A 57,671-nucleotide genomic window follows, 5' to 3' on the forward strand; every position below is an offset into this window, starting at 1 on the left:
GGCCGAGCGCCGAGGCGATCTGCCGGTTGCTCATGCCCTCGGCCACCAGCGCGGCCACCTCCTTTTCCCGGGGTGTCAGGGGGCATGAGTGGGCAGCTGAGGCACTGCGCCCGGCGTCGGCCGACGCCGCCAGGGCCCATTCGACGGCACAGGCCGGACTGTCGTACTGACCGCCTTCCGTGATGGCCTTCTCGAACGCCGTCGGGCCGAGGGCCTCCACGGTTTCCTTCTCGAAGTGGGCCTGGAACTCGGACATATGAGGGCCGAACGCGCCAATGGATGTGCCGATGACCCGCCACAGAGAACGGGTCGCGCCCTGCAGACGGGCCGCCATCCGGTGGTCGCCGCATGAACCGGTGATCCAGGCAAGGAGGCCCACCAGCATCGCGCTTCCTATGGGGTCGTTGAATCTCTGCTGAATCTCCAGCCCGGCCCGCGTCGACCGGACGGCGGCGTCGTTGTCGCCTCGTAGCCAGGCGTCGAAGCCCAGTGCCCACAGTGCGTAGGCGCGGCACAGCCACTCCCCGTGTGCCTCCGCCACAGCCACCGCCTGCGTACCGGTCTGCGCGGCGCCCGGGTCCCGGAGCTGCGCTTTGGCGACGGCCAGCAGAAAGAGCCAGAACACCGTCGCGCGTGTTTCGTTCAGCGCGTCCAGCCGGTCCACGGCCTGCTCACACATGGCCACGGCTGCCTCCGGACTCCCCCGGAACAGTGCCGACATGCCGCGGAATCCCATGACCAGCGCCCGCGTCCGCTGATCGTCCAACTGATCACTCAGCGTCCCGGCCTCGTCGAGCCACTGGTCGGCCACTTCCAGATCGCCTTGCAGGAGCGCCACCCAGGCAGCCGCCACCAGGGCGGTTGCCCGCGTCCGGGTGGGTTCGGGCGAGGTTGCGAGCAGTCGGCCGAGCCAGCGGCGTCCGTCACCGAGGGCACCGCCGGCGCACCAGTGGATGCTCAGGGCCTCGGCCAGTGCCAGCGCCGTCCGGGCGTCACCGGGGTCTGACGCCGCGGTCTGTGTCCGGTCCGGATCCTGGGCCGAGGCCCGTGCGTCGGCTCGTGCGTCTGACCGTGCATCGCCGCGCTTCAACGCTGCCAGGAAGTTGTCGTGTTCGGTGCGGAGGCGTGCCAGTGCCGCTTCCTGTCCGGGACCGTACCAGCCGTCGGCGGTGCGCTTCGCGAGGGCGAGGAAGTACGCACAGTGCCGCCGCCGCAGGACGGGCTCTTCTCCTGACTCCGTGAGCCTGCGCATCCCGTACTCACGAATGGTCTCCAGCATCCGGTAGCGGACCACATCCCCGTGCTCGACGGCCAGGACAACCGACTGGGCGATCAAAGCGTCGAGGAGGTCCAGCACGTCAGGACGGGCGATCCCCTCACCCGGACAGACATTCTCGGCTGCCTCCAGGCTGAAGCCACCCACGAACACCGAGAGCCTGTTCCACAGGATGCGCTGGGCAGGAGAGCACAACTCGTAGCTCCACTCGATCAGTGCGCGCAGGGTGCGATGCCGAGGGCGGGCGGTTCGGTTGCCGCTCGTGAGCAGTGCGAAGCGGTCTTCCAGACGGTCCGTCAACTGTCCGATGGTGAGGGTCCGCAGCCGTGAAGCGGCCAACTCGATGGCCAGCGGCAACCCGTCCAGCGCGGCACACAGACGAGCTGCCCCGTCTCGATTCGTGTCACGGAGCCGGAATTCCGGCTGGACGGCGGCTGCCCGGGCCGCCAGCAGGTCCATTGCCTCGTTCAGGGACAGAGCGGGTACATCGAACACGTACTCACCGACGATGCGCAGCGTCCGGCGGCTCGTTGCGAGGATACGCAGCTGCGGAGCGGCTGACAGAAGCATCTGAGCCAGTTCCGCACTGGCGTCCACGACGTGTTCGCAGTTGTCCAGCACGATCAGGGCATGGCGCCGGGAGAGATGAGCGGCGAGTTTCTCGACCACGGGTCTGGAGCCGACGTCCCGCACGCCCAGAGCTGCCGCCGCCGCGCCGACCACGGCCTTCGGATCCAGTACGGGGGCCAGGTCCACCAGCCACACCCCGTCCGGAAAGGTGTCGCCGGCCACGGCAGCGGCCTCCAACGCCAGCCTGGTCTTACCGATACCGCCCGGCCCGGTGAGCGTCAGGAGCCTCGCGGCTCCGAGGAGACGACGGATCTCGGAGATATCGCGCCGTCGGCCGATGAAAGTGGTCAGCGCCGCTGGCAGGTTCCCCGCCCCTGAGGCCACAACGGTCACCGGTGTCCCGCCCTCTGCTGTCTTTCCCGCCGTCGGAAAACGCCACTGCGCGGAGGCCGACAGCCATGGCCGCACCACCGACTGTGCCACCAGTGGCACCACGTACAGCCAGTGGCCTGTCCCGGAAGGCTGTGGAAGCCGTCCGTGGCCAGGACGCCGACGTCCCGAGCCGACACCTTATGCCCGCGGTCCCGGTCACGGAACGGATCCGCAGTGGTGACCAGGAACGCAGGGCCGGTGGGCCGCCCGAGCACTGTCGGCATCGCGGCCGGCACGGTGGACGGGCGCATCGTGAGCGTCCTGGCCGGGTACGCATTCAGCTCCTGGGCCCGAGCCGGGACTCGGAAAGGTCCTGCATCCCGAGGGTCCCGCGGCCCCCCCTGTAGAACTACCCATAGTCAAGAACAGGCCAGGCGTAGATGCTTCTCTGCATGAAGCGCACGCCGTCGGCACCGGTTGCGCGCCCATGGCCATGGCGCGTGCCGTGGACGCCCCACCGGAGGGGCCTTGCCCCCGCTGGGCCCGTCACCACGGGCATCGCGCGGCGGGACACCCAGCAGGACCAGGGGCAGGGCCCCGGTGGAACCGCCGCCCGAGTTCTCGGGGGGATTGCCGGACTTCCCACTGCGGGCACACTCGCGAGCCCCGCCCCACAGCCCGGCCCGAGCACGGGCCGCGCCGACGCCACCGGCCCTGAACATCGGCGACACCCACAGGCGACTGCTCTTACCGCGCGGTCCGTCGGCGTCAGCATCTCCGGCTGACGCCACCGGCATCGCCACCCTCCCCCCTCCGTGCACCGCAGCAGGGCCGGCCACCGTTCCCACCGGAGACCCTGCGAGACCCCCCTTGTAAGGAACCGTCAGCAGTATGATCCCGCCCCCCACTGGCCTCAGAATCCGCTACTGCACCAGTGGCGTGGCCCGCCGTCGGCCGGGCACCGTTGCCTCCCTCGTCGACCTGGGTTCCGGCGGTGTGACCCGCTGCCCGCACCTCGGGCACCTCACTCCGCCCGCCGGCGACCTGCCCCGGAGAGGCGACGCCCGCGTCCAGGGCCTCGCGTGGTCCGAGAACGCCGTGACGATCGAGACCGAGACAGGATCGCCCTGTCTCCTAGGCCCCGGGGCAAGCGTTTTCCGACGCGGTCCCGGACCGCTCTCCCGCGCCGGGCGAGGTGTCTCGCCGGTCGGTCCTCGGGGCACTCACCGGCCGGCGGGGCGGCAGCCCTTCTCCGAGAGGAGCGCCGCAACCGGACGCGTGGCAGCGGCTCGTGCACGCGTCGAGACGGTTCTGACGCCCGCCGAACACTGCCAGGTTCCACAGGCCGGCGCGCGGGAGATGTTCGGGGTCGCCCTGAAGTCCTCCACCGCGCACCGCGCGAGGGGATCAGCAGCGACGCCCCTGCCCGGGCCGAGGCGTCCGAAGGAGGGGTCCACCGGCTCCTGTCTCCCGGGCTTCGGGCTCGTCCAGGCCGTGCGGAAGCGCGTCGCCCACGAGCTCTCTCCCCGACCGTGTCACCCGGCCCGGCGACCGCACAGACCGCGAATCGGCGTGTGCGTCGGCCACTCCGGTGTTCAAGCGGATCAGCGGTGGACGGGAGGCGTCGGCGGACGTCTGGTCCGCGGTCTCTGGCTCTCCCCACGTCACGGCTTCTGGCTCTCCCCACGTCACGGCCGGACTCACTGCCGGCACGCGGCGGGCGTCGGTGCACGTCCGCCACCGGACTGCCCAGCGTTCAGGCTTCGCTGACGGAATGCGACCGAACATGCCGGTCCCACCCCGCGCCGGCACGCGCACACCACGCACACCACGCACACCACGCACACCACGCACACCACGCACACCACCGACGGATACGTGGGGATGTACGACGCGGGCTGCCCGTCCTCCCCAGTCAAGTCCCCTCTTCAGGACGTCGGGCACGTTGTCACGTTCCCTTTCGGTCCCTGGCCCTTCGCCTCACCCACCGGTCCACACACAGTTCCTTCACGCGACTATGTCCAACAACCCAGTCAATCGACATTGTCACCCGACAATGTCTGCCTGTAGATTGAAAGCCATCGCTTGCCAGCCGTGATCGAAAGGCACGCCCATGTCCCATGCGCCTCTCTCCGAAACCGAGCCGATCCCCGAGCGCCCGGCTCTTCCCCTGATCGGGCATGCGCTCGACGTCCCCGGCGGGGCCGAAGGGCTCGCCTATGTCATGAAGGAGGCCAAGGAGCTGGGGCCGCTGTTCAAGCTCCGGATCTTCGGCACCGAGATCAACTTCGTCTCCGGCCTGGATCTCGTCTCCGAACTGGCGGACGAGAGCCGGTTCCGTAAGAACGTCCACCCCGATCTCGTGATCCTGCGGGAGATCGGCGGGGACGGTCTGTTCACCGCCTACGGCGACGAGCCCAACTGGCGCAAGGCGCACGACGTCCTGATGCCGGCGTTCTCCCTGGGCGCGATGCGGGGCTACCACGCGACGATGCTCAAGGTCGCCCGGGAGCTGATCGCCAAGTGGGACCGGGCGGCCGGGGAGCTTCCGGTGGACGTGGCCGCCGACATGACCCGGCTGACCTTCGACACGATCGGACTGTGCGGCTTCGGCTACGACTTCGAATCCTTCCGCCGCGATCAGCCGCATCCCTTCATCACGGCGCTTGCGAGGGCACTGGACTTCGCTCAGGCCAAGGGCGAGTCCATCCCCGGATCCGAGTTGTTCCAGTGGAAGAAGGCGGAGCAGTTCCGCAACGACGTCACCCTGATGAAGGACCTGGTCGACGATGTGATCCGGCGGCGCAGGGCGGACGGCGACCAGAGCACCGACGACCTGCTGGGCCGGATGCTGCACACCCGCGACCAGGTCACCGGTGAGCCCCTGGACGACGTCAACATCCGCTACCAGGCGATCACGTTCCTCATCGCCGGCCATGAGACCACCAGTGGCCTGCTGTCGTTCGCGCTGTACTACCTGACCAAGCACCCCGAGGTACTGGCCCGCGCCCAGGCGGAAGTGGACGCCCTGTGGGGCGATGCGGCCGACCCCGACCCGCAGTACGCGGACATCGGCAAGCTCACCTACGTCCGCCAGATCCTCAGCGAGAGCCTGCGGCTGTGGCCCACGGCGCCGGCGTACGCGGTCGAGCCCCTGGCCGACACGGTCATCGGCGGCAAGTACGCCGTGCGCCAGGGCGAGTCGCTGATGGTGCTGGTCCCTCAGCTGCACCGGGATCCCGCCTGGGGGGACAACGTCGAGCTGTTCGACCCGGAGCGGTTCTCGGCCGAGCGGGAGGCCGCACGCCCGGTCCACCTGTTCAAGCCGTTCGGCAACGGCGAACGGGCCTGCATCGGCCGCCAGTTCGCGCTGCACGAGGCGACGCTCGTCCTCGCCCTGCTGGTGCACCGGTTCCGCCTGATCGACCACACCGACTACCAGCTCAAGATCAAGCAGTCCCTCACCCTCAAGCCCGACAACTTCACCCTGAACCTGGCCCGACGCGACAGCGGCGAGCGCCGCCTGCCCACCGCCGCCATCAGCACACCCGCTGAGCAAGCGCGGCCCGCCGCCCGCCGTGCGGCCGGTACGACATTGACCGTGCTGCACGGTTCCAATCTCGGGACCTGCTCCGGCATAGCCGCCGACCTCGCCGTGGACGGCGACGAGCACGGCTTCGCCAGTGCCATCGCCTCCCTCGACGACGCCGTGGGCGAACTCACCGGCACCGGCGGCCCGGTGGTGATCGTCGCCGCCTCCTACAACGGCAGGCCCACCGACGACGCCGCCCGGTTCGTGTCATGGCTGGACGAGTTGGAGCCCGGCTCGCTCGACGGCGTCGAGTACGCGGTGCTCGGCGTCGGCGACCGCAACTGGGCCGCCACCTACCAGCGCATCCCGACGCTCATCGACGAGCGGCTCGCCGCCGCCGGTGCGACGCCCCTGCTGGAGCGTGGCGCCGCCGACGCCGCGGGGGACTTCGCCGGCACCGTCGACCGGTGGACCGGCGACCTGTGGAACACCCTGCTGGAGAGGTACGGAAGCCCGGTGCAGCCCGGCGCCGAACCGACCGGACACAGCGGCGAAGCCGACGCCGACCAGGGGCTGTACGAGCTTCAGGACGCCACTCAGTCGGTCACCGGACCGCTCGCGGCACGGCACGGCGTACAGCCCATGGAGGTGCTGGACGCCTACGAACTGGTCGACATGGACCACCCGCTCGGCCGCTCCAAGCGCTTCATCCGGCTGCGGTTGCCCGACGGCGTCACCTACCGCACCGGCGACCACCTCGCGGTGCTCCCGCGCAACCCGGCCGCCCTCGTGCAGCGGGTCGCCGACCGCTTCGGCCTTGACCTGGACCGCACCGTACGGCTGAAGGCACGCCGCCGGAGCCGCAACGCCCTGCCCGTCGACCGTCCGCTGACTCTGCGTCAACTGCTCACGGACTTCGTGGAGCTGCAGGACGCCGCAACCCGGGAGCAGGTCGCCGTACTCGCCGAGCACACCGCCTGCCCGCCCGAGCGCCGTCCCCTGGCGGAACTCGCCGAGGCGCAGCCCGACGTCTTCCGCGAGCGGGTCACCGACGCCGGGTGCAGCCTCCTGGACCTGCTGGAGCGCTACCGCGCCTGCGAGCTGCCGTTCGAGCACTTCCTGGAACTGCTGCCCGTCCTGCGGCCACGGCACTACTCGATCTCCTCGTCCGCCGCGGCCACGCCCGGCGAGGTGGACCTGATGGTGTCGCTCCTCAAAGCCCCGCACCGCGGCGGCGAGGGCACCTTCCACGGCATCGCCTCCCACTACCTGCAGACCGTCAGCACGGGCGACACCCTCCAGGCGCGGGTGCTCCCCTGTAGCGAAGCCTTCCGTCTGCCGCAGGACCCGGCCGTCCCCGTGATCCTGATCAGCGCGGGCACCGGAGTGGCACCCTTCCGCGGCGGCGTCCTCGACCGGCTGCACGGCAAGGCGACCGGGACACTGCTGTGCTACTTCGGCTGCGACCACCCGGACGTCGACTTCCTCCACCGCGAGGAACTCCGGACGGCCGAGGACGCCGGAGCCGTCAGCCTGCGCCCCGTCTTCAGCCACGCCCCCGAGGACGGCGTCCGCTTCGTCCAGGACCGCATCGCCAAGGAAAGTGCCGAGGTCTGGTCGGTCCTGCAGGCCGGAGGACGGGTGTACGTCTGCGGCGACGGGCGCCGCATGGCCCCCGGCGTACGCGCAGCGCTCCAGGCCGTCTACCGCGAGCAGACCGGAGCCGACGCCGACGAGGCCGCCGCATGGCTGACCGCCATGACGGAGTCCGGCACGTACGTCGAGGACGTCTGGGCCGGCTGACCCCCGTCGGCACGCACTCTGCACATCACATGACCAAAGCCTTGCATCAGTGACCAAAGGAAAGATCATGACCGATACACAGAGCACTGCGGCCGCAGACCACCGCGGAAGCCGCACCACCGATGTGGTGGTGGTCGGTGCGGGGCTGGCCGGTCTGACGGCGGCGCGGGAACTCGTCGCGGCGGGCAAGTCGGTGGCCGTGCTGGAGGCCCGCGACCGGGTCGGCGGCCGACTGCTCAACCACCACCTCGGCGACGGCCAAGTGACGGAGATCGGCGGGCAGTTCGTCGGCCCCACCCAGGACCACATCCTGGCGCTGGCCAAGGAGGTCGGCGTGGCCACCTACCAGGCCGCCGTCCCCGGCGAGACCGTCTACGTCAACGACGGCAAGGCCAAGCGGTTCACGGGTCACACCCCGCCGGACCTGTTCGCCCTGCCTGACATGGGCATCGCCCTGGCCCGCATCGGCCAGGCCGCGGCCAAGGTGGACCCGGCCGCCCCATGGCAGACCCCCGACGCCCGCGAACTGGACGGCATGACCTACGAGACCTGGCTGCGCAAGGCCGAGATCACCGGCGACGCCGTCGACATGATCAACCTCTTCCTCAACTCCGCCTACGGCGGCGAAGCCCGCGACGCCTCCGCCCTGTTCAGCCTCTGGTACGTGTCCACCTTCGGCAACGAGACGCACCCCGGCACCATGGAACGCGGCACCGGCACCACCGGCGGCGCCCAGGACAGCCGTTTCGTCGGCGGCTCACAACTGGTCGCCCAGCGCCTCGCCGAGGAACTCGACGGCCGCGTCCACCTGTCGGCGCCGGTGCGGCGCATCAGCCAGGACCCCACCGGCGTCACCGTGGTCTGCGACGCCGGCGACTGGCGGGCCGAGCGGGTCATCGTCGCCGTACCGCCACTGGTGGCCTCGCGGATCGTGTGGGACCCGCTCCTGCCCGCACAGCAGGACCAGCTCTTCCAGCGGCTGCCGTTCGGCACCCTGATGAAGTGCGTGGCCGTCTACGACAAGCCGTTCTGGCGCGAGGACGGACTGTCCGGCATGGGACTGCTGCGCGGCGGCTCCCCCATCCGCGAGATGTTCGACAACACCCCGCCCGACGGCGGACCCGGCGTGCTCATGGGCTTCCTCGGTGGCAAGGAATGGCGCAAGTGGGCCCACCGCCCGGCCGCCGAACGCCGCGGAGCCGTGCTGCGCTGCTTCGCCCAGGTCGTCGGGGACCGTGCCTTCGACACCATCGACTACGTCGAGCAGGACTGGACCGCCGAGCAGTGGACCCAGGGCGGCCCCACCTCCGTCGCCGCCCCCGGCGTGCTCAGCGACTTCGGCCAGTGGATGGGCCGCCCCCACGGCCGCGTGCACTGGGCGGGCGCCGAGTTCTCCCCCTACTGGAACGGCTACATGGACGGCGCGGTCCGCTCCGGCGGGACGGCGGCCGCCGCAGTCCTCGACCGGGACTGAGCGCAAGAGGCACCCGACAAGAAAGGGAAACCACCTATGAACCGCTACGTCGTCACCGAGACCGCCATCATCGACGCCCCCCTCGGGCGGGTGTGGGACGTCATCTCCCGCACCGACCGGTACGCCGAGTGGGTCGCCGGAGCCATCGAGGTCACCGACCACCACGGCGTCGCCACCGTCGGCAAGACCTACGCCGAGCGCAACCGCACCCTCGGCCCCCTCAAGACCGACTCGGTCTGGACCGTCAGGGAGATCGAACCCCTCAAGCGCCGCGTCGACACCGGCACCGGCTTCGCCCCGCTCCAGGACGTCACCAACACCTTCGAGTTCCACCCGGTCCAAAGCCCGGACGGCCGGGACGCGACCGAGATGCTCTACCAGGTCGAGTACACCATCGGCCTCGGTCCACTGGGCCTGCTCCTCGACTCCATACAGCAGCCCGCGATGCGCGCCGGCATGCGCACTTCCATGGCCAACCTCAACACCCTGCTCCGATCGGAGGACTCGAGCACCGGTCGACGGTGACACCGGTCAGCGGTCGCCCGCCCCTCCCCTTCCCGGAGATCCATCCCCTTTCAGAAACCGAGGTTCGCATCATGTCCACCACCATGCTGGCCGGACGCCTCCACCTGGACACCCGCACCTTCGCGGTCGAAGAGGTCCCCGTTCCCGTCCCCGGTCCCGGAGAGGTGCTGATCGAGGTCAGGGCCGCCGGAGTGTGCCTGTCCGACGTCCATCTGATCGACGGCAGCCTCACCCCTGCCTTTCCTGTCGAGGCGGTCACCCGTTCGGGCGCGGTCACCCTCGGCCACGAGGTCGCGGGCGTCATCCACGCGCTGGGCCCCGACCTGTTGGGGGACTGGGCCCCCGGCATGCGCGTCGCCCTGCAGGCCGGCCAGTCGTGTGGAGCGTGCGCCGACTGCATGCGCCGCTCCCCCTGTCCACGGCCGCTCACGCGCGGCGTCGACTACGACGGCGGCTGGGCCGAGTACGCCGTCGCCCGGGAGGACACCCTCGCCCCCATCCCCGACCACCTGCCCTTCGACCAGGCCGCCATCATCCCCGACGCGGTCTCCACCCCGTATGCCGCGATCATCGAGGGCGGGGCGGTCCGGCCGGCGCAGTGCGTCGGCGTCTGGGGCGCCGGCGGTCTGGGCGCCCACGGCATCCGGCTCGCCCGCCTGGCCGGCGCCGCGCCCGTCATCGCCGTCGACCCGCTGCCCGAGGCCCGCGAACGGGCCCTCGCCTTCGGCGCCGACCTCGCACTCGACCCCACCGACCCGGGATTCGCCGAAGCGGTGGGCCGGGCCACCGGCGGCCGCGGCCTCGACGCCGCCTTCGATTTCGCGGGTTTCCCAGCGGTCCGCGAGCAGGCTGCCGCGCTCCTGGGCGCCGGCGGTGTCCTCGTCCTGGCCGGCCTCACCCCAGAACCGCTCACCATCACCGACAGCACGTCCTTCAGCTACCGCGGCAACCAGATCCGCGGTCACTACGGCTCCGGACCCGAACACGTGACCCAGCTCATCCGCCTGGCCGCCGCCGGCAGGCTCGACCTGGCGCCCTCCATCACCGATCACATTCCCCTGGCCGAGGCGGCCGACGCCGTCACCCGACTGGAGAAGAAAACCGGCAACCCGATCCGCCTCGTCCTCACCCCGTGAATCGTCGAGGAGTTCAATAAGATGTTCGGGGGCGAGCAGATCTGCCGCATGCTGTCCAACTCCGCGGGGTCGCCCGGTTCAATCTCCAGCGTCTGCATTCTGCGGCCGAAACTATTCGGCCCGTCGAACACGAGGCCAACTACTACCCCCACTGATCCCGGGGCGGTTCAGTGCGTGCAGGTGGGCAGGCTGCCGCGCGGAGAATTCACCACTCAGTCGATCACTCAGCGAATGGCTACGAACGAGTCCGGTCACCAATTCCCGGCCGGTCGATCCTTTCTGACGATTGCACGTGCCGTTGTGACCGTCCCTTTATCGAATTCCCATACCCAAGTCGGTGTCAGCCTTGCTAGATTGAGCCCGCCTCCGAGACGAAGTCGGGTAGTTCTCGCAGCTCACGGAGGCAAATTCCCCCAAGCCTTCATCAAGGCTTTCTTTGGATGCCTGAAAACCGTTGCGGCTGAGTTTCGCTGCTTCCGGCCACGCTTCATGTCACACCTTTCGGCATCCACGTCCCCAACTCACTGGAAAGCGCACGTAAGTGATGAGATCCCCTCAGCGTTTCGGTCCCCTGCTGGCCGTCTCCGCCATGACGATCGTGCTGAGCACGCCCGGACTGGCCACCGCCGACGAGGCGACCGGCGGCAAGGACACCACGTACTACATCTCGCTCGGCGACTCCCTCACCACCGGCTACCAGCCGGACGTCGACAAGGACACCGACTTCGCCTACACCGACCAGCTCTACGCGCAGCTCAAGCAGCGCACCCCCGGTCTGGAGCACATACGCCTGGGCTGCACCGCTGAGACCACCGAGTCTCTGATCAGCGGTGGAAAGTGCGACTACCCGAACGCCAAGTCCCAACTGGACGCCGCCCTGAAGGCCATGGCCCAGCACCAGGGCAAGGTCGCCTACGTCACCCTCAGCGTGGGCGCGAACGACATCCTCCTCAACTGCGTCAGCCCGGCCGGCACCCTCGACGCGGCGTGCCTGAACAGCCGGAGCGAGGCCATGGCGAAGAACCTCGCCCAGATCGCCGGCGCGCTGCGCCAGGCGGGCACGGACAACACCCAGTTCGTGGGCTCGACGTACCACAACCCGTTCCTGGCCGCCTGGCTGCAGGGCGCCGCAGGGCAGCAGGCCGCCAAGGACTCGGCACCCCTGGTCAAGGCCGCCAACACCGGGATCACCCAGGTGTTCAAGTCCACCGGCTTCAAGGTGGCGGACGTGGCCGGGGCCTTCTCCTCGGACGACTTCACCACCCAGGTGAACGTACCCGTCGCGGGCGAAGTGCCCGCGAACGTGGCCAAGATCTGCCAGCTGACCTGGGCGTGCACGAAGCAGGACCCGCACCCCAACGCCGACGGCCACAAGGTGATCGCAGGCGCCTTCGCCGCGGTGCTCGCCGACAGCACCGCGCCCGGTGGCGACGAGTCCCCGGCACCCAGCGAGCCGGTCACGCCCGGTGCGGGCGAGACCCCGACCACCGGCGAGACGGCCCCGTCCGACGCGGGGGACTCCCCGGCCCCCAGCGAGTCCGCCACGCCCGGGTCCGGCACGGACACGGGGGCGAACGACCCGACCACCAACGGCGATCTCGCCGAGACCGGCGCGTCGAGCAGCACTCCCGTCCTCGCCGGTGCCGGTCTCGCCGTCCTGGCGGCCGGCACCGCCGCGATCTACTTCGCGCGCAGGCGCCGTACGAGCGAACAGAGCTGACGAGCAGTCAATGACTGGAAAATGAGCCACAGGCCGCCCGCGGTGTCGCGGGCGGCCTGCCCGGCTCGGCCACGGACGGCCGAGACACAGACCCCGGCCAACCAGGGGGGACCCGTGGGGGATCTCCGCGTACGTGGTGCGGGTGACGATGCCGTGGGCCTCGAACTGGCGCAGCCTGCTGGTCATGGGGTGGGGGCTGATGCCGGGCAGGGAGTCGCGCAGCTCGGTGAAGCGGTGTGGGCCGCGCAGGAGTTCACGCACGATCAGGGTGGCCCACGGGCGTTTGAGCCGGGCGACACCAGGATCGCTGCCGCCGACGGCAGAATGCTCCTGTCCAGCCCGCCCGGCGGGCCCACCCTGCTGAGAGCGGAGATCCCGTGCGGTCGCGCCTCCGCATAGTGCTCGCGGAGGACGCCGTCCTCCTGCGCGAAGGTCTCGTCCACCTTCTCCAGCGCTTCGGCCACCAGGTCCTCGCCGCGGTGGGCGACGGCCCTTCCCTGCTCGCCGCTGCCCGGGAACACCGGCCGGACCTGGTCATCACCGACGTCCGTATGCCACCCGGCCAGACGGACGAGGGGTGGGGGCTGCCCGCCGACTCCAGTCCGAGCAGCCCGGACTCGCGGGCCTCGTCCTAAGGCCAGTACGTCGAGCAGACCTTCGCCGAGGAACTGCTGGACGACCGCCGCGACAGCGTCGGAACGGGCTACCTGCTCAAGGAACGCATCGGCGACGTCTAGGAGTTCGCCGACGCCGTTACCCGCGTCGCCGCCGGATCCACGGTCGTCGACCCCGATGTCGTACGCAGCTGCTCGCCCGCCGCCTCGTCGTCACCGAGGCAGCCGTCGCCAAGCACATCGCGAGCATCCTCCTGAAGCTCGAACTCCCGCCAACCGCCCCCGACGACCACCGTCGCGTCCTGGCGGTACTGGCCTATCTGCGAGCCTGAGCCCACCTGCCGGGCACGGGCCTGCAGCGCCCGCTCCCTGGCGCCAGGCGACAGATCATTCTCGACCCGGAGGTACCGGGGCATAGTCACCGACGCCGTTGAACCCGACGGGGGCCCAGCCACCCGCCAATGGAACGAGCCTCGCCCCGGCCGACAGCAGCACCACCTGATTGCGCAGGCAACGTCGCCTGTGTGGGCCTTCCTGAGGTGGCGTCCGAGCCACCTGTCCACAGGAGAGACGGGCGCTGTCGACCGGCCTGAGCCGAGGCCGTGCCCAATCCGTGCCCGTAAGAGCGGACAACCACGGTCAACAGCGGTGCGACCGAGCCTGTGCAACAGCACCCACGCGAAGAATCCGTGCAGGTCAGCAGCCCTGCAGCCGCGCAAGCGCCGTCGCTTCCCAAGCTGAGAGCGCGAGTTCGATTCTCGTCACCCGCTCCATGATGAAGCCCCAGGTCAGCGGCCTGGGGCTTGTTTGTTGGGGAGCTGCTGCCGCGCTTGCAGGTGCCCCTGTACGCCGAGATTGGGCATGCACCTTCACGCAGATGTCCCGCACGTACTTCGTCGTGGGCGGTGCACAAGCCCCTTGTGGGAGCGGGCGCTTGACCGCCGAGGGTCCTGCGTCAGAGCGGAAGGTCGTCGGGGAGTACCCGGAACGCCTTGTGGTGGCCCAGCGGCCGTACGGCCCGGAAGTCTCGTCGGTCGAGGGTGAGGATCGCGTCCGTGTCGTAGTCGGCGGCGAGTGCCACGTTCACCGCGTCAGCGAGGTCGAGGTCCAACGCGCGGTAGCGGACACGGACAGACTGGGCGGCGCCCAGGTGGTCCTCCGTGATCTCCGGCATGACGACACGACCCCGGCTCATCCAGCGCCGCAGGTCGTCGACCGCACTGAGGGCAGCCTCCCTGCCGAGCTCACGCGTGGCGACATGATCCAGTTCGGCCAGCAGAAGCGGGGACATGACCAGCAGGCCCGCCGCCATGATCGCCTCGTTCGCCGCCCGGTGTTCCGGATGAGCCGAGTCCAGGGCTGCCAGAAGGCCGGATGTATCGGCGATGACAATGATCACGCGGCGGATCCGGAACCCGAGCCGGTCTCACGCCGGACAGCCTCGGCGACCGTGTCGCGGACCTCCGACTTGGACAGCGTGCGCCCCGCCCCCTCGAAGGTGCGCGAGAACAGCGGCTCGTCCCAGACCCGGTTCGCCATGGCAGCGAGGTGGATGCCCTGGCGGATGATCTCGGCCTCGCTTATACCTCGGCGCTTGGCGGCCTCCTTGATGATGGCCAGGTCCTCGGGGTCGGCATAGACGTTGGTGCGCTTCATGGACATGTACCAAGAGTAGTCCATGTACCGGATTGATGTATCCGCGCGCTTCCTCATGTTCTGTTGGCGCGGTCCGGCGGACGGCCTCGCCCGCCGTCGACGTCCGATGACAGCCGGAGGCCGCCGCACATACGCATCCGCAACCACAGCTGTCCTGAATGCGAGACACGTGACGCGGAACCCTCCTCGACGGGCGCGTCGCCGCCGAGCTTGGTGGCCGTGACGTTGGAGATGGCGAAGAAGAACAGGCCGGTGTAGTGGCCGTCCTTGTCCTTGATCTGGTCGAAGACCTTGTCCCAGCCGACCGGCTTGTACTTCTGCAGCACTCCTTCCTTCTTCCAGCGCGGGAAGTCGTCGACGGTCTGGAGGTGGACGACGTCGGCAACCACGCGATGCTCGGCGATCTGGTTGCCGACGCGGGCGTCGTGGTTCTTGCTGAAGTCGACGACGATGTCGACCTTCATCTTGGGAAACTTCTTGACGAACGCGTCCTTACGGCGCGGAAGTCCCCGTCGGTCGAGGGTGATGGTGGGTGTGAGGGCGCACGGGAGAAGGTGCCGCGTGTCGGCCTCTCACGGTTTTCGCGGTGGTGCGGGGGTGCGGTACGGCCACCAGGTCTCCGGGTGAGCGTACGTCCGGAGGGCGTGGTTGATCGCGGCGGCGACGTTCATCGCACGACGACGGTCGGCCCCGGCTGCCCCCGTCGGCCGGACCAGGAAGACGCCGGGGAGCGATTGCGGCGACGTGCGGGCGCCGTTTCCTCCGCCGTGCCGGTCGCCGTCCCGGCGACGGTTTCGTCGCGCGGGCCGCTGACATCGGTGGCGGAGGTGTTGAGGAAGACGGTGCCGTCGCCGACGGTGGACCTCACCGTCTTCCCGGCTTGTGTGAGTTCGTCTGTGACGTGCTGCCCCGACTACGTCATGGCGTCGCGAACCTTGGCGGTGTCGACGAACTGCTCGAAGCGGACGATCAGGCCGCCGCGGACCACGAAATGGTGGGCGACGCGCACGTCGATCGGCTTGCCGGTGGCCTTGTTGGTCGCGGTGTAGCGGGCGAGGACGACGACGTTCTCCCCCTCGACGACATAGGTGTCGTCGTGCGCGGTCCAGTCGTCCCACTCCTTGCCCAGCTGCTTCATGACGTGGGAGGTGACCCCGTCGGGGGTGCGGTAGGTGCCGGCGAGAGGGAAGCCTGCCATCTCCTTCCACTCCACGTCCGGGGCGAGGGTGGCGCGCAGGGCCTCCAGGTCGCCGGCCGCGGAGGCCAGGTACTGGCGGCGGACCACGTCGGCCGGGGCCGTGGAGTTCGCGAAGTCGGTGTGTTCGTACGTCATGACGTTCAGCCCCACTTCATCTCGCCCTTGGCGACCTTCGCCCCGATCTGGGCGGCGATCAGCATGCCGTTGTCGGGGTATCGCTTGACGAGTGCCTCGGTCAGCGCGGCGCCGTCGGCCGCCTTGCCGAGCTCCTCCTCGAAGGCGACGAGGTAGTCGCGGGTGGCGGTGATGGCCGAGGCGTCGGCCGCCGTGCCGGGCAGGCGGTGGCCGGGAACGACCAGCTCCGGCCGCAGGGAGGCCATCTCGTCCAGCAGCTCGATCCAGACGGAGCGGTGCTCGGGGGTGGGGGTGTCGGCGACCCAGACGTGCTCCTGCTGGAAGAGCAGGACGCCGCCGAAGAGGGCGCGATGCTCGGCCTGCCACAGGTAGTGGCGGTCGGGCAGGCCGGCCGGGCCGCCCCTGAGCTCGAAGCGGTGGCCCTCCAGGGTGAGGCCGCCGGTCAGCGGGGTGAGATCGACCAGGCGGGTGGGCAGGTTCGGGCCGAGGGCCTCCCACGCCTTGAGCTTGCCCTCGTAGGAGTGCCGGATGTGCTCGATGACGATCGGCGTGGCGACGAAGGCGGCGTCGGGGAAGGCATCGGCGAGGACCTCGGCGCCGAAGTAGAAGTCCGGGTCCCCATGGCTGGCGAACACCGTGGTCAGCTTCTTGCCCGAGTCGAGGAGCTCGGCGGCCAGCCGGTGACCGTCGGCGCGGGTGAAGCCGGCGTCGACCAGCAGCGCCTCCTGCTCACCGGTGACGAGGGTGGCGGTCTTGTTCTTGCTGCCGGCCGGGAAGTCGAGGTCGAGGACCTTGAAGGTGAGGGTGCTCATGCGGGGCCTCCTGGAGGGGATGGAATTCAGTGGGTGCGGGTGGTGGTCAGGGCGGCCAGTCGCCGGTCGATCTCGTCGGCAGTGGCGTGGCCACGGGCCAGGGCGGCAACTCGGCCGACGGCGACGGCGAGCAGCGTGGGGAAGCCGGTGACACCCAGCTCGGCACAGCGGTGGAAGTCGTCCGCCGCCGCTTGGTGGGCCTCGAGCGCGTCGAAGGCGGCGACGACGGCGTCGGCGTCCAGACCGGCCTCCTCGGCCACCTTCCTGTAGGTCGCGGGGTCGGAGAGGCTGAGGCCGTCGACGTAGAAGGCCCGCTGGAGGGCGCCGGCCAGTTCCGCCGCGCGGTCGGGGGCGGCCCGGCGCAGGGCGACGACGCCGCGCGCGGCGGCCTCGGAGTCCATCACGAACGATCCGTCGGCGATCAGCCGCTCGTAGCCCTCACCGAACTCGGCGCCGGTCAGCTCGGCGATCTGGGCGTTGGCGCCCTGGACATAGCCGAACTCGCGGATCGGCACCCGGCGTGGCCCGGTGAACAGACCACCGGAGACCACCTCGACCGGCAGCGCGGGATGACGGGAGACGACCTCGCGCAGAGTTCCGGAGAACCCGTGCGACCAACCGCAGTAGGCGTCGAAGACGTAGACGAGCTTCATCGAAGATCCCAGCAAAGGTGTGGCGCCCGCCGAATGCGAGCGGTTCGTCTGAGGGAACAGTAACTGACTAGTCAGATATTTCCTTGTCGCTATGACGCAAGTCACATCGACAAACCCCCGCCGTCAGTGCATCAGTGAAGCCGCACGGCCGCAGCCCGGAGGGGCCGTTCAGGGCAGGCGGGGCAGCACGTCCCGTGCGGAATGGCTCAGGATCCGCAGGTCCTCGGCGAACCGCTCCCGGTCCTCGGGCGGCAGCGGCGCCAGGAAGTAGCGCCGGATGTTCTGCACGTGCACCCGGGAGGCCCGCACAGTGGTCTCCTCCCCCAACCGGGTCAGCCGTACCAGCCGCCCGCGCCTGTCACCGGGATCCTCGGCGCGCTCCACCAGCCCGGCCGCCTCCATACGGTCCACCAGGCGCGTCGCCCCGCCTGTGGTCAGCACCTGTTCCTGGGCGATGGCCCGCATCGACAGCCCGGGATCGCCCGCCCGCCCGAGGATGAGCAGCACCTCGAACATCAGATGGCTGATGCCGCACTCCAGCTCCAGCGACCGCCCGAGGATGTACTCCAGCCGGTTCGCCGCCCCCTGCAACCGCCCGAACGCCAGCACCAGCGCATTGTCCGCGGCCTCCTTGGGCGACGAGATCTCCGACGGCTCTTCCACGTTCCCCCCACCCGACTGGTCCTCCACACCATGCATCCACCGATCATGCCTCGTGCGGCCTTGGGTGCTCACCTTGCCGGAACGCGGGAAGGCCCGGATCTTGTCGTCGGATGCCGACGATGTCACGTCCTGCGTGGCCGGCCTGATCCAGCAGCGCCTGGGCACACACCTTGGCCCACACCTGCCGGGCGATTCCGCCGGATGCCGCCTCGTACCGAGCCGCCGCCGTGAGAACCAGGCCTGAATGGCCTGCCGCGCGGGGGACCCGGCCGAGCGAAAGCGGCGGGCGCTTCACATCGGCCTTGCTCGCGTCGCCTTGGCACCGCCGGCCGGCCTGATGCCGAAGCGGACGCCCTCGAGCGACGTCCGTCAGTACGCGACGGTGATGCGGCGGCGGATCGCCGTGCTCTTCTCGGCCTCGTCGACCAGGGCGACCGCGTAGTCCTCGGCACTGATGAAGCTGGTGCCGTCCTCCGCGATCAGCAGGTCGTCGCCGCCGAGGCGGAAGGTGCCGGTGCGCTCGCCGGGCGCGATCTCGTCGGCCGGGGAGACATACGTCCAGTCCAGGTCGTCGCCCACTTCGGCGCGCAGCAGGCGCAGCACCTCACGCTGGGCGAGGGACTCGGCCTTGTACATCGCGGGGAAGTCCGGGGTGTCGACCCGGTCCTGACCGGAGGCGGTCTTCAGACTGCCCGCCCCTCCGACCACCAGCAGGCGGTGTACGCCCGCGGTGCGCAGCCCCTCGACCAGGGACTTGTACGTCGCCAGCAGCGGGGCGGCCGGGTCGGAGCCGTCGCGGGGCGGGGAGACGGCGGAGATGACGGCGTCGTGTCCGGCAGCGGCCTGGGCGACCTTGCCCGGCGCGGTGGCGTCCAGGGCGAGGATGTTCAGCGCCTGGTGCTCCGGCAGCGCGTCCGCACGGCCCGAGCGGGTGGCGGCGGTGACCTCGTGGCCGCGGCCGAGCGCTTCCGCCGTGATGCGGGAGCCGATCATGCCGGTGGCGCCGATCAGGAGGATCTTCACAGGTGACTCCGTTCGTGCTCGCTTCGTACGCGTGGGTGTGGTCAGCGCTGGATCTCGAAGGTGACCTTCGCCCGCTCCACCGTCTCCTGCAGGACGCGCACCTCTCCGGAGGCGTTCTGGTACGTGCCGGTGCCGCCCGTGATGGCGAACCGCTCGTCGAAGACGGGTCCGGAGGCGGAGAGCTTCGCCGTGCCGGCGGTGGTGATCTTTCCGCCGGGCAGCTCGTAGACGAAGGTCAGCAGCTCGGCGGTGCGCGGCTTGGCGTCGGTGGAGACGCCCACGAAGCTGCTGGTGCCCAGCTTGCGGCCGTCGCGGCCGATGAGGTCACCGGTCCCGATCAGCTGGTCGCCGAGGGCGGAGTCGGCGGGGGCGACGTCGACCATGTTGAACGCGGTGCCCTTCTCGACGGCCTCGATGATGATCGTGCGGTGCCCGTGCGAGGCGGGGGCGGCGTCCGCGGAAGCGGGCGCCAGGGACAGGCCGAGGGTGAGGGCGCCGGCCGTGGCGGCGGCGACACCGAAGGCGGGGAGGGTGCGCTTGCGCATGATCGGGCTCCACATCTGGGGGCGGGAAAAGTATCTGCCGATGCAGACAATATATCTTCCTCGGCAGAGATTGCAACGGCAGCGTCTGCCGCTCTTGGCTTTCTGGCATCCTCGTGGGGTGAACGAGCAACTGCTGAATGACGACGACGTGACGCTCTACGGACTGCTCGTGGAAGCGTCCGCTCGCCTCAAGCCCCTCGTACACCGCGATCTGGGAGTTCCGGACACCTGGTTCGAGGTGCTGCTGCGGCTGGGCCGCACGCCCGGGCACCGGCTGCGCATGACGGACCTGGCGGAGGCCGTGTCCTTCAGCTCGGGCGGCTTCACCCGGCTCGCCGACCGCATGGCGAAGGAGGGGCTGATCCGCCGCGACCCCGACCCCGCCGACCGCCGAGCCGCACTCGCCGCGCTGACCGACAAGGGCGCCGAGGCGCTCGACCGCGCCCTGACCGCCCACGTCCGCCATCTGCGCAGCCACGTCACCGGACCGCTCTCGTCCGAGGACCGCCGCCACCTGGAGCGCATCCTGCGCACGCTCCGCGACGCCAACGAGTGAGTTCCGCCCGGACGCGCAACCCCTCAGCGCAGGATGGGCCCGGGTAACCAGTCACCTGCCCAGTCACCGAGCGGGTTCTTCTGCAGCGCACGCTCCGGCACCGACCGTGCACAGAGCAGGCCGGCATCGTCCGCCCGGATCGAGGACGTGCGCCCGCCCTTCGGATGGGTACCGGTCGACGACCGCGCACCGCGCGCGGGCACGTCCAGTAGATCCTCACCCAGCGGACAGCACCGCAACGCCGGAGCCGTCGACCGGGTGGTGGCCGACACGGCAAGACCGTGACTGCGCCCGACAGGCTCAGACGGCGTTGACGAGGGACTGATAGGCGCTGTCGGAGAGCCGGATCCGAGCGGCGCCGATGTTCTCCTCCACGTGGGCCACCGAGGACGTGCCGGGGATCGGCAGCAGCACCGGCGAGCGGCGCAGCAGCCAGGCCAGCGCGAGCTGGGACGGCGTCACCTCGTACTCCTTGGCAACGGCGTCGAGGGGGCCGCCCGGTCTGGCCAGCTGTCCGGTGGCGATGGGGAACCACGGGATGAACCCGATGCCGTTCGCCTCCGCGTATGTCAGCACGTCCTCGGACCTGCGCTCGGCGAGGTTGTACATGTTCTGCACCGACACGATCTCGGCGATCGCCCGGGCCTCCTCGAGTTCGGCCACGGAGACCTCCGACAGGCCGATGTGCCGGATCTTGCCGGCGTCCCGCAGCTCGGCCAGCGCGCCGAGCTGGTCGGCGAGTGGCACCTGCGGGTCGATCCGGTGCAGCTGGTAGAGGTCGATCCGCTCCAGGCCGAGATGATGCAGGCTCAGTTCGACCTGCTGGCGCAGGTACTCCGGGCGGCCCATCGGCAGCCACGCGCCGGGGCCCTGCCGGGTCAGGCCGCCCTTGGTGGCGATGACCAGGTCGTCCGCGTACGGGTGCAGTGCCTCGCGGACGAACTGCTCGGCGGTGAACGGGCCGTAGGAGTCGGCGGTGTCGATGAAGGTGACGCCCAGCTGTACTCGGGCACGGTCAGGACCGGGACCCCGACGGGCACCACGACCGACAGCTTCGAAGCACCGCCGTCGCCGGCACCGGCTTCCGCGGCCCGGACCGAACTCACCGTTCCCGAGGGCACTGCGCTGGCCCGGGTCGCGATCTGCTCGCCCGACTTCCTCGCCGGCAGCGACATCGACCTGTGGGTGTACGACGAGGACGGCAACCGGATCTCCTCCCCCACCGGCAGCAGCGACGAGTACCTCGACCTCGGCCTGGTCGGCTACGACGACGGCACCGAAACCGTCGGCACCACCCTCCTGACCGTCACTCCGTAGTTTCCCGTTCCGCCCCTCGATTCCGGACCACGGCGGCCGTACGCGAACCGTACGGCCGCCGTGTCGGCATGCCCGGCTGCCGGCGACGACGTCATGAAGACCACCGCCGACGGCCGGACCGCTCTGCCTGCTACTGCCAGACGTACCAACGGCAGTCGTAGCTACCGGAGTCGTCCCAAAACCGCTTGCTCGTTGTATCGCGCCGCATGCAGCACAGTGGATGCCATGCCACGCCGAAGGCCTGGTGAGGCGGCTGCCGACCGTGTTCGCCCCCCCGGTCGCCGCCATCCTCGCGGGCCGAGGGCTCGGCTCGTCCACCGCGGCGTGAACCGTCTCCCGCACTCACGCCGATTCGTGCACATGACGGTGGTCGGTACGCCATCCGTCTTCCGTCGACCAAGAGAGTGGGCATGTCCATCGAACCCCCCGAGACAACTGTTTCTCCCTCCGAGAGTTTTCCCGAGGGATCTCCCGAGGGATCCGCGTCCGCACCGTCCCGGCGCACGTTCATCGCGACCACGGCCGTCGGCGGTGCCGTCGTGGCGGGTGGCCTGATAGGCGGGCCGTCCGTGTTCGGCGCCGAACCCGCGGACGCCGCCACCCAGGCGCCGCCCAGCAGCCGCGTCTCCGTGACCGTCAACGGTCAGAGGCACACCGTCACGGTCGACAACCGGACCTCGCTGCTGGACCTGCTGCGCGAGCACCTGAACCTGACCGGCTCGAAGAAGGGCTGCAACGCCGGTGCCTGCGGGGCCTGCACCGTCCTGGTCGACGGACAGCGGGTCAACTCCTGCCTGACGCTGGCCATCCGGCTGGACGGCGCCGAGGTCACCACCATCGAGGGCCTGGCCAAGGGCGAGCGGCTGCACCCGCTGCAGCAGGCGTTCATCGACCAGGACGCCTTCCAGTGCGGCTACTGCACCTCCGGCCAGATCATGTCCGGCGTCGGCTGCATCGACGAGGGGCACACCGGCTCACCGGAGGAGATCCGGGAGTTCATGAGCGGCAACCTGTGCCGCTGCGGCTGCTACGTGAAGATCGTGCGCGCGGTCGAGCAGACCGCGCACGGGAAATGAGACAAGGTCCCCATGCATCCCTTTGCCTACACCAAGGCTGCCAATACTCGGCAGGCCCTTGACGCGGGCCGTGACGGCGGCCGTTACATCGCCGGCGGCACCACACTGGTCGACCTGATGCGCGAGACCGTCGAACAACCTCGCACGCTGGTCGACATCAGCGGCCTGCCGCTGCGTGAGATCACGGTCACCCGGCGCGGGGGCCTGCGGATCGGCGCGCTGGTACGGATGGCCGATGTCGCCGCCCACCGGGGAGTGCGCGCCCTGTATCCGGTCATCTCCGAGGCCCTGGAGCTGAGCGCGTCCGCCCAGCTGCGCAACATGGCGACCATCGGCGGCAACATCATGCAGCGCACCCGCTGCACGTACTTCCGCGATGTGACCGCCGACTGCAACAAGCGTGAGCCCGGCTCCGGTTGCGCGGCCCGCGACGGTGTCAACCGCACCCACGCGATCCTCGGCACGTCCGACGAGTGCGTGGCCACCCATCCCTCCGACGTCGCCGTGGCGTTCACGGCGCTGGAGGCGATCGTGCACCTGCTGGGGCCGGACGGGGAGCGGTCCGTGCCCTTCGCCGACTTCCTGCTCCAGCCGGGCAGCACCCCGCAACGCGAACAGGCTCTGCGCCAGGGCGAGTTGATCACCGCTGTCGAGCTTCCGGCCCTTCCGCGGCCGCTGAAGTCGGGCTATCTGAAGGTGCGCGACCGGCAGTCCTATGAGTTCGCGCTGACCTCGGCGGCGGTCGCGCTGCACATCCGGGGTGGGGTGATCCGGGAGGCGAGGGTGGCCGCCGGGGGTGTGGGCACCGTGCCGTGGAAGCTGCCCGCCGTCGAGCAGGAGCTGATCGGGCGGCGCCCGTCCGAGACCTTGTGGACCACGGCCGCCGAGCGGGCTGCGGACGGGGCCCGGCCCCTCCAGCACAACCGTTTCAAAGTCGAGTTGCTCAAACGGACCGTCGAGCGCCAACTGCGCGTCGTTGGAGGTGGCAAGTGAGCCCGCAGCCGCAGGCAGCCGTCGGAGCGCCGCTGTCCCGGGTGGACGGACGGCTGAAGGTGACCGGCCAGGCCAAGTACGCCGCCGAGCACGACATCGACGGAGTCGTCCACGCCGTCGTCGTCGACAGCAGTATCAGCCGCGGCCGTATCACCGGCATGGACACCCGCGACGCCGAAGCCCAGCGCGGCGTGCTGAAGGTCATCAGCCACCGCAACGCGCCCGAGCTGGCCTACCGCGAGTTCCCCTTCATCCCCTTCCCGGGCGAGCGGATACACATCTTCCAGGACGACCGTGTCCGGTTCTTCGGCCAGCCGGTCGCGGTCGTGGTGGCCACCACGCTGGAGGCCGCAGAGCACGCCGCGAGCCTGGTCAAAGTCACCTACGACGCCGAGAAGGCCTCGACCGACCTGGACGACGCCCCGGCCGAAGCCGGACCTCTGCCCTTCGCGCAGCCCTACTCGCGGGGTGACGCCGATAAAGCACTGGATTCCGCGGACGTCCGGATGGAGATGACCTACCGTCTCTCCCGCAATCACCACAATCCGATGGAGCTGCACGCCACCATCGCCCGCTGGGACGGCGACAAGCTCACCCTGTGGGACAAGACCCAGCACGTGATCGGCGTACGGGACGAGCTCGCGTCCGTGTTCGGTATTCCACCGGAGGACGTGCGTGTCCTGACGCCGTTCATCGGCGGCGCCTTCGGCAACGGGCTGCGGCGGTGGCCGAACGTCACTATCGCCGCGCTCGCCGCACGTGAGGTGAAACGCCCGGTCAAACTCGTCCTGACCCGCCGGCAGATGTACTTCAGCGTGGGGTTCCGGCCCGCGTACGAGTACAAGCTGCGGCTGGGCAGCAGCCGGCGCGGGCGGCTGACCGCGATGACCCACGACTTCAAGTACGAGACCTCCAGCTACGAGCGGTTCTGGGAGGCCAACCTGGCGCTGGGGCAGATGCTCTACGCCGTGCCGAACGTCAGCCAGACGCCCCAGATCGTGCCGCTGGATGTCGTCACCCCGATCTGGATGCGCGGCCCCGGCTACTCCACGGCCAGCTTCGCCATGGAGACGGCGATGGACGAACTCGCCTACGAACTGCGCATGGACCCGATCGAGCTGCGGCTGCGCAACGAACCCGACGAAGACCTGTCGAGCGGACACCCCTTCTCCACCCGGCGGCTGCGCGAGTGCTTCCGCGTCGGCGCCGGCAAGTTCGGCTGGCACCGGCGCAACCCCAAGCCCCGCACCACCCACGACGGCGACTGGCTGATCGGCACCGGCGTGGCCACCGGCTGCTACGACGTCTTCCAGAGCGAGGCCCATGCCCACGCCAGGCTCGATGCCGACGGCACCGTGGTGGTCCAGTCCGCGACCCATGACGTGGGCACGGGCACGTACACCTCCATGAGCCAGGTCGCCGCCGACGCCCTCGGCCTGGCGATGCGCCACGTCACCTTCCGGCTCGGCGACTCCAGGATGCCGCCGGCCCCGCCGCAGGGCGCCTCGCAGACCATGGCCAGCGTGGGAACCGCCGTCCAGAACACCTGCGACAAGCTGCGCCAGCAGGCCATCAAGCTCGCGGTCGAGGACGAGCGCTCACCGCTGCACGGCGTCAACGCCGACGATGTCGTGGTCCGCGGCGGCCGGATGCATGCGAAGGGCAGCCCCGCGCGGGGGGAGACCTACCGCCAGCTCCTCGCCCGCAACAACCGCACCCACCTGGAGGCGAGCGGATCCTACTCCCCGGTGCCGGAGCAGGACAGGCGGTTCTCGATGTACGGCTACAGCGCGGTGTTCGCCGAGGTCGCCGTCGACGCCCGCCTTGGGCTGGTCCGGGTACGGCGGATGCTCAGCGTCTACGACGCGGGCCGGATCATCAGCCCCAAGCTCGCCGACAGCCAGGCCCTGGGCGGAATGATCCAGGGCATTGGCCAGGCCCTGCTGGAGCACACGGTCACCGACCACCGCGACGGCCGGATCACCAACGCCAACTTCGCCGACTACCTCGTGCCGACCCATGCCGACATCCCCGACCTGAAGGCCATCTACCTCGACGGAGAGGACTACAAGGCCGACCCCATCGGCGTGAAGAGCCTGGGCGAGCTCGTAATGGTCGGCGTGGCACCCGCCATCGCCAACGCGGTCTTCCACGCCACCGGCCGCCGCGTCCGCGAACTGCCCATCACCGCCGAAGCCCTCCTCTGAAGCCCGGACGGTTCCCAGGGCCCCTCCCGCCACCCGGCCGGGGCCCTTGGAACCGTCCCACTGATCGGCCCGCCGCCGCGCCCCTATCCCCCCATGCCGGCGCGGCGGCGGGCTTCCCCACCACTCACCGAAGGACACCTCTCATGCTGAACATCGCGGACACGCTGTACCGCTGGTGCCGCGAGGACCGCCCCTTCGCCCTGGCCACCGTCATCCAGGTCCGCGGCAGCGCACCCCTGCCACCCGGCACCGCACTCGCTGTCGACACCGACGGCAACGTGGCCGGCAGCATCTCCGGAGGCTGCGTGGAAGGCGCCGTCTACGAACTGTGCGGGCAGGTGCTGAAGACGGGCGAGCCCCCGATACGGGCCTCGTTCGGCTACTCCGACGACGACGCGTTCGCCGTCGGCCTGACCTGCGGCGGCGAACTGGAGGTCCTGGTCCAGCGGATCGACCCCGCGGACCAGCCCCACCTCACCACCACCCTGGAACAGATGTCGGCCGGTCTGCCCGTCGCCGTCGCCCAGGTGATCGACGGGCCGCAGCGTCTTCTCGGCCGCACCCTGTCCGTCTTCGGGGGCGGCAGTGCGTACGACGGGACACTGGGCGGCCGTCAGGAGGACCGGGCGGTGGCCACCCAGGTGCGCGCGCTGCTGCGAGCGGGCCGGACCGCCCGCGTCGAGATCGGCGGCGACGCCGACACCTGCCCGCAGAAGCTGACGCTCCTGGTCCACACCCAGGCCCCGCCACCCCGCATGCTGATCTTCGGCGCCGTCGACTTCGCCGCCGCCCTCAGCCAGGCCGGACGGCTCCTCGGCTACCGGGTCACCGTCTGCGACGCCCGCCCCGTGTTCGCCACCCCGGAGCGCTTCCCGCACGCCGACGAAGTCGTCGTCGACTGGCCCCACCGCTACCTGGAGCACGCCGAGGTCGACGCCCGTACCGCGATCTGCGTCCTCACCCACGACGCCAAGTTCGACATCCCCCTCCTGCGTCTGGCGCTCGGCCTCCCGGTCGGCTACATCGGCGCGATGGGCTCCCGCCGCACCCACGAACACCGCCTGGAACGTCTGCGGAAGACCGGCGTGCCCGAAGAGCACCTCGCGCTCCTGCACTCGCCGATCGGACTGGACCTCGGCGCCCACACCCCCGAAGAGACGGCGATCTCCATCACCGCCGAGATCATCGCCCACCTCAACAACGGCACCGGCCTGCCCCTGTCCCGCGTTCCCGGCCCCATCCACGGTTCCGCCCCGGTGGCCCGGACGTCGTCACCCGCCGCGCTCGTGGCCGTATGACAGCGCGCTCCGAGTCGCCGCGCGCTCGCTGACGATCCACAAGAATCCGATACGCGTTGAGGAGAGGCCCCACGTGCTCATCGACACCCACGGCCGGGTGGCCACCGATCTCAGGGTCTCACTGACCGATCGCTGCAATCTGCGCTGCACGTACTGCATGCCCGAGGAGGGCCTGCGGTGGCTGGCCAAGCCCGACCTGCTCACCGACGACGAGATCGTCCGCCTCGTCGGCATCGCGGTCGGTGCCCTCGGCGTCACCGAGGTCCGTTTCACCGGCGGCGAGCCGCTGCTGCGCCCCGGCCTGGTCGGCATCGTGGAGCGGGTCGCCGCCCTCGACCCGCGCCCCCGGATGTCCCTCACCACCAACGGCATCGGACTGAAGCACACGGCAACGGCCCTGAAGGCAGCGGGCCTGGACCGGGTCAACGTCTCCCTGGACACCCTTCGCCCGGAGGTCTTCAGGACCTTGACCCGCCGGGACCGCCATCAGGACGTCCTCGACGGCATCGCAGCCGCCCGCGCCGCCGGACTGACCCCCGTGAAGGTCAACTCCGTCCTGATGCCCGGGCTCAACGAGGACGAGGCCCCCGATCTCCTCGCCTGGGCGGTGCGGCACGAGTACGAGCTGCGCTTCATCGAGCAGATGCCCCTGGACGCCCAGCACGGCTGGAAGCGCGAGGACATGATCACGGCCGGCGACATACTGGCCGCACTGCGCACCCGCTTCGACCTCACCCCCGAGGACGACGAGGAGCGCGGCTCCGCCCCGGCCGAGCGGTGGCTCGTGAACGGCGGCCCGCACCGCGTTGGTGTGATCGCATCCCTCACCCGCCCCTTCTGCGCGGCCTGCGACCGCACCCGCCTCACGGCCGACGGCCAGATACGCGCCTGTCTGTTCGCCCGCGAGGAGACCGACCTGCGTGCCGCGCTCCGCTCGGGCGCCCCGGACGAGGAGATCGCCCGGATCTGGCGTGAGGCGATGTGGGGCAAGAAGGCGGGTTCGGGCCTCGACGATCCCTCGTTCGTACGGCCGGAAAGGCCGATGTCGGCGATCGGGGGCTGACCGAGTGGCAGAGAGGCATCGCGGCATGGCAGCCGACCGAGCCCGCGAGCACCCCGGCGAGCAGGCGCACCCGCGGCCGATCAGGCTGATCGCGATACGGCGGACACCGCTCTCACTCGACGAGGTCTTCCAAGCCGTCGGCGAGGAGGCGGCGGGCGGGATCGCGCTGTTCGTCGGCACGGTGCGCAACCATGACGCGGGCGCGGACGTGGGCGGCTTGGGGTATTCGTGCCACCCGACGGCGGAGGCCGAGATGCGGCGGATCGCGGAGAGGGCCGTGGCGAACCACCCGGTGCGTGCCGCCGTCGTCAGCGCAGCGGCTCCGTCTCCCAACTGGCCAGCATCCGCAGGGCTTCCTCCGAGCGGGAGCCCGGCTCGGCGTGGTAAGTGACCATGCGCATGGGGGCGCCCCCGGGCAGCGCCATGGGTACGTGGACGAGGTCGAACTCTCCCACCAGCGGGTGCCGCATCCGCACGGACTCGCCGACGCTCCCGCAGCTCACCTCGTGCCGTGCCCAGAACCGCCGGAACTCCTCACTCTTCTGCGACAACTCCTCGATCAAGGCAGACAGATAGAGATCCCCGGGGCTTTTCCCGGCGTTCATGCGCAGAGCGCCGGCGATGCTCAGCGCCGTGCGGTCGGGGTCGGCGAACCGGTCGCGTGCCTCGGGCGAGAGGAAGATCAGCCGGGCCAGGTTGCGCTCCTCGAGCGGCAGTCGGCCCCAGTCCCCGAAGACGACGGAGGCGAGCCGGTTCCACCCCAGGATGTCCAGGCGCCGGCTGACGACGTAGGCGGGCACGCCGAGCGTGTCTAGCAGGTGCCGGACACTGGGCCGCAGTCGCTGCGGCGGCGGCACGGCCTGCGTCGCACTCTGCCGGTCGGGCTCGGCCAGCCGGATCAGATGCTCGCGCTCCTCCTCGTTCAAGTGAAGGGCACGAGCGACGGCGTCCAGCACCTCGGCCGACATGGTCTCGCCGTATCCCTGCTCCAGGCGCGCGTAGTACGCGTACGACACCCCCGCCAGCTGTGCCAGCTCCTCGCGCCGCAGCCCGGGAACCCGCCGCCGCCCGTGCGAGAGCAGGCCAACGTCCTCCGGCCTGATCCGGGCCCTGCGAGAACGCAGGAACTCCCTCAGCTCGGTACGCCGGTCGAGTCCGGACGTCGCTTGGTCACCGGGCGCCACATATGAAGACATCTCTGTCCTCCAGTTTCCGACCTGCCTCGCTGATGTGGGGCAGCCTACGCGGTCCACTGCCGGAGCACCGCTGGTGCTTCGCGCACTCGGCGAGCACCAGGTCGTCGAGTCCGGCGACCACCTCGCTCTGCCGCCGGCGCCTCTCAGGAGAGCGGGTGGTCCATTCGGCGTGTGCGCCGGCCGGAGTGTCCGAAGCTCACCCGGTCGCGAGGTCCCGAAGCACGTCGCGGTCCAGGGCTGCGGAGGCCGCGACGACGCCGCCCATGATGGCGCCGCTGACGCCGGCCGACGCCACGTCCTGGCCGGTGAGGAGGAGGCCGGGGACGTGGGTGTGGGTGCCGAGGTCACGCAGGGCGAACCGCTGCGGTGTGTGGGCGAGAGACATGAAGTCGCCCCTCTCCCTGCCGAGGAAGTGGTTGAAGCTGAGCGGCGTGGCCAGCTCGGTGTGGTCGATGCGGCCCTCCAGTTGGGGGCGGAAGCGGTAGACCTGGCCCAGTAGTTCCTCGGTGAGCCTGGCCTTGAGGCGCTCGTAGTCGGCGCCCCGGCGCATCCACGCGCTGTCCGCGTACGGCTCGAACAACGACCAGGTGGTCAGCCCCGCGATGTCGATGGTGGTACGTCCCGGGTACCGGCTTTCCCACGACGGGTCCTTCACGGACGGGAAGGTGAGGAAGTACGTCGGCATGGCACGGTGCTCGGGGGCGGCCTCGAACGCGGCTATGTCGCCGTCGATGTCGGGTCCGGCGTGGGCCCAGATGTTGGAAGGATCCAGGTCGAGCCGGTCGCCGGATTCCCTGATCCCGATGTTGAGCATGACGTACGTCTGTGACGGGCCGATGGCACGCAGAGAGTCGACGAGCCGGGCGGCGGCGGGAGTCCGGTCCGGCAGCAGCCGGGTCAGTGTGTTGAGCGCACCGGCGTCGCTGATGACCAACGGCGCCTGGAAACTCCTTCCGTCGGCCATGCGGACGCCGCGGGCCGAGCCCTTGTCGTCCAGCACGACGGTTGCGACGTCCGCGGAGATCAGGACGGCTCCCCCGGCCGCGGTGATGACATCGGTCGCCGTCTCCGCCAGGCGTGCGGAGCCTCCGACGGGGTAGTTCGCGCCGTCGATGTAGTGACGGATCAGCATGGCGTGCATGCCGAACGAGGCGCGGCCGGGGGCGAGGGAGTAGTCGCCGTAGTGCCCGCTGAGCACCGCGCGCAGCTCCGCGTCGTCGGTGAGGTCGGTGAGCACCTCGGTGACCGTCCGGTCCGCGTACGAGCGGAAGGGGGCGGCCATGTCGTCGTACAGGGTGTCTCCCACCGAGTGCGGGAGGCTGCGGTGGGCGAGGTAGGGGCGGGCCGCGCGGTTCGCGGCATAAACCAGGTCGACGTACTGGTCGATGGCCCCGGACTCGTGGGGGAAGTACTCCTTCATCCGTTCCTTGAACCGCTGCGCGCCGGACCGGTACTCGTACTCCCGGTCCCCGATGAAGACCCGGTTGTACACGTCCGGCATGGGAGCCCACTCCAGCTTGCCGCCGCTGATGTGGTCGAAGATCCGGCGCAGGCCGCTGGTGGGCCGGTGGACATCGCCCATGTAGTGCAGCCCGGCGTCCCATTCGTATCCGGCGCGCCGGAACGTCTGGGTGGCGCCGCCCGCCGTCGAGTGCTTCTCCAGCACGAGGACCCGTTGTCCGGCCCGGGCCAGGAAGGCGGCCGCGGTCAGACCGCCGATCCCCGATCCGATGACGATCGCGTCCCATGCCTGGCCGGCGGTACTGCGGTGGTAGCTCTCACCGATGCTCACGCGGCACTCCTCCATCTGGCTTCGGAAAACAGTAGTCAGCGTACGGGGACGGATAGACTCGGGCAACACACAGGGAGAGGGACACGTGAGCGACGCAGCCGAAGCAGCGCCTGGGGGCCACCTGGAGCGGTGGCAGCGGGACGCGTGGGACATCGAACCCGACTCGATCAATCTCGCCCTGCGGTCCCTGAGCCCGCGGACGACGGGCGTGATCATCAGGGAGGCCTTCTACGGCACACGCCGCTTCGACGACTTCGAGCGCCATTGCGGCATCAGCCCGAGCGTGCTGTCCGCCCGCCTGAGGGACCTCGTCGCCGACGGCATCCTGGAGAAGACCCGCTATCGAGCTCCCGGTGCGCGCGGACGCGACGAGTACCGCCTGACCGACAAGGGCCGCGGCCTGCTGCCCATCCTGATCGCCCTGAACGACTGGGCCGAGCGCTGGATCGTCCCGCCCGGCGCCTCCACGCTCTCATTGCTCCACCAGGACTGCGGCAGCGCGGTCCGGACGGTGGTGACCTGCGCCTCCGGCCACGAAATCACCGTGCCCGCCGAGGTCTCCGCGGCCCCGGGCCCCGGGGCAAGGCCCGCGTCCGCGTCCGATTGACCGGCGCACAGCGGTGGATGGCGGGGGCGCTGCACCGCGACCGGGACTTCGAGTGCATCGCCGCCGTCACCGGCCAGGCAGTCCAGTGGTACGGCCCCGAAGTCGGCGAGAGGGCCGCCCCGCGTCGGAAGGCTGCACATTCGCGAAGCGTCCCCGAGCTGGCCATCCGCCACAGCCGAGCCAAGCGCAGAAGGTCGCCCGCACAGGCGCTCTGCCCGCGCTTCTTCGAAGTCGTGCCCACGGCGTGCCCGTAAGAGCGGACAACCACGGTCACCAGCGGTGCGACCAGGCCCACGCAACGGCGTCCGCACAACGAATCCACGCAGGTCACAAGCCATGTGACTGCCGAAGCGCCGTCGCTTCCCAAGCTGAGAGCGCGAGTTCGATTCTCGTCACCCGCTCCACGACTAAGGCCCAGGTCAGAGACGCGGGCCTTTTTGCTGTCCATCGTGATCAGCGGTCGTGTGCCGTTCTGGCACGGCTGCACCTTCCTGGCGTGCCCTGCGGACTGTTGCGTCGAGTCCGGCGGCAACTTCCTGCTGTCGGTCGTCGTCGGAGTGCTGGTAGATCGGCGCGGCTTCCGCTGCCATGGCCCAGCCCAGTTCGAGGTCGGCTGGCCTCTGCACGGACGATGGCGGGATGATGGCCGCCATGCGCATCCGCATCGACGCCGTCGACCTGCCCGGCCTCGCCTGCCCAGCCTCCGTCGACGGCACGGTCCCGGCGTACGGCAACATCCACGTCGCCGTGCAACGCCGCGACCGTCCGGCCGAACTCCTCGCGCCACAGCCCGGCGACGCACCGTCCGCGACATGGACCCTGGAGTGCACCACGAGTGCTTCGCCGACCGGCACCGAGGTCAAAGGCCCCTATGTGCAGGACCGTCTGGGCCGGAGGTTCATCTACCTGTCGTGGGGCACGGTCGACGAGTCGGGCACCTTCACGATGTTCCGCCGCGCCAAGCTCCTGCTCGACGTCATCCCCGCCGACGTACTCGCCGCCGCCGCACGCGACGGGCTGCTGGTCGGACGCCTCGGCCTGACCGACGCGCAGGGCGGGCCCCTGTGCGCACGGGTCGAGCCCCCGCACATCACCTGGACCGCCGAACGCGCCGACTCTGAGCAGATGTGACCTTCATCGCGATAGTGAGGTCTCGGCGCGTTCGTCGTCGTCCCATCCGTTGATGACGATGGCAGCGGCGCACAGCTCGTCGACGGAGGTCATGGCCCTGTGGCCGGAAACGTTCGGCAGGAACACTGCATCCGCGCGGATCAATATCTGTATCCGTGAAGTGAGAAATAGGTACGGCACACGGCGAGTATTCCTCGACCGCCAACCCGAGCGGAATTATTGACCACGCAGAGCCGATCGCGTCATGCTAACGTCGATCTCAGTTGCAGGTGTGGTTGCCAGAAGGTTCATTTTCCGACGGGGTAATCAGCACGGCGACGCGGAATCCGCACAGGGCGAATTCCGAACATCGTCTCCGAAGGAGAAATGACATGGCTACTGGCACCGTGAAGTGGTTCAACGCGGAAAAGGGCTTCGGCTTCATCGAGCAGGACGGCGGCGGCGCCGACGTCTTCGCCCACTACTCGAACATCGCCACCCAGGGCTTCCGCGAGCTGCAGGAAGGCCAGAAGGTGTCGTTCGACATCGCGCAGGGCCAGAAGGGCCCGACGGCGGAGAACATCGTTCCCGCCTGACACCGGCAGCAACGCATACTTCGCAGCTGGGGCCCGCACCTTGGGGTGCGGGCCCCAGCTCGCTGCATTTCAGGGCGCGTGGCGGGAAGGCCACACCACGGCACCGAAGGGTGACGTACTCCCCCGTCGACGTCGATAAGACTCGGCGCCCATCATCTCCGGCTCGTTCTCGCGATTCTCTGCGCCGTTCAATTTTGCTGCGGGAATTCCTTGCTACGTGCCTACGTGCTCACATCGAGGAAAGGTTCCGCTTGAACCGCGCACGCACCGCCCGCACGACCCGCACGACCCGCACGACCCGCACGACCCGCACGATCCGCACGACCCGTACCAACGACCGCTCCAGAGGTTCCGCCGCCAAGCGCTCGGGGGCTCCCCGGCGTTCCAGGGGCAACGATCGCCGGCAGACCGCACCCCAGGGCGAGTTCGCGCTGCCGGTGACGGTCACGCCCGCGCTGCCCGCCGTCGACTCGTTCGCCGACCTCGCCCTGCCGGCGCCCCTGCTGGCCGCACTCGGTCACGAGGGCGTGACCGTACCGTTCCCCATCCAGGGGGCGACCCTGCCGAACTCCCTCGCCGGTCGTGACGTGCTCGGCCGTGGCCGCACCGGATCGGGCAAGACCCTCGCCTTCGGCCTGGCGGTGCTGGCCCGTACAGCGGGCCGGCGCGCCGAGCCACGGCAGCCGCTGGCCCTGGTCCTCGTACCCACCCGAGAGCTCGCCCAGCAGGTCACCGACGCGCTCACTCCGTACGCCCGTGCCGTGAGGCTGCGGCTGGCCACCGTGGTCGGCGGGATGTCGATCGGCAGACAGGCCGGTGCACTCCGCGCCGGTGCGGAGGTCGTCGTCGCGACCCCGGGGCGCCTCAAGGACCTCATCGTCCGGGGCGACTGCCGGCTGGACGACGTCGCCATCACCGTCCTCGACGAGGCCGACCAGATGGCCGACATGGGTTTCATGCCCCAGGTCACCGCGCTGCTCGACCAGGTGCGCCCCGGAGGGCAGCGGATGCTCTTCTCCGCCACGCTGGACCGCAACGTCGACCTGCTGGTCCGCCGCTACCTGACGGACCCGGTGGTCCACTCCGTCGACCCGTCCGCGGGCGCGGTCACCACCATGGAGCACCACGTCCTCCACGTGCACGAGGCGGACAAGTACCGGACGACCACCGAGATCGCGGCACGAGACGGCCGCGTGATCATGTTCCTGGACACCAAGCACGCCGTGGACCGGCTGACCAAGCACCTGCTGAACAGCGGCGTCCGCGCCGCGGCCCTGCACGGTGGCAAGTCCCAACCGCAGCGCACGCGGACCCTCGCCCAGTTCAAGACCGGACACGTGACGGTATTGGTGGCGACCAACGTCGCGGCCCGCGGCATCCACGTCGAGGGCCTCGACCTCGTCGTCAACGTCGATCCGCCCACCGACCACAAGGACTACCTGCACCGCGGCGGCCGTACCGCCCGCGCCGGAGAGTCCGGCAGCGTCGTCACCCTGGTGACCCCCGGCCAGCGCCACGGCATGAACCGGCTGATGGCTTCGGCCGGCATCACCCCGCAGACCATCGCCGTACGGTCCGGTGAGGCGGAGTTGACCCGCATCACAGGCGCCCAGGCGCCCTCCGGTGTCCCCGTCGTCATCACCGCACCGGCCGTGCCACGTCCCCGCCGCGCCGTGTCCTCCGCGGCTCCCTCGTCCCGAGGCCGCCGCGACCGCTCCGCCCAAGGGCGCCCCACCGGACAAGCGAAGCGGCGCAGGCCACAGCGGCCCGCCTTCGACCCGGCGGGCTAGGGCCATCGACCAGAAGCTCACCCAACTCCGAGGAGGCAGCTTTGACACCGGTTCAGACGCAGCGACAACAGACGGTTCTCTCCCCCATGAGCGCGGTCGACGACATAGAGGCGGCCGGACCCCGGGTCAGTGACGACATGACCGTCGAGGTCGCCCTGTCCGTCATGGCCAGTGCCCGTGTCGAGTACCTCCTCCTGTGCGACGGAGACGACCAGCGCACGGGCTCGATCACCCTGGCCGAACTCGCCGTCCACCGCGGCAGTTCCACGTACACGGACCAGATCCAACTACGGGACGTCCTCGCTGATCGCCTCCCCCGATCAGCCGGTTCTCCTTCTCCCAGCCCGTTCTCTTCCCTGTGAGGGCATCATGCGCTGTGTCATCGCCCGGTACCCGTTCGACCTGACCAAGAGCGGAGTGCTGGCCTCGATGAAGGGCGTCACGCCCGAACTCGTCACGGGTGAGTCCGTGACCATCGGCCGCCGCCGCTACCCCGTCAAGCAGGTGGGCCAGGTCATCACCCGACAGGACCGCCGCGACTTCACCGGCGGCGAAGTCGTCCGGGCCATGACCCGCCTCGGCTTCACCTGCCATGCCTGCCCCGACGCCACGCCCGTGCGTGTCTCCTCACCCCTCCAGTGCGAGTCGGCAGTGCTCGGCGCCGCCTCCCTGGACGGATGAGGACGGGCGGCAAACCGCCATCAGGATCCCGGTGAGGGCCCTGCCGACATGTGTCGGCAGGGCCCTCACGGCTGTCTCGCCATCCGTTGCGGCAGGTCGCAGGCTATCTGGTCCCCCACAGGGCGTAAATCTGCTCTTGTCAGAGTAGACATTGAGCTTCGGCACGGTTAGCCTTTTTCTCGTTGACACCGGTCAAGCGAAACCCGGCAGACACGAACTGGCGGGGTGCAGTACATGAAGTTCGCAGGTCAGTGCGGTTCTGGAGTCCCGAAGCCAAGGTGTTCGCAGGACGGTGACGGGGCTGAGGACCGCACTGGGCGGCTCGCAGGTCGAGGGGCCGCCAACAGCACCACCGAGCAGTACCGCAGTACCAGTTCAGCAAGTTCAGAGATAAGGACGGAGGAGCAGACGCCATCAGGATCGCCCGGTCCGAGAAGCACTCGCCCCGGGTACCGCACGACCCCGGATTGGAAGGTGGTCCCCGGTCACGCAGCCGCGATCCCCGCACCCCCCTTCTGCAGGGCTGGTAGCGGAAACAGAAGGTCGGCACAGCATTAGGGCCGACAGATGGTGTTGAATTTCCTTCGGGGCCCTGGTGCCGTACGGCACCAGGGCCCCTCGACGCGTTGCACAACGAGGTGACATGACAGCAGATATCCCCCTCAGTGATCGTCTGGACGACGACGACTACCCCGCATACACGATGGGGCGGGCCGCCGAGATGCTCGGCACCACCCCGGCCTTCCTCCGAGCCATCGGTGAGGCTCGTCTGATCACTCCGCTGCGCTCGGAGGGCGGACACCGCCGGTACTCCCGCTACCAACTCCGGATCGCGGCGCGCGCCCGCGAGCTCGTCGACAGGGGCACCCCGATCGAGGCCGCTTGCCGCATCGTCATCCTTGAGGACCAGCTCGAGGAAGCTCAGCGCATCAACGCCGAGTACCGCCGCCGGGCCGGGCATGAAGCGCCCGACAATTCCGTTCCCGGTGTCGGCTGATCACGTGAAAGCGTGCCGGGCGGCTCGAACACGTACATAGCGTGCCCTTCAGCGCGGACAACCACGGTCAACGGCGGCGCCAAAAGACCTTCGCCCCTGCCGCCGCACAGCACATCTCCCCAGGTCAGCGGCCTGGGGTTTGTTTGTCGTCTGAGGACTGTCCCGTAAATGATCTCCAGTGGTGCCTGGCGTAGGACGCGGCACGATCCAGCGCGTCGGCGTACGGCCAGGGGGCGTGGGCTGACGGCCCAGGATGGGGGGCCGGCCGGCTTCGATTTGACGCAGGGCACGGGCTGGGGCGCGCAAAGCCACGTGCTCAGCAGCGATCGCGGCGGGTGCTCGTGCGAGCGGCTCAGTCGGGCCGGGCGGGGGCGCTGAGTTCGACCTTGTACCCGCCTTGTGGGGTGGGCTGGGCGGTGAAGGTGCCGTGGAGCAGTTCGGCGCGTTCCTTCAGGCCGATCAGGCCGTGCCGGGCGCTGGGCAGGGCGACGGACGGGCGGGTGGGGGCGGTGTTGGTGACGGTGACGCCGAAGTGCTGCGCGTCGTACCACAGGCGCACCTCGGCGCGGGCGCCGGGGGCGTGCTTGCGCACGTTGGTGAGGGCTTCCTGGATCGTGCGGTAGACGGTGCGCTGGGCGGTCGTGCTGATGCCGGGTGGGAGCCCGCCGGTCAGGGTGGTCTCGATGCCGCTGTTGGCGATGAGCTGCTGGAGGTCGGCGAGGGTGGGCTGGGGGGTGAGTTCGGTTTCCTTGCCGCCGGAGGCTCGGAGCAGGGTGACCATGTGGCGGAGTTCGTCGAGGGTGTCGACGCTCAGGGTGCGGATGGTGCGGGCGGCGTCGCGGGCGTCGGGGTCCTTGGCGGCGACCTGGAGGGCTCCGGCCTGTACGGCGATGAGGCTGACCTGGTGGGAGACGACGTCGTGCATCTCGCGGGCCAGTTGGGCGCGTTCGCGGGCGAGGACGGTCTGGGCGTGCAGGGCGCGTTCGTGTTCCCGGGCCTCTTCGACCTCGACGAGTTGGAGGGCCACGTCGTGTCTGGCCTGGACGAGTTGGCCGAACAGCACGGGGGCGGTGGCGGTGGCCAGCGTGTAGACGAACTGAACGAGCGTCCAGGTCCGGTCGTCGGCGAATCCGTCGGACAGGGACCAGGCGAGGGTGCCCGCCGTCGCGTTCAGCAGGGCGCAGCCGGCCAGCAGCGGGCGGTTGCGGGTGGACGCGGCCAGTGTGTACAGGGCGGTGATCTGCGCGACGGCCACGTCCATGAACAGGGTCATGGGCAGTGTCAGCAGGAAGACGGCCAGCGGAAAGCGTCTGCGCAGGAACAGCGCTGCGCTGCCGAGGGCGACGCAGGACCAGACGAGGGGGGTGGTTCCCTCGCCGTAGAGGTTGATCCAGGCGTCGAGCACGGCGAGCGCGACGAGGACCGCGTCGACCGCCCACGGCGGCACCCGCCGCCACAGTGCCCGGCCCGTGCTCATCGTCCGTCGTCCCGTGCGGTGTTGTCGCCGTTCTCGTTGAGCAGCCCGGACCGCTCGGCGAGCAGTGCGGCCTGGACACGGCTGGTGACCCGCAGCTTGGTCAGGATCGAGCTGACGTGGTCCTTGACGGTGCCCGCGCTCAGATGGATACGGGTGCCGATGTCGGCGTTGGACAGTCCTTCCGCGATCAGGACGAGGACGTCGCGCTCCCGGTCGCTGAGCAGGCCGACGCGTGCCGTGTCCGCGTCCTGGGGTGTTCCCGCCCCCGGGTGACTGCGCAGCAGTGCGCGTGAGGCTTTCGGGGACATCACCACCCCGCCCGCGGCCAGGGTGCGTACGAGGTGGGCGAGTTGTTCGGGCTCGGTGTCCTTGAGCAGGAAGCCGGCGGCTCCCGAGCGCAGTGCGGTCAGGATGTACTCGTCGGTGTCGAAGGTGGTCAGCATGGCCACGTGCGGTGGTGCGGGCAGCGTCTGGATCTGCCGCAGGACGGTCAGGCCGTCCACGTCCGGCATGCGGATGTCGAGGAGTACGACGTCCGGCTGCTCGCGCCGGATCACGTCGGCCGCCTGCGCTCCTTCCGCGGTCGCCACGACCTCGATGCCGTCGGACGCGTTCAGGATCATCTGGAATCCGGACCGCACCAGGGCTTCGTCGTCCACCACCACTACCCGGATCACCGGCGTCCCGCCTCACACTCGTCTGCTCTGTCCTGCTTCTCGGCGACCCGTACGCCCCGCATCGGGGCGTCCACGTTCTCGTACGTTCTCGTACGGTGTTCGCCTGCCGCCGACGGTACGTCCGGCAGGGTACGCGGTGGCGCGATCACCGTGGACTGTGGACACCTGGCGGGCCGGCTCCAGCCGTTCGGGGGGTGCGCTCCGGCCCATCGGCAGGGCGGCGGGCGAGGTCCGGCGGATGGTGCCCGTGGTGCTCGTCCGATGGGATCGGTACGTGGGTCCGCGCCGAGTCTGCGGGGCCGCAGCCGATTTCCGTACCGTTCGAGGACCGCCCACCCATGCCCCGCTCGTACCTGCGTCAGTCCGTCCGTGCTCTGCGCCGCTGTGCGGCGCGGCCCCATGTGCTGTTCGGGGGTGTGTACGGGGCGGTGCTGGCCAGCTCCATGGTGGCCGCCCTGACGGAGCAGGGCGAGACGGCGCCCGCCGACCGGTTCAGCAGCGCCCAGTGGCTCCTGGTCACGGCCGTCGCCTCGGCTCTGGCGCACGGATACGCGCATCTGATCGCCCTGCGCGGTGACCGGACCCACCATGGTGTGCGCGCCGGGGTGCGGCTGTTGATGTCCGAGTGGCCGCTGGTGGCGGCGACGGTGCCGACGCTGGTCCTGCTGCTCGGCGCGGGCTGGGGGTGGTGGCCCTCGGCGGGCGTCGAGTACGTGGTCTTCGCCGTGAACGTGGTGCTGCTGTTCGCCTGGGGCGTGCTCGCGGCCCGCGCCGCCGGTCGCACGTGGGTCTCCGCTGTGCGGATCGGCCTGGTGGACGCGCTGCTCGGGCTTGTCGTCGTGGTGGCCAACGCCGTCATCAAGTAGGGCGGTGGGCCGTCCGGGCCCGCTGACCGGCCGGGGTGCTGGCCCGCTGACCGGCCCGGGTGCTGGCCCGCCGTTCGGCGGGGTGGTCCCGGCCGGTCGGCGGGGGTGTCACCGAAGTCTGCCGGATGGTCCGCCTCCTGACGGCACGGCGAGGTTGTCCGTATGACACAGATACAACCGCCGCAGGAGACTTCGGCTCCGCAGGAGAACTCGCCTCCACGGCCCGCGACCTCGCCCGGGTCCGACGGGAAGGTCTCGGGCAGTCCCTCGATGGGACGTCTGGTCGGGGTGGATCTGGCCCGCGCGCTGGCCGTGTTCGGCATGTACATCGTCCACATCGGCCCGATGCTGGGGAACACGAGCGGCGTCGGCACCTGGGTCCGCTTCCTGGCCGACGGTCACTCGTCGGTCCTGTTCGCCACCCTCGCCGGGTTCTCACTGATGCTGATCGCCGGCCGCCGTGAGCCCAAGACCGGCCTCGCCGGCCGGCAGGCGAAGGCCCGGATCGCGATCCGCGCCGTGATCCTGCTGGCGCTCGGCAGCGTGCTGGCGATCGAGTACGGGGACGTCATCATCCTCGGCTTCTACGGCGTCTACTTCCTCCTCGCCCTGCCCCTGCTGCGGCTGTCCGCCAGGACACTGGCGATCATCGCTGCGGGGCTCGCGCTCGTCACGCCGCAGCTGGCGTTCGTCCTGAAGATGTGGCTGAGCGGGTCCGTCCTGCAGAGCATCAACGCCCACGACCCGCTCGAGAGGCTCAACGACGTGGGAGTCGTCGATCTGCTGCTCACGGGTTTCTACCCGACGATCACGTGGATGCCGTTCCTGATCGCCGGCATGGCGCTGGCCCGCCTCGACCTGTCCGCCCCCGCCGTCCAGCGGCGCCTTGCCGCGCTCGGCGCCGCCCTCACCGTGGCTGCGTACGGCCTGTCCCTGCTGCTGGCGGGCAAGGACGCGGTGTTCGGCGGGATCGGGGGGTCGTCCGGCGGCTCCGGGTCGTGGTCCGGCGGTTCCGGTTCGTGGTCCGGTGGCTCCGGGGCGGGGTCGAGTGGCAGCGGGTCCGGCGGACAACTCGTGTCGTCGGCCTCGGATTTGCTGGGTGCCGGGCCGCACACCGGCACCACGTTCGACATCATCGGCAGCGTGGGCTTCGCCATCCTCGTGATCGTGGGCGCGACGGTGCTGATGGACCGTCTGCCGCGACTGCGCCGCCTGGCGAAACCGGTCATCGCCGTGGGCACCATGTCCCTGACGGCCTACGTCGGCCACTTCCTCGCACAGTCCGCGTGGCCCGCTTCCGGCGCCGGCGCCGCGAAGTCCTGGGTGCCCGTGCTCACGTACATCCTGGGGGCGATCGTGTTCGCCGCGATCTGGTCCCGCTTCTTCCGCCGCGGTCCCCTGGAGTATCTGCTCAACGCGGCCACCAAGCCGGCGAAGTACGTCCGATGAGGTGGCGGGGCCGGGGCGGTCGGACGACATGGCCTGCCCCGGCTCCGGTCGGCCGTGCGGGCAGCCTGGACTCCGGCCATCCGGAAGGCCGCCCGCGTCGCCAGACGGGTCGCCCCGCCGAACGGCTCACACAGGCCCCCGGGCGGCGGGGCAACGGTGCTCGCCGCCGTCGTACACGGCGGCGGATCTCAGGGTCGGGTATGACAGCGTCCGGCCGGGCTCACGGAGCCCCGGTCACGGGCGGGTACGGCGTGCTTCCCACGTGACAGGGCTTGCCCTTTCCGTACATGTCTCTTCCGTACGTGCTGTTGCCCCGAACCGAATCCATATGGCGTTCGTGCTGATCGTCATCACTGCCGTGGCCGCCCGGTGTTCTCGTCCGGCTGCTGTCCGGCGCCACCCCGTCACACAGCCGGGCTGCCCCCGCCGCGCGGCGGGGGCAGCCGGTGGGGCACCCGTCTCACGCGTGGGGGCGTCCCGCAGGGGTCAGGAGCTGGGCCGTGGCGAGCTGTGCGTACAGCTCGTCCTTGGCCACCAGCTCCTCATGGGTGCCGATCGCGCGGACCTTGCCTGCCTCCATGACGACGATGCGGTCGGCGTCCGTCACCGTCGACAGGCGGTGCGCCACCACCAGGACGGTGATTTCGCGCGCCGTCTCGGCGATGACCTCCCGCAGCGCCAGCTCGTTGACGGCGTCGAGCTGCGAGGTCGCCTCGTCCAGGAGCAGCAGCCGGGGTCTGCGCAGCAGTGCGCGCGCGATCGCGACGCGCTGGCGCTCGCCGCCGGACAGCTTCGAGCCGCGGTGTCCGACCAGGGTGTCCAGGCCGTGCGGGAGACGCTCGGCGAGGGCGTCGAGCCTGGTCCGGGCGAGGACGGCGCGGATGTCGTCGTCCGTCGCGCCGGGCGCGGTGAAGACCAGGTTCTCCCGCAGGGTTCCGGCCAGCACCGGGGCGTCCTGCTCGACGTACCCGATGACGGACCGCAGCTCGGGCAGGGGCCACTGGCGTATGTCCTCGCTGTCGACCAGGATCCGGCCGCCGGTCGTCTCGTAGAACCGCTCGATGAGCGAGAAGACCGTCGACTTGCCCGCACCCGAAGGCCCGACGAAGGCCGTCATCCCGGCGCCCGGCACCTCGAAGTCCACCTGCTGGTGGATGTACGGCAGCCCGGGTCCGTAGCGGAAGGACACGCCCTCGAAGCGGACCGACGCCGGACGCCGTACGGCTGCGGTCGCCTCGGGCCGCACCGGCTGCCGCGTGGCCGGCGGCTCTGCCGCAAGGCGGTCCACCTCCTTGATCCGGGAGATCGCGGCCGCGCCCTCCTGGTATTCGGAGGCGGCCTCGACCAGCTTGTACACCGGCTCCATCAGGTAGAAGAGGTACAGCAGGAACGCGATGAGCGTGGAGACGGGGATGTCCCCGGACGCCACCCGCGCCCCGCCGACCGCGAGCACCGCGAGGAACGCCAGCTCGACGGCGAGGTTGTCCGCCGTTCCCAGCAGGGCCTCCCACTTCGCGCCGCGCACGCCGTGGCGCCACGCCCGCCGGGCCGCAGCCGCGACGCGAGCGGTCTCCCGATCCTCGGCGCCGGACGCCTTCACCGTGCGGAACGCGCCGAAGACCCGCTCCAGACCGGTGGACATCTCCCCGACCGCGGCCTGGGAGCGTTCGGCGGCCTGCCCGATCTTCGGCATCACCAGGGCGGCGCCCGCCGCGACGACCGCGACCACGACGAGGGCGACGCCGAGCAGGACGGCGTCCAGGAAGGCCATCACCACGACCGCCGCGATCAGCGTCAGCATCCCGGTCGCGGCGTTGACCACCGCCTGGGTGCTGACGGCCCGCAGCAGCGTGGTGTCGGAGGTCACCCGGGACATCAGATCGCCCGGCTGCACCCGGTCCACCGCCGAGAGCCGCAGCCGCAGCAGCCGGCCGATGAGGCTGCGGCGAGCGGCCAGGACCACCGACTCCGCGGTCCGCTCCAGCACATAGGCGCCGAATGCCTCGGCCACCGTGCTCAGGAGCACCAGCACGGTCAGGGCCAGCAGGATGGTGGCGATCGTGCCACCGGACGAGAGCCGGTCGACCAGCGCCTTCGTGGCCAGTGGCTGGAGCAGCCCGCCGGCGGCCCCTGCCAGCGCCAGCAGCAGACCGAGTACGACGGTCCACCGGTGCGGGCGGACATACCCGTACAGCGCCTTGAGCGTCTCGCGGACGCGCAGGGACTCGGCACCCGTCGCCTCTGGGGCGGATGCGGTGTTCACAGGATTCCTTTCCTACGTGTCTTGCGTGGTCGGCCGCGCACCGTGCCAGCGGCTGCGGGCACCGGGCCGCGCGGGTGCCTCGGGGGTCGGCTCAACGGGCCGGTTCGACTGCCCTCGTGGCGAGCGTGTGCACAGCGTCATCGCGGAGTTCAGGGCGTACGACGGCCGGACAGAGGCCGCCCGCCGCCAACGCCATGCCGGGGAACTCCCAGAGCTCGCTCCTGTTCCCTCTCGTGCGCACGGTGTGTCATGCCGCCAGCCTGGAAGCCCGCACCCTTCTTCGACCATCCGGCGATCGTCGGGTGCACCCCCGCCAGGTGGCTGGCACCGCCGCCTGCGAACCCCTCGGGGACCGCCTGGGCGGATGTGGTGAAGCCGCCGGCCGTGCTCCTTGTCGGCGGCAGCCGTGCCACGACTCGCTCGCCGCCTCGCTGATCAAGGCCGTGGTGCCGGTGACCGCGGAGACGCCCACACCGAAGGAGATCTCCGATCGCCGGCTCAGTGGACCAGTGAGGCCGTCCGCGTGGTCCGAGCGCATCGCCGCCGCGTCCTACCTCCTCCCCCGCACTTCAGTGCCGCCGCACCGCCGCACCGGGAACCTCCGGGCACCCGACGGCGTTCGTGTCACTGATGGCCGGACGAGCCGAGTGTCGGCCCGCAGTGCCCAACTGCTGATTGCGTACGACGACTTGACCAGGGGGCAAGAGGCGTGCAGCAGCACCGCGCACACCCCACGCGTCCGGCCGCCGTCGTGCTCTCCGCGCTGCTCGCGGTCCTGACCTTCCTCCTGCCGGTGTCGGCCAAGTCGGCGTCCCGCCTGTCCTCGACGGGCACGGCCGCGGCGGCGACCGCGCAGGCGTCCGCGACCGCCGACGCGCGGCGACCCGTCACCGTGGCGCACCCCGCGCTCGCCCACGCCCACGCCGTGCCGTACCCGATCCACGGCTTCCTGGGCCCTGGCTCAGGTGAGGCGGCCCCGCACCGCGCTGTCGGCGGCCCCGCCGTGGCCGTGGTGGTCGCGGCCGCAGGAGCGAGCCGGGGCGGGCACGTGTGTCGGCCGCGCGGCCCGCCGTCCCGATGGAGCACCGAAGTCCGTATCGACGCCTGACCGTTCGCCTCCGCGCCCGGTGCAGACGTCGATTCCGTCTGCCTGCCCATCGTGGAGAACTCATGTCTCGCGCGCCCATGTGGCGGGCGATCGTCGCCCTAGGTGTGATCGCCGCCTCGCTCTTCCTCGCTCTCACCCAGTCCGCCCGCCTCGGCCTCGACCTGCGCGGCGGCACCCAGATCGTCCTGGAGACCAAGGACTCACCCGTCGTCGAGGCCGATGCCGAATCGACCCAGCGGGCCCTGGAGGTGCTCCGCCAGCGGGTCGACGCGCTCGGCGTCTCCGAGCCGAGCCTGTACCGGTCCGGACAGCAGCGGATCTTCGTCGAGCTGCCCGGCGTTCAGGACCCGCGCGAGGCCGCCGAAGTCATCGGCCGTACCGCGCAGTTGACCGTCCACCCGGTGCAGGGCGTGACGGACAAGCGGGACGAGAACGCGGGGAAGCCGGCCAAGGACGGCTCGCGCATCCTGGCCGACCCCGACCAGAAGGGGGCGTTCCTCAGGCTCGGGCCCACCGCCCTCACCGGCGACGGCGTCAAGGACGCCGAGGCGGTGCTCGACCAGCAGACGTTGTCGGGCTGGACGGTCAACCTCACCTTCCGCGGGCAGGCGGGCAAGGACTGGGCCCGGGTCACCGGGGCGGCGGCCTGTGCCCCGCAGGGCGCCCCCGAGCGGCGCGTCGCCATCGTCCTGGACGGCAAGGTCCTCTCGGCGCCCGGCGTCAACGCGGACGTGGCGTGCAAGGTCGGCATCTCCGGCGGCTCCACGCAGATCACCGGCGGCTTCGACCGTGAGGAGGCCCGCGAGCTGGCCGCGCTCGTCAAGGGCGGTGCGCTGCCGGTGCCCGTGGAGGTCGTGGAGCAGCGCACCGTCGGCCCCACGCTCGGTGCCGACGCCATCGCCGCAAGCACCCAGGCCGCGATCATCGGGCTCGCCCTGACGGGGCTGTTCATCCTCGTCGTCTACCGGCTGCTCGGCGCCCTGGCCACCATCGCGCTCGCGCTGTACGGGCTCATCTCCTACGCCGCACTGGTCGCCCTGGGCGCGACCCTGACCCTGCCCGGACTCGCCGGTTTCGTCCTGGCGATCGGCATGGCGGTGGACGCGAACGTGCTGGTCTTCGAGCGTGCCCGCGAGGAGTATCTGGGAGTCCGCGCCCTGAAGTCGGCACCGGCCGCCTCGGCGCGCCTGGACAAGCCGCTGCGCACCGGCTTCGGCAAGGCCTGGAGCGCGGTCGTCGACTCGAACGTGACCACGCTGCTCGCGGCCGGGCTGCTCTTCTTCTTCGCCACCGGACCGGTCAAGGGCTTCGGCGTCACGCTCTCCATCGGTGTCCTCGTCTCGATGATCTCGGCCCTGGTGATCACCCGGGTCCTCGCCGACTTCGCGATCCGGCGCCGCTTCGTGCGGGGCCGGCCCGGCCTGACCGGGATCACCTCCACCGGCCGGGTGCGTGCCTGGCTCGCGCGCCGCGAACCCCGCCTGGTGCACCACCGGCGCCGCTGGCTCGGCGTCAGCGCGCTGCTGATCGTGGTCGCCGTCGCCGGGATCGGCCTGCGCGGCCTGGACTTCGGGGTGGAGTTCACCGGCGGGCGCCTGGTGGAGTACAGCACCAGCAGGCCCGTGGACGTGGACGCGGCGCGGGCGGCGGTCACGGAGGCCGGGTTCCCGCGCGCGGTGGTGCAGGAGTCGGGGGACGGGGACATCTCGGTACGCGCCGGTGAGCTGAGCAACGACCAGCAGCACACGATCAGAACGGCGCTGGCGAAGGAGGGCGGCGAGGTCACCGTCGAGCGGGACGAGCTGATCGGCCCGAGCCTCGGCGAGGAACTGCGCCGGCACGCGCTCATCGCGCTCGGCATCGCCGTCGCGGCCCAGCTGATCTACCTCAGCGTGCGGTTCCGATGGACGTTCGCCGCCGCGGCGGTAGCGGCCATGGTGCACGACGTGCTGCTCGTGGTGGGCCTGTTCGCCTGGCTCGGCAAGCCCGTCGACAGCGTCTTCCTGGCGGCCCTGCTCACGGTCATCGGGTACTCCGTCAATGACACGGTCGTCGTCTTCGACCGGGTGCGCGAGGCGCGCCGCCGCGAACCGGCGGCGGACCTGGAGACCACCGCGAACAAGGCGGTCATCCAGACGTTGCCACGCACGGTGAACACCGGTATGGGCGCGCTGTTCATCCTGGCGGCCCTGGCCGTGCTCGGCGGTGACTCGCTCGCGGACTTCTCGGTGGCGCTGATCGCCGGCGTGGTGATCGGTATGGCGTCGACGGTGTTCACTGCCGTGCCGATCGCCGTGCAGCTCGAAGGCAGCCGCTCGGCGCCGCCGGTGGGCCCCGGGCGCGGCGAGGACAGCGGGGCGCGCAGTCCGCTGGAGCGACGCGGGCGGGCGCGGGATTCAGGCGCTGTGGTGTGAGGACGCGCGGAGGCTCGCGGGGATGACGCGGATGACGCGGATGACCGAGCGCATCCCCACCGGCCCCACCGGCCGCCTGGTCATCCCCGCAGAGGCCGGATCGGGGAAGACGGTACTGGTGGAGCGGCTCCTGGTGGGTGACGCCTCATGGAAGAGCCGCACCTGCGGGGTGGCTGAGAGACGGACGGCCGCGTGGGCACGGGCAGATCCTGCTGCGCTCCGGCCCCCTTGCAAGCCGATCCGCCTCGCGGCCGCCCCGGCCGACCTGATCCGCATCATCCACGCGCTGGATCCTGCGACAACTCCCCCGCACAACGCGAGCCCCGCCCCTTGGCTCGACCTCACCTCACCGCAGCTGAACCACGAAAGGGGCAGTTCCATGCCCAGGGCCGAAGCGAGTTCGCCGACGCCGACGCCGCGCTGAGCTTGACCGTACGGCGGCGCAACCGCGCGTACGTCTCGACTTCCCGGCGCGCGTTGGCCGACGCCTGCCGGGCCAACTCGGCGAAGAAGCTCCCTATGGGTGCGAGCATGCCATTCCGGCCGAAGAAGCCGACCGGGGAAATCCGGACGGCATTTATCACTCTGCGCACATCGGAGACGACCGCGTCCGGGGCGCTTTGTCACAGTGCGCAAAATCCCTGGATCGGAGCACTCTCATCGCCTGTCCCACTTGTGGAGACGCTGTGAACTGGCCTTAATGGGAACCGCGTACCAGCCCGTGGGGGAACACCACAGAATTAATTCCGGCCATCACTCCGGATCAGCGCGGGAATCGGTACGGGAATCTCTCATCTGCGCGCCAGCCAATGGCGCTTGTTCAAACGGGAGGGAAACACCGATGAAAGCAGGGACGAGAAAGAGAATCGCGGCGGCGGTGGCGGTCATGGCCACGTCGACAGCGCTCATGCTGAGCGCGCCGGGCAGTGGCTCGGCCGCTCCCGCCGCCACTTCCAGCCTGCGCGCGTTCGGGATCACAGGTGACGGCACCCAGATGGCCACGTTCACCACCGACCGGCCGAACCGGCTCGACTGGGTCATGGACATCGTCGGACTCAGTGGCGACACGGCTCTGATCGGCATCGACTTCCGGGTGCAGAACGGCCTGATGTACGGCGTCGGCAACAAGGGCGGCATCTACACGATCAAGACCCCACCCGCCACCACGGACGTCGTGATCACCAAGGTGTCCCAGCTGCAGTACACGCTGCACGGCACGAACTTCGGCGTCGACTTCAACCCGGCCGCCGACCGGCTGCGCGTGATCAGCGACAACGGCCAGAACCTGCGGCACAACCTCAACGACCACACGACGATCCAGGACCTGAACCTCACCACCCCGCCGATCGAGGGCACGACCAAGGGCGTCTCCGCCGCCGCCTACACGAACAACGACCTCAACGGGGCCACCGGGACCACGCTGTTCGACATCAACACGGCCAGCGACCAGGTCGTCCTCCAGTCCCCGGCCAACAACGGCACGCTGGCGCCGACCGGCAGCCTCGGCCTCGACACGCAGATCAACGCGGGCATGGACATCTTCAGCACCCTGTCGAGCGGCAAGACGGTCAGCAACGCCGCCTTCGCCTCTCTCACCGCCTCCGGCGCCAACAGGCCCTCCCTCTACAGCATCAACCTCTTCACCGGCGAGGCCACGCTCGTGTCCGACGCCCTCACGTCCAGGTTCCCCCTGAACATCACGGACCTGGCCATCTCCCTCACCGGCAGCTGAGCCCCTCCCGCAGGTCACTCACTCGCCGCGGCCCGGCTGCTCCCGGGCCGCGGCGAGCCCGTAGCGTGGCTGCCCAAGCGCCCTCTGCGACCCGAGTCGACTGCGACTCTGTACAGGCGGTCGGCTACCGGCCGGCCAGGACCCACTTTCAACGAGTGGCACTGTTCATATCCCGGTCACGGTGACTGCACGCGGTGTGCCAATCTGCGGCCGCAGGCCTGGCTCGGCGCTTCGATGTAACGGTAGGTCAGCACGCACAGCGGCAGCAGCACGGTGAAGAACGCCACTTCGAGCGCGAGATTGTCCTGGCGCCGTCGGCCGATCGTGCTGTCGATCACTGCCAGCAGCACTGGATGCACCATATAGACCGAGTAGCTGATCGCCCCCAGCCCGGTCAGCACCCGCGGCAGGCGCCGGCGACGCGACGCCAGTCCGGCGCCGAAGGTGAGTACGGCCAGCAGGAACGCGATGATCCAGCCGCGCCGCGTGAAGTGGTCGCCGTCGCCGTACCGGTACGCACTCCCCACGCCACAGGCGACCACCACGACGGCAGTGGCCGCCGCATACCGCCAGGCGCTCTGCCCGTTCTCGGCACGGTAGACGACGGTGCCGAGGAACATCACGGCGAGGATCACCAGGCCCTCCCACAGCGGGACGGTTCCGTTGAACGGAACCAGGACGAGCGCCTGTACGCCGCCCAGCACACCCCCGACCCCCCGGAGCACGGATGACCTGGCGCTCGCACAGCAGATGGCGACGCCCATGGCGATGGAGGCGCACGCGATCAGCGGGCCGGTGCCGACCAGGCCGGACAGGGCGGAGGGCGGCAGCGCTGCCCCTGCTGTCACGCTCGCAGCGGCGAGCACGGCCAAGGTGACGGCGATCGCCGCGGACTGCCGGTGGAGGCGGACCGTGAAAAGAGCGACGACCAGCAGGTAGAAGGACATCTCATAGGAGAGCGTCCACAGAATGAGCAGGAGATTGGGTGTCCCCAGTAACTCCTGGAGCATGGTGGCGTGGGCGACCGCGACGGCGGCAGCGCTCTGCTGACCGAAGTCGGGGATCTCCGCAATGCCTGAGAGGTTGACGGCGAGGAGCGCGGTGACGACAGCCGCCCACAGCGGGTACACACGGAAGATCCGTCCGATCCAGAAGGTGCGGACGCAGCCCCGGCGTTCCAGCGACGCGGGGATGATGTAGCCGCTCACCAGGAAGAACACCATGATGCCGTAGCGGCTGGTGTTGAACTGCGGCATCAACTCCCGCCGGAAGTCCGCCATGAAGGTGTACGACGAGTGGTCGAACACCACGACGAGTGCGGCGATGCCGCGCAACGCGTCCAGCCAGCCCAACCGCGACGAACCGGCCATCGGGACGACTCTTCGTAATCGCCATCTGACGGAGAGTAAGCGCACTGATGTCGCGGGGAGGGAGGGTCGGGATCGCATGCGCAGACAGAGTCCTCTTTGGTGAGGTGTTGGCTGGGCGTGTTGTGCGGCGGTGCCGACGCGGTCCCCCGCGCCGCTCACATCAACGAGTTCAGCGGCTGGAGCATTGTTCGGCAGTACCGTTCTGGCGTCCGAACAATGGCGGGGTGAGGGTGTGGCGGGGCGTCGTGAGGTGCCGGTTGATCCGGCGTCGGGTCCGGTGCAGCGATTTGCGTCCGAGTTACGCAAGCTGCGGTCGGAAGCCGGCGGGATCACCTACCGGGCTCTGGCCCAACGGGCGGGCTACTCGGTGACCACGCTGTCGCAGGCGGCCGCAGGCGAGCAACTGCCGACGCTGCCGGTGACCCTGGCCTATGTGGGGGCGTGCGGTGGAGACCCCGCGGAATGGGAGGCCCGGTGGAAGGAGGCGGTGGCGGAGTCCGCCGGCGACGGCTCTCGGGACGACGACGGATCACTCCCGCCGTACCGAGGTCTGGCACGGTTCGAACCCGGTGACAGCGGCCTGTTCTTCGGCCGGGAACGGCTCACCGCCGACCTGATCGACCTGCTGAACCGCCGGCGGTTCGCGGCGGTCTTCGGCCCCTCCGGCAGCGGCAAGTCCTCCCTGCTGCGGGCCGGCCTCATACCCGTCCTCCGGCAGACCAAGGAGAGGGACCTGCGTCCGGCCACGATCCGGATCCTGACCCCGGGCGAACGCCCCGCCCGCACCCACGCCCCCCTCCTCACACCCGCGGCTCCCGGCGACGGCGGCGCCGGGACGGACACGCTCGTGATCGTCGACCAGTTCGAGGAGGTCTTCACCCTCTGCCACGATGCCGCCGAGCGTGCCTCCTTCATCGACCTGCTGCTGGCCTCCCGGCAGCCCGAGAGCCGCTTACGGGTGCTGCTGGCGGTGCGCGGCGACTTCTACGGCCGCTGCGCCGAGCACCGCGACCTGGCCGACGCACTGCGCGACGCCGTCCTGCTGGCCGGGGCGATGAGTCCCGCGGAGCTGCGCGACGCCGTCGTCAGGCCGGCCACGGCCGCCGGACTGACCGTGGAGCGCGCCCTTACGACCCGGCTGGTCAAGGAGGTCGCCGACGCGCCGGGCGGGCTGCCGCTGCTGTCTCACGCGTTGCTGGAGACCTGGGGCCGCCGCCGTGGCAAGACACTGACCATGGCGGGCTACGAGGCGGCCGGATGTCTGGACGGCGCGATCGCCAAGACCGCCGAGGAGGTCTACGGCCGGTTCACTGAAGACCAGGCGGGTGCCGCCCGCCGTGTGTTCCTGCGCCTGATCGCCCCCGGTGACGGCACCTCCGACACCCGCCGTCCCGTCCAGCGCGCGGAACTGCCCGGCACCGGCCGGGATGACACCGCCCAGGTGGTGGAGGCACTCGTCCGAGCGCGGCTGCTCATCCTGGACGGCGACACGGTCGAGATGGCCCACGAGGCCCTGATCACGGCCTGGCCCCGGCTGCGCGAGTGGATCGAGGAGGACCGCGAACGCCTGCGGGTGCACCGGAAACTGACTGAGGCGGCCCACGCCTGGCAGGAACTGAACCGTGAAGAGGGCGCCTTGTACCGGGGAAGCCGGCTCGCCGCCGCCCAGGAACACTTCGGCGGCGCACCGCGTGAGGACCTGACGGACTTGGAGTACGCCTTCCTCGACGCCAGCTGCGACCATGAGCACAAGGGCCGTCGACGGTACCGGCAGGTGCTCACCGCGGTCACCGCCGCCCTGTGCCTCGCACTCGTCGCCGCCGGCCTCGCCATGGGGCAGTGGCAGAGCGCGGTCACCGCCCAGCACCTGGCCCAGTCCCGGCAACTGGCCGCCCAGTCCAGCGCACTGCTGGACTCCGACCCCGACCTCGCCTCACTGCTCGCCGTCCACGCCTACCGCACCAGCCCGACCCGCGAAGCCACCGCCGCCCTGTACGCCGCCGCGGCGCTGCCGCTGCGCAAGCGACTGATCAGCGGTACCGAACCCGTGCAATCCGTCGCCCTCAGTCCGGACGGACACACCCTCGCCGCGCAGAGCGGCGACGGCAAAGTACGGATCTGGAACCTGCCCGACGGCCGGCTCCGACACACATTCACCGGCCACATCAGCGAAGCCGTCGCGTTCAGCCCCGACGGACGCACCCTCGCTGTCACCACCGCCAGTGGAACCGGCGGGACCGTGGCCCTGTGGGATCCGGTCACCGGAAGGAAGCTCAGAACCTTCACCGTCCCCGATGGTTCGGTGCGCGGGATGGACTTCAGCCCTGACGGTCGTACCGTGGCCGTCTCCTCGCCGGCGGCCGTACGGGTGTGGGATGTCGCCACCGGCCGCAAGCGGCACAGCTTCACCAGCCACGTCGACCCGCAGGCGGTCGCCTTCGGCCCGGACGGACGCACCGTCGCCGCTGTCGTAAGCCGCAGCGGACTCGTGCGGGTATGGGACGTGGCCACCGGCCGCACCCGGAACGCCCACGACAGCCGGATCAAGGGCGATGCCGTGGTCTTCAGCCCTGACGGCCGGACGTACGCGGTTGCCGCCACCGACGGTTCGGTGCAACTACGGGAGGTGGCCACTGGCATCGTCCGGCACACCATCAGGGACGATGCCGACGAGTTGAACGGGATGGCCTTCGCTCCGGACGGGCGGACCCTCGCCATCCCGGGCCCCGGCGACACGGTGCGACTGTGGGACACCGCCACCGGCACAGCGCGGGCCACCGTGACCGCCGGTCATCACGGACGCGGGGCCATGGACGTGGCCCTCGGCGCGGACGGCCGCACTCTGGTCACCAGCAGCAACTTGGACCCCGCCGTCCGCGTCCACCGCCCACCTGTCGATCAACCGCAGACCACTCTGTCAGGCCACGCCGGCACCTACGTCGCCGACATGGCGTTCAGTCCGGACGGACGCACGGTGGCCGCGGTTCGCCAAGGGCCACCCGGACGTGGGTCGGTACAGCTTTGGGATGTCAGGACCGGCGATCACGAAGCCGCACTGGCGCTCGACACCGGTCCGGCACTCCGGGGCAAGCAGTTGGCCGTCACGATTCCCCGCCTCGGGGCCGTGGGTTTCAGACCGAATGGGCGCGCCCTGGCTGCCAGGGCCGGCAAGAAGAGAGTGGTTGAGGTCCGGGATGTCGCCACGGGACGCCTACGCCACAGCCGTGCCCTGGGCGCCATCGACACAGCGGTCTTCAGTCCCGACGGGACGCGACTCGCCACCGTCGGCACAGAGGGATCGGTACGGATCTGGCACCTTCCAACCGGCGCACTGCGCACCGCCCACACCGGCCGCGGCCGACCCGTAAGGGCGGCGGCGTTCGCCCCGGACGGCCGCACACTCGCCGTCGTTCACGTCGACGCCGACGGCGAACAGGTCACGCTGCTCGACGCCGCAACCGGCCGCACACGGCGCACCATCAAGCCGAGTACCAGGAGCCCGCTGTCCCTCGCGTTCAGCCCGGACGGGCACACCCTGGCCACAGCGAGCGGCAGTAACGGCCTGGTGAAGACCTGGGCTGTGCGCACCGGTCAGCTCCAGGAGAGCTTCAGTGCCGGCGGTGAGGTGGCTTCGCTGGCTTTCAGCTCCGACGGACGCACGCTGGCCGCAAGCAGCGCAAGAGGAGTCCAGCTATGGGACCTCGCCATCAGCCGGCTCAGAATCACCCTGCGGACCCGCTCGCCGGCAGCACTGGCGTTCAGCCCGGACGGACGCACTCTGGCCGTCAGCACAGGCGACTCCGTCGGGCTGTGGAACGTCGACCTGCCCGACCCGGCCCGCGCGATGCGGAACATCTGCGAGGCCATCGACACAACTCTCACCCCTCTGGAACGGTCCCGTTATCTGCACGACCAGTCCGCCGAAACCGGCTGCCAGCCAGCCGCCCGATAGCACCTCAAATGCACCACCGCGCAATGACCAACTCATCCCGTGTCCGCACTCGCGAGGAGACCGCTGGAGCAGACAGCCGAGCGAGCCGAACCCGAGGCATCGGCCTTCACGCTCACCCAACCCGTAGGAACGGACAACCCCAGCCACCAAACCGGAGAACACGACTCCCCCCTGCTTACCGGCGCACCGCCGTCTCCCGCGACACCTCCATGAGCTCGCCGCCACCCGGGACGGCGAGGACACCGAATCCACGCGTCCTGGCGCCTCCTGCCTGCCAGACCTGACCGGCGTACCAGGCACCGTGCTCAAGTTCCTCGGGCCAGTGACGTCGGCGAAGCGGATTCCGCGCGGACATGAGACCGGTCAACTCCTCGCCTTCGCGGTATCGCAGCTGGACGGGCACGCCCATGACGTCCTTGACACCGTCGGGCCGGTGCGCCGCGGAGATCAGCTGCCACGGATGCTGCTCGAGCACACGCCGGATGCGCTTCAGGGAACCCATTACGTCGCGGCGCAGGTAGAGAAGAGTCAGATAGACAAATGACACCAGGACGATGCCGCCGGCAGCCTGCTCCCTGGCGTTTTCGCTTGAGAGATTTCCAAAGAGCACGAAGTACGCCACCCAAGAGAGGGCATACAAGAAGTGCCAGACCCAGCGCCCCCTCTTCGCTTTCCTCCGGGCCTGCTCCCATGCCGCCCTGGTCTCAGGGTGGTCGAAAGCACACTTATGCAGGGGGGCGTGCGCATCGGCAGGGCCTCCATCGGCCTGCGTGCCGAGCTTGTCGAAGTGAGGGCCCGCACCGCCGTCTTTCACAATTTCTCCTCGTATATGGATTCAAGAGCCCAGGAGACCGCGATCGACACACCACTCCAGGAGTTCGAGGAGAACCTCGAGAAAACCCTGAAGAAGATGACAGATTCGGCGGCGCCGTCCCTTCCCAAGCTGAGAGCGCGAGTTCGATTCCAAGCGCTTCAGGATGCCACTTCGGCAGCAACAAGCTCCGATCGCCTCAAATGGCGAGACCCGTTTCCTGGGACCTGGGTCGCCGCGCGACAGCCGATCGGAGGCCGGCCCTGCCTCCCGCCCCTCTCAACCCTCTCAGCCCGCCACTCGCCCGAATCACCGCTGTCACACACCTTGTTGGGGCGAGTTCGCGTGCATAGCATTTCCGGCAAGAAGAATCCTGAATCGTTTCAAGCACGGTCCGTTGTCCGGGGCGACACAGCGAGCGAGGAACGCGTATGGGCCAGATCTGGAACCGAAGACTCTTCCTCAGAAGCACGACGGCAGGCGCGGGCGCTGGGTTGACCGCGTTCACGGCCGGGTCCGGGGCGGCCGCCGGCACACCGGCGCCGGGTCCGGAGGACAGCCGCACCGGGCCCCTCCGGATCGAGCGCACCACCGTCGAGTACGCCGAGCGGCTCCTCGGTACGGACGTCGAACACCCTCGCCTCAGCTGGGAGTTGTCCGCACCGGGGCGCGGCGCCCGGCAGAGCGCGTACCAGGTCCAGGTGGCCCTCGCCCCGCGGGAGCTGACGAACGGCACCGGGACGGCGGCCAAGCTGGTCTGGGACTCGGGGAAGGTGGCGTCCGACCAGAGCGTGGGCGTCCCCTACGGCGGCCCCGCGCCGCGCCCCCGTACCCGGTACCACTGGCGGGTACGAGTCTGGGACGGCACCGGACGGCCCTCCCGCTGGAGCGGTGTCCACTGGTGGGAGACAACGTTGTCGGCCGCCGACTGGCAAGCCCGCTGGATCGGCGCCGACGCTCCCGCGCAGCCACCCTCCCTCTCCGGTGCCTCATGGATCTGGTCGCCGGGCGCCACATCCTCCGACGCCCCCGTGGGACCGCGCTGGTTCCGGGCGGAGCTGCGTCTGCCGGATGACGGCGCACGGGTGCGGCGAGCCACCGTGGCCGCCACCGCCGACGACGACTTCACGCTCCATCTGGACGGCCGGCAGGTGCTGCACGCGCCGGAGCGGCAGGACGGCTGGCGAACCGGCCATGCGGTCGACGTCACCGAGGTCACCGAGGCTGCCCGCGCCGCCGACCGCCCGGTGGTACTCGCCGTCCGCGCCACCAACCGCCCCGGCGCCTCGGTGAACCCCGCCGGCCTGCTGGCCCGGCTGGTCGTCGAGATGGAGGACGGTGGGCAGCATGAGCTGGTCACCGGCCCCGGCTGGCGCGTCGTCGAGACCGAGCCCCAAGACGGCTGGCAGCGCCCGGAGTTCGACGACACGGACTGGGCCGAGGCCGCGGTACTCGCTCCGTACGGGCAGGGGCCCTGGGGCAGTGGGGTGAGCGTCGCCGTGCCGGAGCAGCCCGCGCCGCTGCTGCGCCGCGCCTTCACCGTGCCGCGACGGATCTCCCGAGCCCGCCTCTACATCAGCGGACTCGCCTACTACGAAGCCGAGATCGACGGCCGCAGGGTCGGCCGGCAGGTGCTCGACCCCGGCTTCACGGACTACGACGAGACCGTGCTGTACGCCGTCCACGACGTCACCGGGCTGCTCCGGCGCGGTGAGAACGCCATCGGTGTCACCCTCGGCCGCGGCTTCTTCGGCATGACCACCCCCAACGTCTGGAACTGGCACCGCCCACCGTGGCACGGCGAGCCCCGGCTGCTGGCCCAGCTGGAGATCGACCACCCGGACGGCTCCCGCACCACCGTCGCCTCCGACGGCGAGTGGCGGATCACCGAGGGGCCGACCCTGTCCAACTCCCTCTACGCGGGCGAGACGTACGACGCTCGCCGGGCACCGCGCGGATGGACCCGTCCCGGCTTCGACGACAGCGGCTGGCGGACGGCGGGTGTGCGGCAGGCGCCCCGGGGCGCGCTCACGGCGCAGCCGCACGACCCGATCGAGATCGTCGAGACGGTGCGGCCGACGGAGACCTCCGAGCTCCGCCCCGGGGTGTACGTGGTGGACATGGGCCGCACCATGGCGGGCTGGACCCGCCTCACCGTCCGGGGCGCCGAGCCGGGCACCGTCGTCCGCCTGGTCCACGGCGAGAAGCTGAAGGCCGACGGAAGTGTGCACGCTGAGACCGGCCATGTCCCGGGCCGCTTCCAGACCGACGAGTACATCTGCGCGGGCGACGGCGGGGAGGAGGATGAGGAGGAGGAGTCCTGGGAGCCGAAGTTCTCGTACAAGGGCTTCCGTTACGTCGAGATCCACGGCCTGCCCGCACGTCCCTCCCCGGAACAAGTGCTGGGACGGCTGGTGCACACACGCGTCGAGGAGGTCAGCTCCTTCGGCTGCTCGGAGCCGTTCTACGAGTGGCTGGACGGTGCCATGCGCCGCACGATCCTCAACAACCTGCACGGCATCCCGACCGACACCCCCATGTACGAGAAGAACGGCTGGACCGGCGA

Annotated in this window: 46 protein-coding genes and 5 pseudogenes (2 of these 51 only partly in view); 29 read left to right on the forward strand and 22 right to left on the reverse strand. The window is 70.2% G+C overall.

Translation table 11 applies throughout. The features are described from left to right. Window positions 1–2,329, reverse strand: partial view of an ATP-binding protein gene (locus IM697_RS43900; RefSeq protein WP_322734544.1) — the 5' portion only. It extends 122 nt beyond the left edge of the window; 2,329 of the gene's 2,451 nt are visible here — the first part of the coding sequence; the start codon lies at window positions 2,327–2,329; the stop codon falls past the left edge of the window. A gap of 2,002 nt (window positions 2,330–4,331) precedes the next feature. Here IM697_RS43900 and IM697_RS43905 point away from each other — a divergent pair. From IM697_RS43905 to IM697_RS43925, 5 genes are all read left to right on the forward strand, one after another. Beyond that, entirely contained in the window at window positions 4,332–7,553 is a 3,222-nt protein-coding gene (locus IM697_RS43905; protein ID WP_194043246.1) for a bifunctional cytochrome P450/NADPH--P450 reductase, read from the forward strand. Between the two features lie 67 nt (window positions 7,554–7,620). Continuing rightward, window positions 7,621–9,027: a flavin monoamine oxidase family protein gene (locus tag IM697_RS43910; protein WP_194043249.1), complete on the forward strand. Its 1,407-nt coding sequence runs from the start codon at window positions 7,621–7,623 to the stop codon at window positions 9,025–9,027. 36 nt (window positions 9,028–9,063) lie between these two features. Next, window positions 9,064–9,552, forward strand: a complete 489-nt coding sequence (locus tag IM697_RS43915) for an SRPBCC family protein (RefSeq protein ID WP_194043251.1) — start codon at window positions 9,064–9,066, stop codon at window positions 9,550–9,552. A gap of 71 nt (window positions 9,553–9,623) precedes the next feature. Then, window positions 9,624–10,688: a zinc-binding dehydrogenase gene (locus IM697_RS43920; RefSeq protein ID WP_194043252.1), complete on the forward strand. Its 1,065-nt coding sequence runs from the start codon at window positions 9,624–9,626 to the stop codon at window positions 10,686–10,688. Between the two features lie 589 nt (window positions 10,689–11,277). After that, window positions 11,278–12,408, forward strand: a complete 1,131-nt coding sequence (locus tag IM697_RS43925) for an SGNH/GDSL hydrolase family protein (RefSeq protein ID WP_194050141.1) — start codon at window positions 11,278–11,280, stop codon at window positions 12,406–12,408. A 174-nt stretch (window positions 12,409–12,582) separates the two neighbouring features. Here the strand turns inward: IM697_RS43925 and IM697_RS45640 are convergent. Beyond that, window positions 12,583–12,669, reverse strand: a pseudogene (locus tag IM697_RS45640) (winged helix-turn-helix transcriptional regulator); the annotation flags it as partial. A gap of 137 nt (window positions 12,670–12,806) precedes the next feature. Here IM697_RS45640 and IM697_RS43935 point away from each other — a divergent pair. Next, window positions 12,807–13,354, forward strand: a pseudogene (locus IM697_RS43935) (response regulator). A 623-nt stretch (window positions 13,355–13,977) separates the two neighbouring features. On the opposite strand, the gene IM697_RS43940 reads toward IM697_RS43935, so the two are convergent. From IM697_RS43940 to IM697_RS43985, 10 genes are all read right to left on the reverse strand, one after another. Next, window positions 13,978–14,421 carry a PIN domain-containing protein gene (locus IM697_RS43940; RefSeq protein WP_194043261.1) on the reverse strand — a complete coding sequence of 148 codons (444 nt, stop codon included), beginning with the start codon at window positions 14,419–14,421 and terminating at the stop codon, window positions 13,978–13,980. After that, window positions 14,418–14,684 (reverse strand): ribbon-helix-helix domain-containing protein, encoded by a 267-nt coding sequence (locus tag IM697_RS43945; RefSeq protein ID WP_194043263.1) that lies wholly within the window; start codon window positions 14,682–14,684, stop codon window positions 14,418–14,420. The genes IM697_RS43940 and IM697_RS43945 overlap by 4 nt, the downstream gene beginning before the upstream one ends. 47 nt (window positions 14,685–14,731) lie before the next feature. Further along, window positions 14,732–15,142: a type 2 periplasmic-binding domain-containing protein gene (locus tag IM697_RS43950; RefSeq protein ID WP_228044425.1), complete on the reverse strand. Its 411-nt coding sequence runs from the start codon at window positions 15,140–15,142 to the stop codon at window positions 14,732–14,734. A gap of 203 nt (window positions 15,143–15,345) precedes the next feature. Then, a complete protein-coding gene (locus tag IM697_RS43955; protein ID WP_194043265.1) occupies window positions 15,346–15,546 on the reverse strand; it encodes a hypothetical protein in 201 nt (66 codons plus the stop codon). A 45-nt stretch (window positions 15,547–15,591) separates the two neighbouring features. After that, window positions 15,592–16,011: a nuclear transport factor 2 family protein gene (locus IM697_RS43960; RefSeq protein WP_194043267.1), complete on the reverse strand. Its 420-nt coding sequence runs from the start codon at window positions 16,009–16,011 to the stop codon at window positions 15,592–15,594. A 5-nt stretch (window positions 16,012–16,016) separates the two neighbouring features. Beyond that, window positions 16,017–16,823 (reverse strand): MBL fold metallo-hydrolase, encoded by an 807-nt coding sequence (locus IM697_RS43965; RefSeq protein WP_194043269.1) that lies wholly within the window; start codon window positions 16,821–16,823, stop codon window positions 16,017–16,019. A 26-nt stretch (window positions 16,824–16,849) separates the two neighbouring features. Next, window positions 16,850–17,476, reverse strand: coding sequence for a DsbA family protein (locus tag IM697_RS43970; RefSeq protein WP_194043278.1), 627 nt, complete (start codon window positions 17,474–17,476; stop codon window positions 16,850–16,852). 168 nt (window positions 17,477–17,644) lie between these two features. Next, the gene (locus tag IM697_RS43975) at window positions 17,645–18,175 is read right to left on the reverse strand and encodes a MarR family winged helix-turn-helix transcriptional regulator (protein WP_407699592.1); all 531 of its coding nucleotides are present in this window, start codon (window positions 18,173–18,175) and stop codon (window positions 17,645–17,647) included. Between the two features lie 333 nt (window positions 18,176–18,508). Beyond that, window positions 18,509–19,162, reverse strand: a complete 654-nt coding sequence (locus tag IM697_RS43980) for an NAD(P)-dependent oxidoreductase (protein ID WP_194043280.1) — start codon at window positions 19,160–19,162, stop codon at window positions 18,509–18,511. A 41-nt stretch (window positions 19,163–19,203) separates the two neighbouring features. After that, window positions 19,204–19,707, reverse strand: coding sequence for an allene oxide cyclase barrel-like domain-containing protein (locus IM697_RS43985; RefSeq protein ID WP_194043282.1), 504 nt, complete (start codon window positions 19,705–19,707; stop codon window positions 19,204–19,206). A gap of 118 nt (window positions 19,708–19,825) precedes the next feature. Between IM697_RS43985 and IM697_RS43990 the strand changes: the two genes are divergently transcribed. After that, entirely contained in the window at window positions 19,826–20,263 is a 438-nt protein-coding gene (locus tag IM697_RS43990) for a MarR family winged helix-turn-helix transcriptional regulator (RefSeq protein WP_194043284.1), read from the forward strand. 23 nt (window positions 20,264–20,286) lie between these two features. Here IM697_RS43990 and IM697_RS43995 read toward each other — a convergent pair whose 3' ends face one another. Beyond that, complete coding sequence (locus tag IM697_RS43995; protein WP_194043286.1) at window positions 20,287–20,535, reverse strand: hypothetical protein; 249 nt, start codon at window positions 20,533–20,535, stop codon at window positions 20,287–20,289. A 28-nt stretch (window positions 20,536–20,563) separates the two neighbouring features. Continuing rightward, window positions 20,564–21,277 (reverse strand): annotated as a pseudogene (locus tag IM697_RS44000) (aldo/keto reductase); the annotation flags it as partial. Between the two features lie 713 nt (window positions 21,278–21,990). On the opposite strand from IM697_RS44000, the gene IM697_RS44005 reads away from it, so the two are divergent. The 6 genes and pseudogenes from IM697_RS44005 to IM697_RS44030 form a co-directional block, all read left to right on the forward strand. Continuing rightward, window positions 21,991–22,656 carry a (2Fe-2S)-binding protein gene (locus IM697_RS44005; RefSeq protein WP_194043288.1) on the forward strand — a complete coding sequence of 222 codons (666 nt, stop codon included), beginning with the start codon at window positions 21,991–21,993 and terminating at the stop codon, window positions 22,654–22,656. Window positions 22,657–22,668: 12 nt separating this feature from the next. Continuing rightward, window positions 22,669–23,649: an FAD binding domain-containing protein gene (locus tag IM697_RS44010; RefSeq protein WP_194043290.1), complete on the forward strand. Its 981-nt coding sequence runs from the start codon at window positions 22,669–22,671 to the stop codon at window positions 23,647–23,649. Beyond that, complete coding sequence (locus IM697_RS44015; protein ID WP_194043292.1) at window positions 23,646–25,856, forward strand: xanthine dehydrogenase family protein molybdopterin-binding subunit; 2,211 nt, start codon at window positions 23,646–23,648, stop codon at window positions 25,854–25,856. The genes IM697_RS44010 and IM697_RS44015 overlap by 4 nt, the downstream gene beginning before the upstream one ends. Window positions 25,857–25,999: 143 nt before the next feature. After that, entirely contained in the window at window positions 26,000–27,154 is a 1,155-nt protein-coding gene (locus IM697_RS44020; protein WP_194043294.1) for an XdhC family protein, read from the forward strand. A 73-nt stretch (window positions 27,155–27,227) separates the two neighbouring features. Continuing rightward, a complete protein-coding gene (moaA, locus tag IM697_RS44025) occupies window positions 27,228–28,217 on the forward strand; it encodes a GTP 3',8-cyclase MoaA (protein WP_228044426.1) in 990 nt (329 codons plus the stop codon). Between the two features lie 25 nt (window positions 28,218–28,242). Further along, window positions 28,243–28,518 (forward strand): annotated as a pseudogene (locus IM697_RS44030) (molybdenum cofactor biosynthesis protein MoaE); the annotation flags it as partial. Window positions 28,519–28,525: 7 nt separating this feature from the next. Here IM697_RS44030 and IM697_RS44035 read toward each other — a convergent pair. Beyond that, window positions 28,526–29,413 (reverse strand): helix-turn-helix domain-containing protein, encoded by an 888-nt coding sequence (locus tag IM697_RS44035; protein WP_194043298.1) that lies wholly within the window; start codon window positions 29,411–29,413, stop codon window positions 28,526–28,528. Window positions 29,414–29,609: 196 nt separating this feature from the next. Beyond that, window positions 29,610–31,205, reverse strand: a complete 1,596-nt coding sequence (locus IM697_RS44040; RefSeq protein ID WP_228044427.1) for a phytoene desaturase family protein — start codon at window positions 31,203–31,205, stop codon at window positions 29,610–29,612. A gap of 85 nt (window positions 31,206–31,290) precedes the next feature. On the opposite strand from IM697_RS44040, the gene IM697_RS44045 reads away from it, so the two are divergent. Together IM697_RS44045 and IM697_RS45340 are read left to right on the forward strand one after the other, a co-directional pair. Continuing rightward, complete coding sequence (locus IM697_RS44045; protein ID WP_194043302.1) at window positions 31,291–31,812, forward strand: winged helix-turn-helix transcriptional regulator; 522 nt, start codon at window positions 31,291–31,293, stop codon at window positions 31,810–31,812. Between the two features lie 29 nt (window positions 31,813–31,841). Beyond that, a pseudogene (locus tag IM697_RS45340) lies at window positions 31,842–31,922 on the forward strand (PIN domain nuclease); the annotation flags it as partial. Window positions 31,923–32,231: 309 nt separating this feature from the next. On the opposite strand, the gene IM697_RS44050 reads toward IM697_RS45340, so the two are convergent. Further along, window positions 32,232–32,465: a hypothetical protein gene (locus tag IM697_RS44050; protein ID WP_194050159.1), complete on the reverse strand. Its 234-nt coding sequence runs from the start codon at window positions 32,463–32,465 to the stop codon at window positions 32,232–32,234. Here IM697_RS44050 and IM697_RS44055 point away from each other — a divergent pair. The 6 genes from IM697_RS44055 (at window position 32,464) to IM697_RS44080 (ending at window position 36,986) form a co-directional block, all read left to right on the forward strand. Continuing rightward, complete coding sequence (locus tag IM697_RS44055) at window positions 32,464–32,943, forward strand: DUF5990 family protein (RefSeq protein WP_228044428.1); 480 nt, start codon at window positions 32,464–32,466, stop codon at window positions 32,941–32,943. The genes IM697_RS44050 and IM697_RS44055 overlap by 2 nt on opposite strands. A gap of 371 nt (window positions 32,944–33,314) precedes the next feature. Beyond that, a complete protein-coding gene (locus IM697_RS44060; protein WP_189725621.1) occupies window positions 33,315–33,518 on the forward strand; it encodes a cold-shock protein in 204 nt (67 codons plus the stop codon). Window positions 33,519–33,832: 314 nt separating this feature from the next. Further along, window positions 33,833–35,308, forward strand: a complete 1,476-nt coding sequence (locus IM697_RS44065; protein ID WP_194050145.1) for a DEAD/DEAH box helicase — start codon at window positions 33,833–33,835, stop codon at window positions 35,306–35,308. An 86-nt stretch (window positions 35,309–35,394) separates the two neighbouring features. Further along, window positions 35,395–35,670 (forward strand): hypothetical protein, encoded by a 276-nt coding sequence (locus IM697_RS44070; RefSeq protein ID WP_194043306.1) that lies wholly within the window; start codon window positions 35,395–35,397, stop codon window positions 35,668–35,670. A gap of 7 nt (window positions 35,671–35,677) precedes the next feature. Beyond that, entirely contained in the window at window positions 35,678–35,989 is a 312-nt protein-coding gene (locus tag IM697_RS44075) for an SCO5918 family protein (protein ID WP_194043308.1), read from the forward strand. Window positions 35,990–36,632: 643 nt separating this feature from the next. Further along, window positions 36,633–36,986, forward strand: a complete 354-nt coding sequence (locus tag IM697_RS44080; protein WP_194043310.1) for a MerR family transcriptional regulator — start codon at window positions 36,633–36,635, stop codon at window positions 36,984–36,986. A gap of 352 nt (window positions 36,987–37,338) precedes the next feature. Here the strand turns inward: IM697_RS44080 and IM697_RS44085 are convergent, their stop codons facing one another. After that, the gene (locus tag IM697_RS44085; protein ID WP_194043312.1) at window positions 37,339–38,463 is read right to left on the reverse strand and encodes a sensor histidine kinase; all 1,125 of its coding nucleotides are present in this window, start codon (window positions 38,461–38,463) and stop codon (window positions 37,339–37,341) included. Beyond that, window positions 38,460–39,086 carry a response regulator gene (locus IM697_RS44090; protein WP_265582761.1) on the reverse strand — a complete coding sequence of 209 codons (627 nt, stop codon included), beginning with the start codon at window positions 39,084–39,086 and terminating at the stop codon, window positions 38,460–38,462. Before IM697_RS44090 ends, IM697_RS44085 begins: the two co-directional genes overlap by 4 nt. A 392-nt stretch (window positions 39,087–39,478) precedes the next feature. Here IM697_RS44090 and IM697_RS44095 point away from each other — a divergent pair, with 392 nt between their 5' ends. Then, window positions 39,479–40,006, forward strand: coding sequence for a hypothetical protein (locus IM697_RS44095; RefSeq protein ID WP_194043314.1), 528 nt, complete (start codon window positions 39,479–39,481; stop codon window positions 40,004–40,006). Window positions 40,007–40,168: 162 nt separating this feature from the next. Next, a complete protein-coding gene (locus IM697_RS44100; RefSeq protein ID WP_194043316.1) occupies window positions 40,169–41,455 on the forward strand; it encodes a DUF418 domain-containing protein in 1,287 nt (428 codons plus the stop codon). Between the two features lie 460 nt (window positions 41,456–41,915). Here the strand turns inward: IM697_RS44100 and IM697_RS44105 are convergent, their stop codons facing one another. Further along, a complete protein-coding gene (locus tag IM697_RS44105; RefSeq protein WP_194043318.1) occupies window positions 41,916–43,718 on the reverse strand; it encodes an ABC transporter ATP-binding protein in 1,803 nt (600 codons plus the stop codon). A gap of 709 nt (window positions 43,719–44,427) precedes the next feature. Here IM697_RS44105 and IM697_RS44110 point away from each other — a divergent pair. The 4 genes from IM697_RS44110 to IM697_RS44125 all read left to right on the forward strand — a co-directional run bounded on the left by IM697_RS44110 (window position 44,428) and on the right by IM697_RS44125 (window position 48,972). Continuing rightward, window positions 44,428–44,826, forward strand: a complete 399-nt coding sequence (locus IM697_RS44110) for a hypothetical protein (RefSeq protein ID WP_194043320.1) — start codon at window positions 44,428–44,430, stop codon at window positions 44,824–44,826. 62 nt (window positions 44,827–44,888) lie between these two features. Next, complete coding sequence (gene secD, locus IM697_RS44115; RefSeq protein ID WP_194043322.1) at window positions 44,889–47,240, forward strand: protein translocase subunit SecD; 2,352 nt, start codon at window positions 44,889–44,891, stop codon at window positions 47,238–47,240. Between the two features lie 40 nt (window positions 47,241–47,280). After that, window positions 47,281–47,664 carry a hypothetical protein gene (locus tag IM697_RS44120; protein WP_194043324.1) on the forward strand — a complete coding sequence of 128 codons (384 nt, stop codon included), beginning with the start codon at window positions 47,281–47,283 and terminating at the stop codon, window positions 47,662–47,664. A 462-nt stretch (window positions 47,665–48,126) separates the two neighbouring features. After that, window positions 48,127–48,972, forward strand: coding sequence for a DUF4394 domain-containing protein (locus IM697_RS44125; RefSeq protein ID WP_194043326.1), 846 nt, complete (start codon window positions 48,127–48,129; stop codon window positions 48,970–48,972). Between the two features lie 176 nt (window positions 48,973–49,148). Here the strand turns inward: IM697_RS44125 and IM697_RS44130 are convergent, their stop codons facing one another. Next, a complete protein-coding gene (locus tag IM697_RS44130; protein WP_194043328.1) occupies window positions 49,149–50,342 on the reverse strand; it encodes an acyltransferase family protein in 1,194 nt (397 codons plus the stop codon). A 232-nt stretch (window positions 50,343–50,574) separates the two neighbouring features. Here IM697_RS44130 and IM697_RS44135 point away from each other — a divergent pair, with 232 nt between their 5' ends. Further along, complete coding sequence (locus IM697_RS44135; protein WP_194043330.1) at window positions 50,575–54,294, forward strand: nSTAND1 domain-containing NTPase; 3,720 nt, start codon at window positions 50,575–50,577, stop codon at window positions 54,292–54,294. 175 nt (window positions 54,295–54,469) lie between these two features. Here the strand turns inward: IM697_RS44135 and IM697_RS44140 are convergent, their stop codons facing one another. Next, the gene (locus IM697_RS44140; RefSeq protein WP_194043332.1) at window positions 54,470–54,916 is read right to left on the reverse strand and encodes a hypothetical protein; all 447 of its coding nucleotides are present in this window, start codon (window positions 54,914–54,916) and stop codon (window positions 54,470–54,472) included. Between the two features lie 620 nt (window positions 54,917–55,536). Here IM697_RS44140 and IM697_RS44145 point away from each other — a divergent pair. Further along, on the forward strand, window positions 55,537–57,671 hold the 5' portion of the coding sequence (locus IM697_RS44145) for an alpha-L-rhamnosidase (RefSeq protein WP_194043334.1). The gene runs 1,180 nt beyond the window's last position; 2,135 of the gene's 3,315 nt are visible here — the first part of the coding sequence; it begins with the start codon at window positions 55,537–55,539; the stop codon falls past the right edge of the window.

This window comes from Streptomyces ferrugineus (genome assembly GCF_015160855.1).
Taxonomy (GTDB): Bacteria; Actinomycetota; Actinomycetes; order Streptomycetales; family Streptomycetaceae; genus Streptomyces; species Streptomyces ferrugineus.

Coding starts and splice junctions, on each gene's coding strand:
- IM697_RS43910 (WP_194043249.1), top strand. CDS start 7,621: ATGACCGATACACAGAGCACTGCGGCCGCAGACCACCGCGGAAGCCGC.
- IM697_RS44005 (WP_194043288.1), top strand. CDS start 21,991: ATGTCCATCGAACCCCCCGAGACAACTGTTTCTCCCTCCGAGAGTTTT.
- secD (WP_194043322.1), top strand. CDS start 44,889: ATGTCTCGCGCGCCCATGTGGCGGGCGATCGTCGCCCTAGGTGTGATC.
- IM697_RS44120 (WP_194043324.1), top strand. CDS start 47,281: ATGACCGAGCGCATCCCCACCGGCCCCACCGGCCGCCTGGTCATCCCC.
- IM697_RS43915 (WP_194043251.1), top strand. CDS start 9,064: ATGAACCGCTACGTCGTCACCGAGACCGCCATCATCGACGCCCCCCTC.
- IM697_RS43925 (WP_194050141.1), top strand. CDS start 11,278: ATGACGATCGTGCTGAGCACGCCCGGACTGGCCACCGCCGACGAGGCG.
- IM697_RS44060 (WP_189725621.1), top strand. CDS start 33,315: ATGGCTACTGGCACCGTGAAGTGGTTCAACGCGGAAAAGGGCTTCGGC.
- IM697_RS44070 (WP_194043306.1), top strand. CDS start 35,395: ATGAGCGCGGTCGACGACATAGAGGCGGCCGGACCCCGGGTCAGTGAC.
- IM697_RS43945 (WP_194043263.1), bottom strand. CDS start 14,684: ATGTCCATGAAGCGCACCAACGTCTATGCCGACCCCGAGGACCTGGCC.
- IM697_RS44020 (WP_194043294.1), top strand. CDS start 26,000: ATGCTGAACATCGCGGACACGCTGTACCGCTGGTGCCGCGAGGACCGC.
- IM697_RS44095 (WP_194043314.1), top strand. CDS start 39,479: ATGCCCCGCTCGTACCTGCGTCAGTCCGTCCGTGCTCTGCGCCGCTGT.
- IM697_RS44035 (WP_194043298.1), bottom strand. CDS start 29,413: ATGTCTTCATATGTGGCGCCCGGTGACCAAGCGACGTCCGGACTCGAC.
- IM697_RS44090 (WP_265582761.1), bottom strand. CDS start 39,086: ATGATCCTGAACGCGTCCGACGGCATCGAGGTCGTGGCGACCGCGGAA.
- IM697_RS43950 (WP_228044425.1), bottom strand. CDS start 15,142: ATGAAGGTCGACATCGTCGTCGACTTCAGCAAGAACCACGACGCCCGC.
- IM697_RS44050 (WP_194050159.1), bottom strand. CDS start 32,465: ATGGCGGCCATCATCCCGCCATCGTCCGTGCAGAGGCCAGCCGACCTC.
- IM697_RS44085 (WP_194043312.1), bottom strand. CDS start 38,463: ATGAGCACGGGCCGGGCACTGTGGCGGCGGGTGCCGCCGTGGGCGGTC.
- IM697_RS43985 (WP_194043282.1), bottom strand. CDS start 19,707: ATGCGCAAGCGCACCCTCCCCGCCTTCGGTGTCGCCGCCGCCACGGCC.
- IM697_RS43970 (WP_194043278.1), bottom strand. CDS start 17,476: ATGAAGCTCGTCTACGTCTTCGACGCCTACTGCGGTTGGTCGCACGGG.
- IM697_RS44130 (WP_194043328.1), bottom strand. CDS start 50,342: ATGGCCGGTTCGTCGCGGTTGGGCTGGCTGGACGCGTTGCGCGGCATC.
- IM697_RS44055 (WP_228044428.1), top strand. CDS start 32,464: ATGCGCATCCGCATCGACGCCGTCGACCTGCCCGGCCTCGCCTGCCCA.
- IM697_RS43920 (WP_194043252.1), top strand. CDS start 9,624: ATGTCCACCACCATGCTGGCCGGACGCCTCCACCTGGACACCCGCACC.
- IM697_RS43960 (WP_194043267.1), bottom strand. CDS start 16,011: ATGACGTACGAACACACCGACTTCGCGAACTCCACGGCCCCGGCCGAC.
- IM697_RS44075 (WP_194043308.1), top strand. CDS start 35,678: ATGCGCTGTGTCATCGCCCGGTACCCGTTCGACCTGACCAAGAGCGGA.
- IM697_RS44010 (WP_194043290.1), top strand. CDS start 22,669: ATGCATCCCTTTGCCTACACCAAGGCTGCCAATACTCGGCAGGCCCTT.
- IM697_RS43975 (WP_407699592.1), bottom strand. CDS start 18,175: ATGCATGGTGTGGAGGACCAGTCGGGTGGGGGGAACGTGGAAGAGCCG.
- IM697_RS43965 (WP_194043269.1), bottom strand. CDS start 16,823: ATGAGCACCCTCACCTTCAAGGTCCTCGACCTCGACTTCCCGGCCGGC.
- IM697_RS44100 (WP_194043316.1), top strand. CDS start 40,169: ATGACACAGATACAACCGCCGCAGGAGACTTCGGCTCCGCAGGAGAAC.
- IM697_RS44125 (WP_194043326.1), top strand. CDS start 48,127: ATGGCCACGTCGACAGCGCTCATGCTGAGCGCGCCGGGCAGTGGCTCG.
- IM697_RS44080 (WP_194043310.1), top strand. CDS start 36,633: ATGACAGCAGATATCCCCCTCAGTGATCGTCTGGACGACGACGACTAC.
- IM697_RS43905 (WP_194043246.1), top strand. CDS start 4,332: ATGTCCCATGCGCCTCTCTCCGAAACCGAGCCGATCCCCGAGCGCCCG.